The organism is Streptococcus sp. HMSC034E12 (assembly GCF_001835915.1).
GTDB classification, from domain to species: Bacteria; Bacillota; Bacilli; order Lactobacillales; family Streptococcaceae; genus Streptococcus; species Streptococcus vaginalis.
Genome location: NZ_KV826448.1, coordinates 57,672 through 103,670 on the forward strand (window position 1 = coordinate 57,672; position 45,999 = coordinate 103,670).

The window sequence follows — 45,999 nt, forward strand, 5'->3', positions numbered from 1 at the left end:
GCAAAGATTGACCGTGTATTTGATACCTTAGAGGACAAAGGCCCACAACTTATCGTTGCTCGTCATGAACAAAATGCTGCTTTTATGGCGCAAGGAATTGGGCGGATTACAGGAGAGCCGGGTGTCGTGATTGCAACGAGTGGACCAGGTGCTTCAAACTTAGCAACGGGCTTGGTTACGGCGACCGCAGAGGGCGACCCAGTGCTGGCTTTGGCTGGTCAGGTCAAACGCTCTGACCTTCTCAAACGCGCTCACCAGTCTATGGACAATGCTGCACTATTTAAGCCGATTACTAAGTATTCAGTCGAAGTGCAAGACGGCAATACTCTGTCAGAAATCATTGCCAATGCGTATCGTCATGCCAAGTCAGGAATGCCGGGGGCAAGTTTCATTTCCATTCCACAGGATGTGGTGGATAGTCAGGTACAAGTGAAAGCAATTAAACCGCTGACGGATCCGCAGCTGGGTTCTAGTTCTGTGGCAGACATTAACTATCTAGCGCAAGCGATTAAAAATGCTGTGTTACCGGTTCTTCTCTTAGGAAATGGCGCTTCAAGTGCCAAAGTGACGGCTTCTATTCGTCAGTTATTGGAGCAAGTACAGTTGCCTGTTGTGGAAACATTCCAAGGGGCTGGGATTGTGTCTCGTGAATTGGAAGAAGCTACGTTCTTTGGACGTGTCGGACTGTTTCGCAATCAGCCGGGTGACATGCTTCTAAAAAAATCTGACCTAGTCATCGCTATCGGCTATGATCCGATTGAGTATGAAGCACGCAACTGGAATGCTGAAATTTCTGCCCGCGTCATTGTGATTGACGTAGAGCCAGCAGAGATTGATACTTACTTCCAACCGGAGCGGGAGCTGATCGGAGATATTGCAAATACTTTGGATTTATTGCTGCCAGCGATTAACGGCTATCAATTACCAGAAGGCTCGCGGGAATATCTGCAAGTGCTGCGAGATAAAATGGACGGTGATGTGAAATTTGACCGCAGCCAAGCTGAAAAAGGTCGCCTACACCCGCTGGATATTGTCGAAGTCTTGCAGGAAAATACGACAGACGATATGACAGTTACTGTCGATGTGGGTACGCATTATATTTGGATGGCACGTTATTTCAAGAGCTATGAACCAAGGCATCTGCTTTTTTCAAATGGGATGCAAACGTTAGGAGTAGCATTGCCTTGGGCGATTTCGGCAGCCTTGGTTCGTCCCAATACAAAAATTATTTCTGTATCTGGAGATGGTGGTTTTCTCTTTTCGGCCCAAGAGCTAGAGACAGCGGTTCGCCTGCAATTGCCAATTGTTCATCTTATTTGGAACGACGGTCATTATAATATGGTGGAATTTCAAGAAGAAATGAAATATGGTCGTTCATCTGGAGTGGACTTTGGGCCTGTTGATTTTGTTAAATATGCAGAGAGTTTTGGTGCGAAAGGATTCCGAGCAACATCTCCAGCAGAATTAACACAGTTGCTCCAAAAAGCCTTAAAGGAAAATGGACCGGTTATCATTGATGTGCCAGTGGATTACAAGGACAGCAGTACACTAGGAGAAACGATTTTACCAGATGAGTTTTATTAAATTGAAACTGGGAAGGGCTCAAGACTATTTCAAGAGAGTTCAATTTCTCATTTTCTTGTACGGTTGATGTGTAGTTCAGTATTAGAAAGTAAAAGGCTGGATGTGAGACCTGCTTTTTTCAAGGAAAGATAGTAAAAATTGCCTAGGAGGAGAAATGGAAAAGCTTGTAACATTATTTCACTATAATACTTTGGGGGCTTTGATGGCGGGGCTTTACAAGGGGACGATGACGATTGAAGAATTGCTTCAACATGGCGATTTAGGGATTGGTACTTTAGACTCTATTGACGGAGAGCTGATTGTGCTTGACGGCAAGGCCTATCAAGCCAAGGGGATAGGAGCAAGTCCTGAAGTGATAGAAGTTTCAACAGATAGGACGGTTCCTTATGCTGCAGTGGCTTTTCACCGAGCAGAAGCGTGTTTTCGTCAGGACGTTGAGCTGACTGATGAAGCGTTGAAGAAGCGCATAGAAGCTAGCTATGTCGGGGAAAATCTTTTTCACTCAATTAAGATTCATGGTGAATTTAGCAGCATGCATGTGCGCATGGCTCCAAAAACCTCTCCGGGAAAGAAGTTCGCAGAAATCGCAGCTCATCAGCCTGAGTACCAGGTAGAACACATTTCGGGAACAATCGTTGGCTTTTGGACGCCAGAGCTGTTTCACGGTGTCAGCGTAGCTGGTTTTCATCTTCATTTTCTATCTGATGACCACCAATTTGGCGGACATGTTATGGATTTTGTCATGAAAAATGGAGAGGTTGAAATCGGAACGATTGCAGCATTGGAGCAGCGTTTTCCGGTTCAAGACCAAGATTTTCTCGCTGCCAAATTGAATGTGGCGGAGCTAAAAGAAGATATTGAGAAATCTGAATAAAAGGCGGCGGGGTAGGTTTAAGAGACTTACATACACCTTAAATAGTCTGAAATAGAATACAAAGGTTGGAATTCAGTTTCCAACCTTTTTTAGGTCTGTCGCCCCGGTCGACGGAGAGAATAAGACTTGTTTTAGTCTGTCGTCCCGGTCGACGGAGAGAATGGGAATTAGTTTAAACTGCCGCCCACGTCGACGACCTATCTAAGAACTGGTTCACTCCGTCTGAGGGTCGGATAGATTGTCAGAAAAGTGCTTCACTCCGTCCGAGGGTCAGATAGTTTGCCTAAGAACTGGTTCACTCCGTCCGAGGGTCAGATAGTTTACCTGAGAACTGATTCACTTCATCCTAGGGTCGGACAGCCTGCCAGAAAAGTGGTTCACTTCGTTCGAGGTTCGGACAGCCTGCCTGAGAATTAGTTTGCTTCATCCGAGGTTCGGACGTACGAAGAGTCGTCAGAAAAAGGTGCCAGTTAGTAGACACCTTACATCTTCATGGATTTAATTTTGGCTTCATCAGGAGTAACGCGTAGGGTCTTTTGCCCCGTGTAGGTTACAAAACCAGGTTTACCACCTGTTGGCTTGTTAAGTTTTTTGACTTCAATCATATCCACCTGAACGAGATTGGACAATCTCGCCTTAGAAAAGTATGCCGCCAATTCCGCAGCATCTGTCTTGACCTCATCACTTGGTTGCAGATTGCCTGTGATGACCACGTGACTGCCGGGAATATCCTTGGCATGAAACCAGAGTTCCTCTTTTTTCGCCATTTTAAAGGTCAACTCATCATTTTGCAGATTGTTTCGTCCAACCAGAATAACTGTCTGTCCATCAGTAGACAAATATTTCTCTGGTTTTTTCCGTTTTTGGATTTTTTCACGCTGACGTCGACGAATAAAGCCTGTCTGAATCAATTCTTCTCGGATTTCTGTAATTTCTGTGAGATTAGCTTGTGACAAAGCTGTTTCTACACTCTCCAAATATTGAATGGTTTCTTTAGTTTCTTCAATCAGTCCCGTTAAATGCTTGACCGCTTCTTTCAGCTTTTGGTATTTCTTAAAATAGCGCTGAGCATTTTGGTTAGGGGTCAAAGCTTTATCCAACACAATAGTAATTTTCTCGCTTGTGTAGTAATTGTCCAGTTCTACTTGGTCTTGATTGTTTGGAACTTGGTGCAAAAAAGTAGTGAGGAGCTCTCCTTTTTGGCGAAATTCCTCCGCATTTTCAGTCGCGACTAATTCCTGCTCTTGTTTTTTTAATTTCTTGCGATTTTTTTCTAATTCATTCTCCACTCGATGAATCAGTTCACTGGCTTGCTGATTAACACGGTCGCGTTCCGCCTTGTCTTGATAGAAAGCATCTAACAATTGTGATAAACTAGGAAATTCTTTTTGACTATCCTCAAAGAGAATGGGGGTAAATGACTTGCTAGTCAGGGTACCCTGAGTGAAGCTAGCGAAGAAGGCGCGGAAGATTTTTAACTTATCACTTGTTAAGCGCTGGCTGAGTTCGGCTGCTGTATCGCGCCCCAATCCTTGAAATAAGTTTTGTAAAGAACGGGCCGACAAATCCTCTGTATGCAAAATTTCAAATAATTTTTCATCAGAAATCGTAAACGGATTGCGATTATCTGTTTGAGGTGGAGTGACATAGCTTGAACCAGGCAGAATCGTACGGTAACTATTTTGAGAAAAGCCGACATGTTTAATAGCTTCAATAATATTGCCGCTTGCCTTATCCATTAGGATGATATTGCTGTGCTTGCCCATGATTTCGATGATAAGAGTTGCTGCCACGTTATCTCCAATTTCATTTTTATTGGAGACAGAAATTTCTAAAATTCGATCATTCTCGATTTGTGAAATGTTTTCAATTGTAGCGCCTTGTAGATATTTTCGCATAACCATGATAAATGTGGTGGGCACTGCTGGATTTTCAAAGGCGGTACGGGTTAGTTGAATGCGACTAAAAACAGGGTGAGCGGATAAGAGTAATTTGTGATTTTGCCGATTGCTGCGGATTTGCAGCACTAATTCCTGCTCAAAAGGTTGGTTGATTTTTTGAATACGACCATATAGCAACTCTTGCCGCAATTCCTCTGTCATGTGGTGTAAAAAAAATCCGTCAAAGGACATGTTTTTCTCTCCTTGAATGATACTAGAGAAAATTATAACAAAAAATAGCAAGAAAAGGTTGGAAAATTATTGTCAGAAAAGTTTGACAAAATACTTGACTTTTGTTTCAGAAACATCTAAAATAATATCAAATTAGAAAAGTAATAAAATAGTTGTTGGCAGAGAGCTTGTGGTTGGTGAAAACAAGTAGCAGCGTTTTATGAAATTGGGCTAATGGATAGAAGTTGAATTTGAAACGATAAAAATTCGGTGAGCACACCTTACAGTGCAACTTGTTGTTAGACAAGATAGAGATGTGGGAGAAGTCTATTATTTTTCCCATAATTGAGGTGGCACCGCGATTTACGCCCTCACACAAGATGAACTGTGTGTGGGTTTTTCTTTTATTGTTTCATTTCCCTTAAATGGAGGAAAAATATGTTTAAACGATGGCGACTCTGGCTTTTACTCGAATAAAAAATAGAAAAATATGAAATGGATAACAGATATGAAAAATAAACGGTTAATGGGAATGATTGCTCTTTTAGTGGTATTAGTTGTCGGAGGCATTATTTATTCTAGTGTAAATGGCGAGAAAGCACCGAAGACAAACAATACAACCAAAACAGTAAAAGTTGGTGTGCTGCAATATGTCAGTCATCTGTCACTTGATTTGATTTATAAAGGGATTCAAGAAGGATTGGCGCAAGAAGGTTATAAAGGCAAGAAGATCAAAATTGACTTTATGAATGCAGAAGGTGACCAAAGTAAAGTGGCAACGATGAGCAAGCAATTAGTTGCCAATGGCAATGACGTGCTGATTGGAATCGCAACGCCTGCTGCTCAAGGTTTGGCTAGTGCAACGAAAGACAAGCCAATCGTCATGGGAGCAGTGACCGATCCAGTTGGGGCGAATTTAGTAAAGGATTTGAAAAAGCCGGGAGGCAACATTACAGGTGTGTCTGACCACAACCCAGCTCAACAGCAATTGGAGCTCATCAAACAATTAACACCGAATGTGAAAACAATCGGCGTCCTTTATTCAAGCAGTGAAGACAATTCAAAAACGCAGGTAGAAGAATTTACAGCTTTGGCTGAAAAAGCAGGCTATAAAGTGCTTCCTTATTCTGTACCTTCTACCAATGAGATTGCTTCAACCATGAATGTGATGACAGGAAAGGTAGATGCCATTTGGATTCCAATTGACAACACCATTGCTTCGGCTTTTTCAACAGTCGTTTCCAGCAATCAAACGGCTAAAAAACCTATCTATCCAAGTGCGACCGCTATGGTAGAAGAAGGTGGTCTGGGTTCAGTGGTTGTCGATCAAAAAGATCTTGGAGTGGCGACTGGAAAAATGACGGCGAAAATTTTGAAGGGCGCTAAACCAGCAGACACAGCTGTTGAAATCTTTGCTACTGGCAAATCAGTTGTGAACAAAAAAGTGGTTGCTCAGTTAGGAATAACAATTCCAGATGATGTTCTGAAAAAAGCAGGACAAGTCATTGAGTAATCCGATTATAAGAAACGATATTTTAAAAGTTAGGACAACAGTATGATACTTTCAATTGTCTCACAAGGACTTGTTTGGGCTATTTTAGGCTTGGGGATTTTTATGACTTTCCGCATTTTAAACTTCCCTGATATGACAACAGAGGGCTCTTTTCCATTGGGCGGAGCAGTAGCAGTTACGCTGATTAGTAAGGGAATCAATCCTTTTCTAGCAACTGCTGCTGCCATTCTAGCTGGCTGTCTGGCAGGCATGGTAACAGGGCTTCTCTATACTAAGGGGAAAATTCCTACTCTCCTTTCGGGGATTTTGGTCATGACTTCCTGCCATTCTATTATGCTTATGTTAATGGGGCGGGCTAATCTTGGACTTCTTGGAACGAAGCAAATTCAGGACTTTCTACCGTTTTCTGGCGAATTAAACAATCTTCTGACAGGATTGATTTTTGTTAGCTTGGTAATTGCAGCATTGCTCTTTTTCTTAGATACAAAATTGGGTCAAGCTTATATTGCCACAGGAGATAATCCGGATATGGCAAGTAGTTTTGGCATTCACACAGGACGAATGGAGTTAATGGGTCTGGTGCTGTCTAATGGTGTCATTGCCTTAGCTGGCGCCCTTATTGCCCAGCAAGAAGGTTATGCGGATGTATCGCGTGGAATTGGTGTCATTGTTGTGGGGCTTGCTAGTCTCATTATCGGAGAGGTGCTTTTTACCAGCCTGACATTGGCAGAACGCCTATTGACGATTGTTGTCGGTTCTATTTTCTATCAATTCCTGATTTGGGGCGTGATTGCGCTTGGCTTTAATACCAGCTATCTTCGCCTTTATAGTGCGGTTATCTTGGCAATTTGTCTCATGATTCCGACTTTCAAAAATAAATTCTTTAAAGGAGTCAAGTTAAGCAAATGACAGCAATTGTAGAATTAAAAAACGCGACAAAAATTGTCAACATAGGTATTGAGGAAGAAAAAGTTATTTTAAATGATGTTTCACTGGATATTTTTGAGCATGACTTCATTACGATTTTAGGCGGAAATGGGGCAGGGAAATCCACGCTTTTCAATGTCATTGCAGGAACATTACCATTGACGAGTGGCAGCATTTATATTCTAGGTGAAAATGTGACCAGTTATTCACCAGAAAAACGGGCTAAGTATCTGTCACGCGTCTTTCAAGACCCAAAGATGGGAACGGCTCCGCGCATGACGGTGGCAGAAAACCTATTGATTGCTAAATTTCGTGGTGAAAAACGCCGTCTAGTGCCACGCCGTCTGAGCCATTATCGCAAAGAATTTCAGGAGACGATAGACAAAATCGGCAATGGTTTAGAAAAACATTTAGATACGCCGATTGAATTTCTCTCGGGTGGGCAAAGACAGGCTTTGAGTCTTTTAATGGCGACTCTCAAACGCCCTGAGCTGTTGCTTTTGGATGAACATACAGCAGCGCTTGACCCTAAAACAAGTGTGGCATTGATGAGTCTGACAGATGAATTTGTGAATCGTGACCAACTAACTGCTCTTATGATTACTCACCATATGGAGGATGCTCTTAAATACGGAAATCGCTTGATTGTCATGAAAGACGGACAAATTATCCAAGACTTACATCAAGAAGAGAAAGCGAAAATGACGATTGCGGATTATTACAGCTTATTTGAATAAAAAAATTCCAATCTCCTAGCTGAGGTTGGAATTTCTTTTTTGCGCTTCTCTGATAGTGTTGGGAACCAGACGAATCCGCTTAATATCTGAAATACGAATAATCGTTGACATACTTTTCTGGAAGTTTTTGACAATCAATTGCTGGCGCTCTTTGTCATATTTGACAATATCACCCGTAAAACTTTTATCTGAAAAAATGACATGCACACCTGATTTTTTTTGCAAAGCTGTTTCAATCGTCTGCAAAATATTGGCGTTGTCTTCCTCTATCTCTTGTGTATCCTTTTTGTAATTGATAAATTCACTTGCTCGCTCTAAAATCATTTCGAGAAATTTTTTCATAGCTAAATTCTCCATAACTTGTTACAATATATTATATAACAAACTCGCTAAAAAAGTAAATTTTTTACGAATAAATCAAGAAAGAAGAAAAAGGAGACAAAAATGTCAGAATTCAAATTTGAGATAGAAGAAAAGTTATTGGTGTTATCAGAAAATGATAAAGGCTGGACGAAAGAGCTGAATCGTGTGAGCTTCAATGGTGCGCCAGCCAAATACGATATTCGTAGTTGGAGTCCTGACCATACAAAAATGGGGAAAGGGATTACACTTTCCAATGAAGAATTTCAAGTATTAGTGGATGCTTTTAAGGCTTAGTAAAGCGCAAATAGAATCAAGGTAAGAGAGTGAGAGACAGTCAATCTATAAATGGCAGCTATTGATGACTCTCTTTTTGTTGTAAAAAAATAAGAAAATTTTACACAAAAACTTGCAAATACGCTTTCAAAAGATTATACTATTAAATATAGAGATTGTATATATACATATAGTGAGCTTAGAATTTTAGGAGGTTTAGGATGCTTGAAATTCAAAATTTAGAAAAAAGTTTTGGGCAAAAACAAGTTCTATTTGGTGTTGATTTCAAAGCTGAATCAGGACAAATCCTTGGTCTGATTGGGAAAAACGGTGCTGGGAAAACAACGATTTTCCACAGCATTCTGCGTTTTTTAGAATACAGCGGTAGGATTTCTTTTGAGGGCAAAGCTATTTCTCAAGATACTTATCGGGAAATTGGCTATTTACCAGAAGAACGAAGTTTGATGCCTAAGTTGACTGTCTATGAGCAGGTGCGTTATTTGGCGAATTTAAAAGGTGTATCAAGTGCAGTTGTGAGAGAAAAATTGCCTCAGTGGATGGAACGATTGCAAGTTAAAGGAAAATTGACTGATAAAATCAAGAGCTTGTCAAAAGGAAATCAGCAGAAAGTGCAGCTGATTATTACACTTTTACATGAGCCAAATTTGATTATCTTAGACGAGCCTTTCAGCGGTCTTGACCCAGTTAATACGGAGATTTTAAAGCAAGTTATTATTGAAGAAAAAGAGCGCGGAGCGACCATTATCTTTTCTGATCATGTCATGACAAATGTGGAAGAATTATGTGATAAGATCATCATGCTTCGTGATGGTAAAGTCATTTTGGATGGTAGTGTACAAGAAGTTCGTAATCGCTATGGGAAAACACGACTCTTTGTATCTAGTCCGCTTTCTCAAGCTGAATTAGAGGCGCTTCCTCACGTAAGCAGAGCCAGTCTGACCAATCAAGGAACATGGCGATTGATATTAGATGACGAAACAGCTGGGAAGGACTTGTTTGACTTGCTGACTAAAGGACAATATATTGCAACTTTTGACCAACAAGCTCCAACAATTGATGAAATCTTTAAGTTAGAATCAGGGGTGGAAGTATGAAACAGACGTTAATTGTGATCAAAGAGACTTATCTTCGTCATGTCAAGTCATGGAGTTTTGTCTTCATGGTTCTTTCTCCTTTCATCTTTATTGGTCTTAGTTTTGGAGTTGGGTATCTTTCTTCCATGTCAAGTAGCAATTCTAGCCGTATTGCAGTTGTAACAGACAATGCACAAATCAAGGAAGTTTTAAAAGATAGCAAGAATCTGGACTTCGATTATAAAGATGAAGCAGCAGCCAAGAAAGCTATAAAAGACGGTGATGTCGAGGGGTATTTGTTGCTATCAGAAGCAAGCGGTCAAATTAAAGCAACCTATGTTGCTGATACAGGGATGAATGGCACTACAAAGGCAGCAATTTCACAGAAATTACTACAATTGCAACAGGTTGCAAATATTAGCCAAGCTAATTTATCAGCTAATCAAGTGAAGCTACTTTCAAGAGCTATTGATTTCAAAGAAGAAATTGATGAGAAGAAAGAAGCGAAGAAGGCAACTCAAACGATTGTCGCAACAGCAATTGGTCTTGTACTTTATATGATTCTCATTGTTTACACAAGCTCAACTGCTCAAGAAATTGCAAGCGAAAAAGGAACCAAGATTATGGAGGTTATTTTCTCCAGTATCAAGGCTTCTGAATATTTCTATGGTCGAATGGCAGGGATTTTTGCAGTTATCTTGACCCATGTCAGCATTTATGTAATCGGTGCAGTGCTGTTGCTTGCTTTTTCAGACCAGATTTCTTTTGTAAAAGAATTCTTAGATGCCAATCCAAATCTGATGAAGCATTTGGGAGAAGCAATTTCCTTTAATACTATTGCTTTCATCACCTTGAGTGTCTTTATGTTTGTGGTCTTATCTGCCTTTTTAGGATCAATGGTGACGAGAATTGAAGACGTTGGGAAAGCTGTTCAGCCTGTTGTGATGCTGATTCTCCTTGGATTTTTTGGAGTGACGGCTCTTGGAAATGCTGGTGACACGATCTTGTTGAAGGTTGGTTCTTATATTCCGTTTATTTCGACCTTCTTTATGCCCTTCCGTGCGATTAACGGTTATGCAAATGGGCTAGAAGCTTGGATTTCATTTACCATTTCCTTTGTCTTTACCTTAGGAATGACAGTTTATATCGGTCGGATTTACTCCAGTTTGATTTTGCAGACGGATGATATTGGCATTTGGAAGAGCTTCAAAAAAGCTTTAGCTTATCATTAAAAATTGTTCTCCACAAGTATTCTTGTGGGGATTTTTTTTGATAAGGTATGCAGTCAATCGCTGTTGAAAAACTTTAAAAATGATATAATAAGACTATATTTTGACAAAAAGGATGCTCATGAAATTACTTTATACTGATATTCGCAATCCCTTAACGAAGATTTTGGTGAAAGAAGCAGAGCGCTTGGCACAAGCAGGCAAGCGCGTGTTTTATATTGCCCCCAACTCTCTTTCATTTGAAAAAGAGAGGGCTGTTTTGAGTCTTTTAGAAAAACACGCTTCGTTTGCTATTACAGTGACACGTTTTGCGCAGATGGCGCGTTATTTTGTCCTCAATGATGTGCAGCAAGGCAGACCATTAGACGATATTGGTTTGGGAATGCTCTTTTATAAGGTATTATCTGAAATGGAAGAGCATGATTTGCAGGTGTACGGAGGCATTCGGACGGATGTGCAGTTTATTCAGCAATTGGTTGAGCTTTTTCATGAATTGCAAGCTGCTCAAATGACCTTTGCGGATTTAGACTATCTAGATGAGGATGAGAAAAAAGCAGATTTGATCAAGATGTTACAGCTAGTGACGCATCAGCTAAATCAGAGTGAATTTATTTCTGAGTCAAATATTATGGTCTTTGCTAATCATATCACAGCAGGTGATGTAGATAAAGAATTGCAAGGATTGGCTTTGGTCATTGACGGTTTTACACGTTTTTCAGCTGAAGAAGCTTATTTGATCGAGCTTTTGCATAGCAAGGGTGTGGAAATCATTATTGGTGTTTATGCCAGTGAGAAGGCATACCGTGCAACTTTTCGAGAGGGCAATCTCTATCAGGCTAGCGTGGATTTCTTGCGCCATTTGGCAAATGAGTATGAAGTGAAACCTGAATATAGACCTGCAACGCAGCCAGATGATGCTTTTGGGAACATTTCAAAACTGCTAGAAAGCCGTTATGATTTCTCAGATGTTGAGTTGGAATTGACGGAGCAAGACCGCTCGCATGTACAGATTTGGTCGACTGTCAATCAAAAAGAAGAACTGGAATATGTGGCGAAAAGCATTCGCCAGCGAGTTCATGATGGTGCTCGCTACAAAGATATTCGCTTACTTTTGGGAGATGTGGAAGCATATCGTTTGCAGTTAAAGACGATTTTTGATCAGTATCAGATTCCTTTTTATTTGGGGCGAAGCGAGTCCATGGCACATCACCCTTTGGTGCAGTTTATTGAAGCGTTAGTGCGTTTAAAACGCTATAATTTTCGGACAGAAGATTTGCTCAATCTTGTAAAAACAGGTCTTTATGGTCATTTAAAGCAAGAAGAACTAGACTTATTTGAGCAATATATTCGCTTTGCAGATGTAAAAGGGATTAGTAAATTTTCTAAAGATTTTACTCATAATCAGCATCAAAAATTTGACCTGATTCACATCAATCAATTAAGAAAAAAAATAGTCACTCCGCTTTTGGAGTTTTTAAAATCTCGCAGTCAAACAGCGACAGGTTTGCTTCAAAAATTTCATCAATTTTTAACAACAATTGCTTTTTCTCAGAATTTTGCTGGTTTGGTAGATTCTACGAATCCGCAAGATCAAGAACGGCAAGAAGAAGTTTGGAAAGCTTTTTGTCATGTTTTGGAACAATTTGCCAGTGTCTTTTCAGCCAGCAAGGTCAAGCTAGATGATTTTCTGACTCTAGTGCAGTCAGGAATGCTGTTATCCAACTATCGAACTATTCCAGCAACGGTGGACGTTGTGACCGTTCAATCTTATGATTTGATTGAGCCCTTGTCAAGTCCTTTTGTCTATGCTGTTGGTTTGACCCAAGACTATTTTCCAAAAAATTCCCAAAATAAGAGCCTTTTGTCAGACGAAGACCGACTACGATTAAATGAAGCGACTGATGCGCATTCGGAATTGCTGATTGCTGCTCAGGAAAATCTCCAGAAAAATCGTTTTGTTGCCTTGTCGCTTTTGAATGCTGCAACAGAGAGGCTTGTCCTCTCCACCCCTCAGATTGTCAATGAAATAGAGAACAACATTTCTCCATATTTGTTAGAATTGCATGAACAACCAATTGGGCTGCCGATTGAAGTGAAGCGTTCGCAGGCAACGAGTGATGATATTGGAACTTATCGAGCTCTGCTGGCAAGGGTTATTGAGTTGAATCAAGGGGATATTGATCGGGAGCGTTCTTTGACGGAGAAAGAGCAGACTTTTTGGTCAGTAGCTGTGCGGGTTCTGCGCAAAAAATTGGAAAGCGAAGGTATTTCGATTCCTAATGTAACGTCAAGCCTTGAAACAGAAACCTTGTCAACGCAGACATTGCAAGCTCTTTATCCGCCTCATCAGGCATTTCTACTGTCGACTTCAGCTTTGACAGAATTCTACCGCAATCAATATGCTTATTTTTTGAAGTATGTCTTGGCTTTGCAGGAAGAAATGACGATTCACCCAGATGCGCGCAGCCATGGAAATTTTCTGCATCGTGTGTTTGAAAAAGTCATGCAAGAGCAGTCTAGTGAGCCATTTGATAATCGCCTAGAAAAAGCCATTCAAGAAACCAGTCAGGAGGCAGAATTTAAAACTCTTTATACGGAAAATGCAGAAGCCTTGTTTGCTCACGAAGTCTTGCTGGACACAGCGCGTGCGACAGGGCGTGTTCTAGAAAGAAATGATTTAGTAGAAACCATTCAAGAAGAAGCTGTTTTCGGTCAAGAAGAAACAAATGTTCTAATCTTGTCAGACGGACGCAACCTTCAAATTCGAGGGAAAGTTGACCGGATTGACCGTTTGAGGATAGATGGCAGTCTAGGCGTTGTTGACTATAAATCAAGCGATACGAATTTTGATTTTCAGAAATTTTTCAATGGCTTAAATTCTCAATTACCTACCTATCTAGCAGCTTTGAAACAAGAGTCGTGGATGAATGAAGAAGAGCATGCTTTTGGCGCCATGTATTTGCAGATGACCAATCCACTTGTGCCTTTAGCCAAGACGAAATCGCAAGGCGACGCTGTCAAAGAAGCAATGAAGAACCTAGAATATAAAGGTCTGTTCTTGTCTGAGCAGGCTCGTCAGCTGAATGCTTTGTACGATAAAAAGAAAGTGAATCTGTTGAGTCAAGAGGAGTTGGAGACATTGTTGGCTTATAATGCACTCTTGTATCGCCGTGCTGCTGAGCAGATCTTGGCAGGGCATTTTTACATCAATCCTTATACGGAAAATGGCAGAAGTATTGCACCTTTTGTGGAGCAGTACAAGTCCATTACGGGATTTGAAGCTAACTTTCACCTCTCTAGCACCCGCCATTTGGTTAAGTTAGATAGCCACCCGACAGGTGAAAAGAAGCGTCAAGCATGGATAGAAAAGATGAAGGAGGAGTTAGAAAAATGAGACAGATTCCATTTTTGAGTCAGGAAGAAATCTATGCTTTGCAGGATCAAGAAGCACAGTCTGACAAAGCTCAAAAACGTACACCAGAGCAAATCGAAGCCATTTACTCCTCCGGTCAAAATATCCTTGTATCTGCTTCTGCAGGCTCAGGAAAAACCTTTGTTATGGTGCAGCGGATTATTGACCAAATTCTGCGGGGAGTTCGCATTGACCAGCTCTTCATTTCGACTTTTACCGTTAAAGCAGCCAGTGAATTAAAAGAGCGCTTGGAGAAAGAGTTATCCAAGGTCTTGAAGGCAACAGATGATGAGGAGCTCAAACAGCACTTGGCGCAGCAATTAGCCGATATTCCGAATGCCGACATTGGAACAATGGACTCTTTTACCCAAAAGGTCCTCAATAAATATGGTTATCTCCTAGAATTGGCGCCAAATTTTCGCATTTTGCAAAATGCGAGTGAGCAGTTATTGCTACAAAACGAAGTTTTTGAGCAAGTTTTTGAAGAATTCTATCAATCTGATCAGGCTATTTTATTTAAAAAATTAGTCAAAAACTTTACCGGTCAAAGAAAAGATTTGCTTGGTTTTCGAGAGCAGATTTATAAGATTTATGCTTTTTTGCAATCCACCAGTAGCCCAATCGAATACTTAGAACAAGATTTCTTGAAAGCTTACGCTCATGCGGATTTCCAAGAAGAAAAAGCGCAACTTTTAGCACAAACAAAAGAAGCCCTTTTTGACCTAGAAGAATTTTTCAAGTATCATTTGGCGAATGAAGCCAAGGAATTTCCCAAAGCAAAATACCTTGAAAATGTGCAGCGTGTGCTTGATTGTCTGGCAAGTTTACAAGGGCATTCCTCTGAGGAAGCCTATCTCACAACGCTCAATAACATTGTAGAAATATCGCGTGCCAGCAATGGAAAAGCCTTGACGAACAGCGGACGAAAAGAAGAATTAAAAGAAATTATTAACGCCTATAACGAAAAACGCAAAGAAAAAATTCAAGTTTTACGAGATTTGGCAGATCAATTTTATCGCTTTGAATTTCAAGTGACCTATCATGAGGAAGCCAAGGAAATCTTGCTTGTCTTGCAGCAATTTATGAAATCGTTTGTGACAAGCTATCTACAACGGAAAAAAGAAGAAAATGCGTTTGAATTTGCAGATATCAGTCATTTTGCCATTCAGATTTTAGAAGAATTTCCTGATGTGCGCCACTTTTATCGGACAAAATACCATGAAGTCATGGTGGATGAGTATCAAGATACCAACCACACGCAAGAGCGGATGCTAGAACTGTTATCAAATGGGGGTAATCGCTTTATGGTGGGGGATATTAAGCAGTCTATTTATCGTTTTCGTCAGGCTGATCCGCAGATTTTTAATGAGAAATTTAAAACCTATCAAGACGATAGCCAGCAAGGGAAATTGATTGTTTTGAAGGAAAATTTCCGCAGTCATGTGGAAGTCTTGGAAGCCACGAATGATGTTTTCAAACGTCTCATGGATGAGGAAGTGGGAGAAATTGATTATAATGAAACGCATTATCTGGTAGCTGGAAATCCTGCTAAAAAAGCACCAAATCCACAATATCAGACGGAATTTCTCATTTATGACGGAACGCTTGAGACGGATAATGAGGAGAATGACAAGGATGTTTCTTCTGTTTCTGCAGGAGAAGTAGCGCTGGTCATTAAGGAAATTATCCGTCTGCACAATGAGGAAAATGTCCCATTTGAAGATATGACATTGCTAACGGCTTCGCGGACGCGCAACGATGTGATTTTATCTGAGTTTGCCAAATACGGTATCCCAGTCGTTTCAGACGGTGGCGAGGATAATTATTTGCAATCTGTAGAAGTTATGGTGATGTTGGATACCCTGCGTACGATTAACAATCCGTTCAATGATTATGCTTTAGTGGCGCTCTTAAAGTCACCAATGTTCACCTTTACTGAGGATGAATTGGCTCGTTTGGCCTTGCAAAAAAAGGTGACAGAAGCTACTTATGTTACTCATCAGGAAAATCTCTATGAGAAATTGAAAAATTCTCTGAGTGGGAACGGTCAACATCCCGAACTCATCACACCTCCTCTTTTAAAGAAAATCCAGCAGTTTCAAGAAATACTGCTGGATTGGCGAGAGTTTGCAAAAATAAATTCGCTCTATGATTTGCTTTGGAAAATTTATCAAGACCGCTTTTATTATGACTATGTAGGAGCCCTACCAAATGGAGCAGGGCGTCAAGCGAATCTCTACGCTCTTACTTTGCGAGCAAATGACTACGAAAAGATGAGTTTTAAGGGCTTGTCGCGTTTTATTGGGATGATTGATAAGATCTTAGAAACTCAAAATGATTTGGCGAGTGTCGTCGTTGCGGCTCCGAAGCATGCAGTCCGCTTGATGACAGTTCATAAGAGCAAAGGTTTGGAATTTAAATATGTCTTTTTGCTTAATATGGATAAAGTCTTCAATCGTAAGGATAGTAGTTCTGCTTTGATTATCAGTCGTCAAAATGGCGTCGGCATCAAGTATGTTGCGGACGTAGTGGTAGACGTTGCTGATGAGCTGGCGCCTAATCATGTTCGTTTGTCTATCGATACTCTTCCTTATGAGCAAAATGAGCGTGAGATTCATTTGGCAAGTATTTCTGAGCAGATGCGTCTGCTCTATGTTGCTATGACGCGGGCAGAAAGAAAGCTGTATCTGGTTGGCAAAGGTCGTCAAGAAAGCTTGGAGAAAAAGACCTTCCCTGCTCCTGAAAATGGTCGTTTAGCAGCCTCCATTAGGCAAACTATGACAAGTTTTCAAGACTGGATTTGGGCTTTACAGACAGTCTTTGAGAAAGACGATTTAGCTTTTTCAACACAATTTGTGACGGATAGTGACTTAACAAGTGAGAAAATAGGTCAGTTAAAGCTGAAGGAACGGATTGTCGAGGAGAACTTAGCGCACAATCGCCAGTCTGAGGATATTCGCAGGGCTTTGGATATTTTGGAAAATGTGGACAGGCTAAATACTCAGTATCGAGCAGCCATCCATTTGCCAAGTGTTCGGACACCGAGCCAAATCAAGAAATTTTATGAACCGGTCATGGATACAGACGGTGTTGAGATTATGGAGAAAAAAACTCCAGATTTTATTGGAAAAACTTCTTTTGAACTACCTGACTTTGCTAAAAAAGCCCCTGTTACAGGAGCGCAAATCGGTAGTGCTGTCCATGAACTGATGCAGCGTATTCCTTTAAATCAACTGCCTACAATAGCTATTTTAAAGAAAATATTGGCTCAGGTTCAGGCAGAAGAAACTGTCAAAAAGAAGATTGATTTGCAAAAGATAGCTAGTTTCTTTGAGACAGAGCTTGGTCAACTACTCTTAAAGCAGGCAGATAAAGTTTATCGTGAAGCTCCATTTGCTATGTTAAAGCAAGATCAAGCGAGCGGACAGGATTTTGTGGTCCGTGGAATTTTGGACGGTTATCTCCTACTGGCTGATCGTATCGTTCTCTTTGATTATAAGACAGATCAATATACAAATCCAAGTGAATTAGTGGAGCGCTACCAGGCACAATTAGCACTTTACGCTGAAGCTCTTCGTCGTTCGTATGGTATTGAAAAAATAGAAAAATATCTAGTGTTGTTGGGCGGAGTTCAACTTCAAGTAGTAAAAGTAGACTAGATAGGATTTTTAGAGAATTGGGCTGATGAATGCTCCCAATTCTTTTTTACAAAAATAGAATCCTCTATTTCCGAATATTTGAGTTGTAAAAAATAAAAAAGTTCACAAATCAGCTGATTTTTTAGAAAAAGTTATTGAAAATTTCAGAAAAATACGGTAAACTAGTATGTAACCAGACGATGGAGGAATGATATTTGAAATTATATCCTGTTGTTGCAATTCAATCTTATAAACTAAATTAAAAGGCGGCTTTGTGTGGCCTTTTTTGTAAAGCTGTCTAGACCTTTATGAAAATTTTCATTTAAAAAAGTTTACTCTTTTATCGACTATTTAGTAGGAATGGAATGAAAAGTTCAAAATTTCAACAAAATCTAGTTATTTTTGCTAATAGTGGGCATTATTTGAAGAAATGTTCGGTTTTGAGATTTTTTTGTAATAATAATGGAAATTTACTTGAAAAGCAATAGGAAAAATAGTAAAATAGCATCATAGAAAACGCTTACAAAACGAGGTGAAAAAATGGATAGACAAGAAGCGTTGAGAACTTTTACCACAGGTGAAAATTTCCATTTGCAGCACTATTTGGGGGCTCATCAAGATGAAGTAGATGGGCAAAGTGGCTATACATTTCGTGTATGGGCACCGAATGCTCAGAGTGTGCATCTGATTGGAGACTTTACCGACTGGTATGAAAATCAAATCCCTATGGCACGTAATGAAGGTGGCGTATGGGAAGTGTTTACGGATTTACCTAAGGAAGGAGACATTTACAAATACAACATCAAACGAAGTAGCGGGCAAGAAATTTTGAAAATTGATCCGCTGGCAGTTTATTTTGAAAAACGTCCTGGTACAGGTGCAGTAATTCGGACGATTCCAGAAAAGAAATGGAAAGATGGTCTATGGTTAGCTCGCAGAAAACGTTGGGGGTTTTTCTCACGTCCAGTGAATATTTACGAAGCTCATGCAGGTTCCTGGAAGAAAAATGAGGATGGCAGCCCGTATTCATTTGCTCAATTAAAAGATGAACTGATTCCTTATTTGGTTAAAATGAATTATACTCATGTGGAATTCATGCCACTAATGGCGCATCCACTTGGATTGAGCTGGGGTTATCAGCTAATGGGATATTTTGCACTTGAGCACACGTATGGAACGCCTGAAGAGTTTCGTGATTTTGTTGAAGAATGTCATGTCAATAATATCGGAGTTATCGTTGACTGGGTGCCGGGTCATTTTACTATCAATGATGATGCCTTGGCTTATTATGACGGTACACCTACGTTTGAATATCAGGATCATGACCGTGCCCATAATTACGGCTGGGGCGCTCTTAACTTTGACTTAGGAAAGAATGAAGTGCAGTCTTTCTTGATTTCTAGTATCAAGTTTTGGATTGACTTTTATCACTTAGACGGAATCCGTGTGGATGCTGTTAGCAACATGCTCTACCTAGATTATGATAGTGGTCCATGGAAACCAAATATTGACGGGGGCAATCGCAACTACGAAGGCTATTACTTCCTTCAACGCTTGAACACGGTTATCAAACTGGCTCATCCAGATGTCATGATGATTGCAGAGGAAAGCACGAGTGATACAAAGATTACAGGTATGGCAGAAATGGGTGGTCTTGGATTTGACTACAAGTGGAACATGGGCTGGATGAATGACATTCTGCGCTTCTACGAAGAAGACCCAATTTACCGCAAGTATGATTTTAATCTAGTAACCTTTAGTTTTATGTATGCTTTCTCTGAAAACTTCTTACTGCCATTCTCTCATGACGAAGTGGTACATGGTAAGAAGAGTCTCATGCATAAGATGTGGGGAGATCGCTATAATCAATTTGCTGGTCTGCGAAATCTTTATACTTATCAAATATGTCACCCAGGGAAGAAATTACTATTTATGGGCAGCGAATGGGGACAATTCTTAGAATGGAAATGCGAAGAATCTTTAGAATGGCGTGATTTGGCTGATAATATGAATGCCAAGATGCAGCATTTCACTTCTCAGCTCAATCAGCTTTATAAAGAAAATCGCGTTTTGTGGGAAAATGACTTGAGTTGGGACGGTTTAGAGATTATTGATGCGGATAATACAGATCAAAGTGTACTTTCCTTTATTCGGAAAAATGACAAGGGAGATATGTTAGTTTGCGTCTTTAATATGGCTCCGGTAGAACGCAAAGACTTTACCATTGGTGTTCCGGTAGCAGCCATATATGAAGAAATTTGGAATACGGAATTAGAAGAATGGGGAGGTGTATGGAAAGAGTACAATCAAACAGTTCAGTCTCAAGAAGGCTTGTGGAAGGATTATCCTCAGATGTTGACCTTTACTTTGCCAGCATTAGGGGCAAGTATTTGGAAAATTAAACGTCGTGTGAAATCAGCAAATGGAAGTAAGAAGTCCAAAAAGGAGTAACAGATGAAGAATGAAATGCTAGCTTTGATTCTTGCCGGTGGGCAAGGAACACGCCTTGGAAAACTCACTCAAAGTATTGCCAAACCAGCAGTACAATTTGGTGGACGCTACCGTATCATTGACTTTGCTTTGTCCAATTGTGCCAATTCAGGAATTCATAATGTTGGTGTCATTACTCAATACCAACCATTAGCTTTGAATAGTCATATTGGAAATGGTTCTAGTTGGGGACTGGATGGTATTAACACAGGAGTATCCATTCTCCAGCCGTATTCAGCAAGTGAGGGCAATCGTTGGTTTGAAGGAACTAGTCATGCGATTTATCAAAACATTGATTATATTGATACTATCAATCCTGAGTATGTCTTGATTTTGTCTGGTGACCACATTTACAAAATGGACTACGATGATATGCTTCAATCTCACAAGGACAACAATGCCAGTCTGACGGTAGCTGTTCTGGATGTTCCTTTAAAAGAAGCTAGTCGTTTTGGTATTATGAATACAGATGCCAATAACCGCATTGTCGAGTTTGAAGAAAAACCAGCTGAACCTAAGTCTACTAAGGCTTCTATGGGGATTTATATCTTTGACTGGAAACGCCTGCGTAATATGCTGGTCACTGCTGAAAAGAGCAATGTAGATATGTCTGACTTCGGTAAGAATGTTATTCCAAATTATCTTGAATCCGGCGAAAGTGTCTATGCTTATGAATTTAAGGGATATTGGAAAGATGTTGGAACGATTGAATCACTTTGGGAAGCCAATATGGAATATATTGAACCAAACAATGCTTTAGATAGCCGAGATCGTCAATGGAAAATTTATTCACGTAACTTGATTTCCCCACCAAACTTCCTTGGAGAAAATGCTCATGTAGAAGATTCTTTGGTTGTGGACGGCTGTTTTGTAGACGGAACAGTTAAACATTCGATTCTTTCTACGGAAGCTCAAGTGCGTAAAGATGCAGTTGTAGAAGATTCTGTGATTATGAGTGGTGCTATCATTGGTCAAGGTGCAAAAATCAAACGTGCTATTATCGGTGAAGGAGCTATCATTTCTGATGGTGTAGAAATTGATGGGACAGACGAAGTACAAGTTATCGGATACAATGAGAAAGTGGGGGTACCATCAGATGAAGATTGATAAATATTCAGCAATTTTAGGAAATACAGTTGGATTTCATGATATGTCTACTTTGACAAATCATCGTCCAGTTGCCAGTTTGCCGTTTGGTGGGAAATATCGTTTAATTGACTTTCCATTGTCTAGCCTGGCCAATGCAGGGATTCGGAGCGTCTTTGGCATTTTCCAACAAGATAATATTAGTTCTGTCTTTGACCATATCCGTTCTGGACGTGAATGGGGGCTGTCTGCTCTTTTGAGTCACTACTATCTTGGTATTTATAATACGCGCGTAGAAAGTTCTACTGTTGGTAAAGAATACTACGAGCAATTATTGACCTACTTAAAACGTTCGGGCAGCGATCAAACGGTAGCATTGAACTGTGATGTTTTGGTGAACATCGACTTGAACCAAGTCTTCCACTTACATGGTACAACTGATCAACCGATCACAGTTGTCTATAAAAAATTACCAAAAGAAGAAATTTCCGAAGTCAATGCTGTTTTGGAAATTGATGAAACAGATCATGTGAAAAATCACTATCTTTTTGATGATAAAAAAGATCAGGATTTGTACAACATGTCAACAGATATCTTTGTTGTGGATACACCTTGGCTGATTGAAAAGTTAGAAATAGAAGCACAAAAAGAATTTCCTCAAAAATTACGTTATGTTTTACGTGATTTAGCTGCTCAGGAAAAAGCGTTTGCTTATGAATATACGGGTTATTTAGCAAATATTCATTCTGTCACTTCGTACTTCAATGCCAATATGGATATGCTTGATTCACAAAAATTCTATTCCCTTTTCTCTCCAAATCAAAAGATTTATACGAAAGTAAAAAACGAAGAGCCAACTTATTATGCAGTCGGTTCTAAGGTTTCAAATGCTCAATTTGCTTCTGGCAGTATTATTGAAGGAGAAGTGAGTGGTTCTGTCATTTCTCGTAATACTCGTATTAAAAAAGGAAGTCGTGTAAAAAACAGTATTCTTTTCCCACGTGTCCTTATTGGCGAACATGCTGTTGTAGACTATGCAATCTTAGATAAGGGTGTTGAGATTGCTGAGAATGTGACCGTTCGAGGAACAGTTGATAACCCAGTTGTTCTTAAAAAAGGCGAAAAAGTGACAGAGGATAGAATTCAATGAAAATTTTATTTGTAGCAGCAGAAGGTGCACCTTTTTCTAAAACAGGAGGATTGGGAGACGTCATTGGCGCTCTCCCTAAATCTCTTGTGAAAGCTGGTCATGAAGTGGGTGTCATTCTTCCATACTATGATATGGTGGATAAAAAGTTTGGCGACCAAATGGAAGACTTGTTCCATTTTGAAGTGAAGGTCGGTTGGCGCGGTCAATATGTCGGTGTGAAACGTACAGTTTTAAATGGTGTAACCTTCTATTTTATAGACAATCAATACTATTTCTTTCGTGGTCATGTTTATGGTGATTTTGATGATGGTGAGCGTTTTGCTTATTTCCAAATGGCTGCTGTTGAGTTGATGGAAAGAGTAGATTTCATTCCAGATGTATTGCATGTGCATGATTATCATACAGCGATGATTCCATTTTTAGTGAAAGAAAAATACCATTGGATTCAGGCTTATCATGGTATTCGGACTGTGTTAACCATTCACAATTTAGAATTTCAAGGGCAATTTTCTGATGGCATGCTCTGGGATTTGTTTGGAGTAGGCTATGAGCGTTATGCAGACGGTACCTTGCGTTGGAATAACTGCTTGAATTGGATGAAAGCAGGGATTTTGTATGCAGATCGGGTGACAACCGTATCACCAAGCTATGCGCATGAAATCATGACCCCAGAATTTGGATGTGGTTTGGATCAAATTTTACGAATGGAATCTGGTAAAGTATCAGGTATTGTCAATGGAATTGATACAGATATTTATAATCCAGAAACAGATGCGTTATTGGATCATCATTTTAATAAAGACGATTTATCTGGCAAGTTGGCAAATAAGCGTGCGTTGCAAGAAAAAGTTGGTCTGCTTGTGCGTGATGATGTACCTCTAGTAGGTATTGTATCACGTTTGACTCGGCAAAAAGGCTTTGATTTGGTTGTGGATCAGTTGCACAATTTATTGCAAGATGATGTACAAATCGTTCTTTTAGGTACAGGAGACCCGTCTTTTGAGCAATCCTTTGCTTGGTTTGGTCAAGCTTATCCAGAAAAATTATCTGCCAATATTACGTTTGATGTGAAATTAGCGCAAGAAATTTATGCAGCTTGTGATATGTTCTTAATGCCAAGTCGCTTTGAGCCATGTGGATTGTCCCAAATGATGGCCATGCGTTATGGAACCTTACCTCTCGTACATGAAGTTGGTGGCTTGCGTGACACCGTTCAACCGTATAATGCCTACGAAGAAACAGGAACTGGATTTAGCTTTAATAATTTCTCAGGCTACTGGCTGAAATGGACGTTTGATATGGCTGTCAGTCTCTATCATAACGATAAAGAAGCATGGCAGTCGCTTCAAAAGCAAGCTATGGAGCGTGATTTCTCATGGGACACCGCTAGTCAGGCCTATAGCCATTTGTACCAATCTCTTTATTCATAGAAGGGAGTTTGCTATTCAGAAATGGAACTAACAAAAGAACAGTTTCTTCAAGATTTTAAAGATATTTTACATGAAGAACAGTTAATTAAGGTAGAAGATGCCACTCCGACAGAGCTGTTTCAAACCTTAGCACGTACGATTCGCAAATACATCACTCCTATGTGGTTGGAACGACGAAACAAACTAGTAGAAGACAATCAAAAAATTGCTTATTACTTTTCGATTGAATTTCTGCCTGGGCGAATGCTGGAAACCAATTTACTAAATCTTGGAATCCTCGATGTTGTCAAAGAAGGCTTTGACGAATTAGGTGTTGATTTTACGGCTGTCAAACAGGCTGAGCATGATATGGCGTTAGGAAATGGCGGTCTTGGTCGTCTTGCAGCAGCTTTTATGGATTCACTTGCAACCACAGGCTATCCGGGATTTGGCAATGGAATCCGCTATCGCTACGGACTTTTCAAACAAAAAATTGTAAATGGATATCAAGTCGAATTGCCGGATGATTGGTTTGGTAGTCTAGGAAACGTTTGGGAAACGCGGAAAGATCATGATGTTGTAGATGTTAAAATCTTTGGGAATGTCTATCTGCAAGCCAACAAAGAAGGGCGAATGCTTCCCGTTTATGAAAATTCGCAAACTCTCCGTGCAGTACCTTACGATGTACCACAAATTGGTTTCGGAAATGACGTTGTCAACAATCTTCGTCTTTGGGATATCGAAATTCCTGAAGAATATGAGCTAGAATATCCAACAATTGAAGCACGCCGCAAAGTACAAGATATCACAGCTATTTTGTATCCAGATGATTCAAGCTATGAAGGAAAAGAACTGCGCTTGATTCAAGAATATTTCATGACCAGTGCCGGCTTGCAGACGATTATCAAATCTTATCGGAAGCAAGGGCTGCCTTTAGAGCAAATTCATGAAAAGGTATCGGTTCATATCAATGATACCCACCCAGCGGTTGCACCAGCAGAGTTTATGCGGCTTTTACTTGATGACTGTGGTCTTGAATGGGCAGACGCTTGGAATGCAACGGTAAAGACGATGAGTTATACCAATCACACCATTCTTTCAGAAGCCTTAGAAAAATGGGATGCGGAACTCTTTAAAAATGTTCTCCCTCGTGTTTACCAAATCATTCTTGAAATTGATAATCGCTATGTCTCTGAAATGGCTGCGCGTGGCATTGACCCGCAAGTGATTGAGAACACTCGGATTGTCAAAGATAACCAAGTTCACATGGCGCATCTCGCGATTATTGGAGGTCATTCGGTCAATGGGGTGGCAAAACTTCATACAGAACTTCTCAAAGAAGATACGTTGCGTGACTTTTATGCCATTTATCCTGAAAAATTCAATAATAAAACAAATGGTATCATTCAACGTCGCTGGTTGCAAATTGCAGATGAACCATTGTCAAATGAGATTGATCGCTTGATTGGTAACGGCTGGCGGAAAAACATTCATGAACTTCGTAAGCTCTTAGACTACAAAGATGGCCCACAAGTTTTGAGTGAATTTTATAATGTCAAGCAAGAAGCAAAGGCGCGCTTAGCAGCTTTCATCAAAGAATCTACGGGAGTAGAAGTATCAACGGAAGCTATCTTTGATGTACAAGTGAAGCGGCTTCATGCTTATAAGCGTCAATTGCTCAATTTGCTCCATATTCTTAAACTATATTGGGATTTAAAAGACAATCCTGATAAAGATATGGTGCCACGTGTCTTCATTTTTGGTGCGAAAGCAGCGCCAGGTTATCATTTTGCCAAATCTGTTATCAAATTGATCAACGAAGTGGCTAATCTTGTCAATAATGATGAGAGTCTACAAGGCAAGCTAAAGGTTGTTTTCCTTGAAAATTATCGGGTCAGCTTGGCTGAACTCATCATTCCTGCTGCAGATGTGTCAGAGCAAATCTCGCTCGCTTCCAAGGAGGCTTCCGGAACATCTAATATGAAATTCATGATGACAGGCGCCATTACTCTGGCAACCCTTGACGGAGCCAATATTGAAATCAAAGATGAAGTCGGAGATGACAATATTGTAATTTTCGGTATGGACAAAGATGAAGTCTATGACCATTATGCTCGTCATGATTACTATTCACGTGGTGTTTATGAAAGCAATCCTGTGGTTCGCCGTGTGGTGGATAGCTTTGCGGATGGAACTATTCCAAATGTCCGAAATGAAGGTTCTGAGATTTATGAAGCTTTGATTACGCACAATGACGAATACTTCCTTTTGGAAGATTTTGCTTCGTACGTAGCAGCTCAAGAAAAGATTGATCAACTCTATCGTGACAAAGAAAAATGGGCGCGCATGAGTCTTGTTAATATCGCAACGTCTGATAAATTCACATCAGATGATACGATTGAACAATACGCCAAAGAAATTTGGAACCTGAAAAAGGATTAAGTTAGGGGCTGGGATCTATCCAGCCTCTTTGTTGAAAAGTTGCTCATACTTCCTGTTTATTTGACCTATCTAGAGATAGAAAGACTATGATTTTTTAGCAAAACAAAATTTAATAAATAGGAATCGCAGTTTCATATATCAATAGGTTAGCTAGTGGGATCAAGTTCGTTTTACTACTATTCTAAAACCACAATTGTTGAGGATAGCCTACTTTTTTGGAAATTGAAAGAAATCCGTATAAAACGTTTCCAAAAGACAAAAACATTTGACAAAAAGAATTTTTAGGACTAAACTAAGTAAGTAAATTTTAAACATAAAGGAGAATTCATCATGAATTTAACATTTTTTGGATTATGTCTTGCCTGTATGGGTGTTTCGCTCTCTGAAGGTTTTTTAATGGCAAATCTATTTAAATCAGCATCACGTCAACCAGAAATCATTGGTCAGTTGAGAACGCTCATGATCATGGGGATTGCCTTTATCGAAGGTACTTTCTTCGTAACACTTGCGATGTCATTCATCATTAAATAAGAAAAGAAAGTTATCCTTTAGAAAAGGGGGTGGAGTTCGTTGGAAGAAAGTATAAATCCAACTATCACTTTAGGTCCTGTGACTTTTGATTTGACTCTACTTGCTATGTCTCTTCTAACTGTATTTATCGTATTTGCCTTTGTTTATTGGGCTAGTCGGAAAATGACGCTGAAGCCTTCTGGCAAACAAAATGTCTTAGAATACCTCTATGATTTTGTTATTGGCTTTACAAAGGGAAATATTGGCGATAAATATATAAAGAATTATTCTCTATTTATCTTTTCCTTATTCCTTTTCGTTGCAGTAGCTAACAATCTTGGTTTGATGGCAAAAGTGCAGACAACCAATGATTATAATTTGTGGACATCTCCAACGGCAAATCTTGCCTTTGACTTAGGATTTTCATTTTTGATTACCTTAATTTGTCATGTTGAAGGGATTCGCCGACGGGGAGTGAAAGCTTATCTCAAGGCATTTGCGACACCTGCTGGAATGACTCCAATGAATATTTTGGAAGAATTCACTAATTTTGCCTCTCTGGCTCTGCGTATCTATGGTAATATTTATGCGGGTGAAGTTCTGTCTGGTTTGTTGTTAACTTTATCACAACAAGCTGCTGGTTGGTATCCAATTGCTTTTGTCTTGAATCTTGTTTGGACTGCTTTTTCAGTCTTTATTTCATGTATTCAAGCATATGTATTTACCATGTTGACATCTATGTATCTAGGTAAGAAAATTAATAGTGAGGAATAGAAGGGAGATAAGAGATGAATATTACTTTAGGTAGTCTTATTGGGGATTTTATCCTTGTAGCAGGCTCATTTCTTCTGTTAATCATTTTAATCAAGAAATTTGCCTGGGAGAATATCACAAGTACTTTTGAGCAACGCGCCAAAAAGATTTCAGATGACATTGATAGCGCAGAATCTGCTCGTCAAAAAGCAGAAGATTTAGCTCAAAAGAGAGAAACAGAATTAGCAGGTAGTCGTCAAGAAGCGACAACAATTATTGAAAATGCTAAAGAAACTGCTGAGAAAAACAAGGCAGGAATCTTGGCAGATGCAGCTGATGAAGCTGGACGTTTAAAAGAAAAGGCTAATCAAGAAATCGCTCAAACCAAAGCAGAAGCCATGAACAGTATCAAAGGTGATGTAGCCGATTTGACTGTAAAACTTGCTAGCAAAATTTTAGGTCAAAAATTGGATCAAGAAGCTCACAAAGAGCTCATTGACCGCTATATTGACAAGCTAGGAGATGCTTAATGGACAAAAAAAGATATGCGGTAATTGAAAAATATACCACACCTTTTGTCCAACTCGTGATTGAAAAAGGTCAGCAAAAAGATGTTTTTGAAAAGCTTCAGCAAATCAAAGACATTTTTGACAATACAAATTTAGCTGCCTTTTTATCAAATATTGGTGTTGTTGATACAGAAAAAGAAAGAAGCCTTCGCTATTTTCAAGGATCTGATTCATCCTTGATTGACAATTTTATTGAAGTTATTATTCACAATCATCGTGAAGATCTTTTTTATGACATTTTAGTAGAAAGTCTTCACCAGCTTGAAAAGATTAGTAATGAATTTGAAGTGACAATCAAATCAGTTCAAGGTTTATCGGAGGAGCAAAAATCTAAAATCATTCCGATTATTGAGCGAAAATTTGGATTGCAAGTTCGTTCTTTAAAAGAAGAACTGGATGCAAGCCTCATTGGTGGCTTTATCATCACAGCTAATAATAAGACAATTGATGCAAGTATTAAACGTCAATTACAAACAGTAAAAGAAAATTTGAAATAGAAAGTGGTGTGAATTTTGGCGATTAACGCACAAGAAATCAGCGCTTTAATTAAGCAACAAATTGAAAATTTCCAGCCAAATTTTGACGTCACAGAAACAGGGGTCGTCACATATATTGGTGATGGAATCGCCCGTGCTCATGGTCTTGACAATGCAATGAGTGGTGAGCTGTTGATTTTTGAAAATGGCTCATACGGTATGGCACAAAACTTAGAATCAACAGATGTAGGGATTATCATTTTAGGTGATTTCACAGATATTCGCGAAGGGGATACCATTCGTCGAACTGGTAAAATCATGGAAGTGCCTGTCGGAGATGCTTTGATTGGTCGGGTTGTGGATCCGCTCGGTCGTCCGGTTGATGGGCTTGGCGAGATCAAGACAGATAAGACGCGTCCAGTTGAAACACCTGCTCCAGGGGTTATGCAGCGGAAATCTGTATCAGAACCGCTTCAAACAGGTCTGAAAGCGATTGATGCTTTGGTGCCAATCGGTCGTGGACAACGGGAATTGATTATCGGAGACCGTCAAACGGGTAAAACAAGTATTTCGATTGATGCGATTTTGAACCAAAAGGGACAAGATATGATCTGTATCTATGTTGCTATTGGTCAGAAAGAATCAACGGTTCGTACGCAAGTAGAAACGCTTCGTCAGTATGGAGCGTTGGATTACACAATCGTTGTCACAGCCTCAGCTTCGCAACCCTCACCATTGCTGTTTTTGGCACCTTATGCAGGTGTAGCAATGGCAGAAGAATTTATGTATAATGGTAAACACGTTTTGATTGTTTATGATGATTTATCTAAACAAGCGGTTGCCTATCGTGAACTGTCGCTTTTACTTCGTCGTCCACCAGGTCGTGAAGCTTTCCCAGGAGATGTATTCTATCTTCATAGTCGTCTTTTGGAACGTTCTGCAAAAGTTTCGGATGAATTAGGTGGTGGTTCTATTACAGCACTGCCGTTTATCGAAACGCAAGCAGGAGACATCTCCGCTTATATCGCAACCAATGTAATTTCAATTACGGACGGTCAAATCTTCTTAAGCGACAGTCTCTTTAACGCAGGTGTTCGACCTGCTATTGATGCCGGTTCATCTGTATCACGTGTAGGTGGTTCTGCACAGATAAAAGCGATGAAGAAGGTTGCTGGAACCTTGCGTATTGACCTTGCTTCTTATCGTGAATTGGAAGCATTTACCAAGTTTGGTAGTGATTTGGATGCGGCAACGCAAGCGAAATTGAATCGTGGTCGTCGGACGGTAGAAGTCTTGAAACAACCTGTTCATGAACCATTACCAGTGGAAAAACAAGTCGTTATTTTGTACGCCTTGACACATGGTTTCTTGGATAGTGTACCGGTTGATGATATTCTTCATTTTCAAGCAGAATTGTTTGATTACTTTGATGCTCATCATGAAGACCTCTATGAAATCATTCGTACAACAAAAGACCTTCCAGAGGAAGCAGTCTTAGATGCTGCAATTACTGAATTTATCAATCAGTCTAGCTTCAAGTAAGAATAGAGGTGTCAGATGGCAGTTTCATTAAATGATATAAAAAATAAAATTGCATCCACAAAAAACACCAGTCAAATCACAAATGCCATGCAAATGGTATCTGTTGCTAAGCTAGGAAAGTCAGAAGAAGCGGCCAAGAATTTCCAAATCTATGCTTCTAAAGTCAGAAAGTTATTGACAGATTTGCTTCATGGGCATGAAGGGCAAAATTCCAAATACCACCCTATGTTGATTAGTCGTCCGGTGAAAAAAACAGCCTATATCGTTATTACATCGGATCGCGGCTTAGTTGGCGGTTACAATGCGACCATTCTCAAATCCATGATGGAACTTTTTGCAGAATACCATGATAAAGATGATTTCGTCATCATTTCAATTGGTGGTATGGGCTCGGACTTCTTTCGGGCACGCGGGCTTCAGCCTATTTATGAACTACGTGGTTTAGCAGATCAACCGAGCTTTGATGAGGTTCGTAAAATCATTAACAAAACGGTTGAAATGTACCAAAACGAATTGTTTGATGAATTATATGTTTGTTATAATCACCACGTCAATAGTTTGACCAGCCAAATGCGTGTTGAACAAATGCTTCCAATCGTGGATTTGGATCCAAATGAAGCAGATGAAGACTACGTTTTGAATTTGGAATTGGAATCTAGCCGAGATGTCATTTTGGATCAATTATTGCCTCAGTTTGCTGAAAGTATGATCTACGGGGCAATTATTGATGCGAAAACAACAGAAAATGCAGCTGGAATGACCGCAATGCAGACAGCAACAGATAACGCGAAAAAAGTTATCAATGATTTGACCATTCAGTATAATCGTGCTAGACAAGCAGCTATCACGCAAGAAATTACTGAAATTGTGGCGGGTGCAAGTGCACTAGAATAGTGTCACAGAAAATAAATATAAAGAGGAGAAAAGAATGAGCTCAGGCAAAATTGCTCAGGTTATCGGACCAGTCGTTGACGTTGCGTTTGCAGCTGGTGATAAATTACCTGAGATAAATAATGCACTTGTAGTCTATAAAAATGACGAAAAAAAATCGAAAATCGTCCTTGAAGTAGCTCTTGAGCTTGGTGACGGAGTGGTTCGGACTATTGCTATGGAATCAACTGACGGGTTGACTCGTGGCATAGAAGTCCTAGATACTGGTCGTCCAATTTCTGTCCCCGTTGGGAAAGAAACACTCGGTCGCGTCTTTAACGTTTTAGGAGATACCATTGACTTGGAAGCTCCTTTTGGTGAAGATGCAGAACGTCAACCAATCCACAAAAAAGCTCCAACTTTTGATGAGTTGTCTACTTCATCAGAAATCTTAGAAACAGGAATCAAGGTTATTGACCTCCTTGCACCTTATCTAAAAGGTGGGAAAGTCGGGCTTTTCGGTGGTGCCGGAGTTGGAAAGACAGTCTTGATTCAAGAATTGATTCACAACATTGCCCAAGAACACGGTGGAATTTCTGTCTTTACTGGTGTTGGAGAACGAACACGTGAAGGGAACGACCTTTACTGGGAAATGAAAGAATCTGGCGTTATTGAAAAAACAGCCATGGTTTTCGGTCAAATGAATGAACCACCTGGAGCACGTATGCGTGTGGCTTTGACTGGTTTGACCATTGCCGAATATTTTCGTGATGTCGAAGGTCAAGATGTGTTGTTATTCATTGACAATATCTTCCGTTTCACGCAAGCAGGTTCTGAAGTATCTGCCCTTCTTGGACGCATGCCTTCAGCCGTTGGTTACCAACCAACACTTGCGACAGAAATGGGACAATTGCAAGAACGGATTACGTCAACCAAGAAAGGTTCTGTAACCTCTATCCAAGCTATCTATGTGCCAGCCGACGACTACACTGACCCTGCGCCAGCTACAGCGTTTGCTCACTTGGATTCTACAACTAACTTGGAGCGGAAATTGGTGCAATTAGGGATTTACCCAGCAGTTGACCCACTTGCTTCTAGCTCCCGTGCCCTTGCTCCTGAAATTGTTGGAGAAGAGCACTATGCTGTAGCAGCAGAAGTGAAACGCGTCCTTCAACGTTACCATGAATTGCAAGATATTATTGCAATCCTTGGTATGGATGAATTGTCAGACGAAGAAAAGACTTTGGTTGCGCGTGCGCGTCGGATTCAATTCTTCTTGTCACAAAACTTTAATGTTGCTGAACAATTTACTGGGCAACCAGGTTCTTATGTACCAGTTGCTGATACAGTTCGTGGCTTTAAGGAAATCCTTGAAGGTAAATATGATCATCTTCCTGAAGATGCCTTTCGCGGCGTTGGTTCTATTGAAGATGTGGTTGCTAAAGCTGAAAAAATGGGATTCTAAGAGGTGACTTATGGCTCAAATGACAGTACAAATCGTTACACCTGATGGTCTTGTTTTTGATCATCATGCAACGTTTGTTTCCGTTAAAACTCTTGATGGAGAAATGGGGATTTTGCCGCATCATGAAAACATGATTGCTGTTTTGGCTGTCGATGAGGTCAAAGTGAAGCGGATTGATGAAGAAGATCATGTCAATTGGATTGCGGTGAATGGTGGAATTGTCGAAGTTGCTGATAATTTGATTACCATCGTTGCAGACTCTGCTGAACGCGCTCGTGATATTGACATCAGTCGTGCTGAAAGAGCAAAATTGCGTGCCGAGCGTGCCATTGAAGAAGCACATGAAAAGCATTTAATTGACCAAGAACGTCGTGCCAGAATTGCCCTTCAACGTGCCATTAATCGAATTAACGTTGGAACAAGATTATAATACGAAAAGGCCAATTGGCCTTTTTATAATGGCTTTTTGCTATCAGTACCTGATTTGTGTCTGATAGTTTGCTCTCATCTATTTTTTTGGTATAATGGGGATATGATTCAGTTAATTTTTACGCTTAGTAGCCACATGATTTTTATTTTTCTTTCATTTCACTTGCTTTCTACTGTTGTGAATTGGGAAAGACTATTAAAGGTGAATGCTGACAATGCTCTTAAGATTCGATTTCTAATTTTATTGCTTAGTATTGCGTTAGGATTTTTGCTCAGTTCTTTCTTCCTCAGTCTCTATACATTGGGACGAGATGTGTTTAATAGTAATTTATAGGATAAGAAAAGAAATACAATAGGTGTTTTGGAGAAATATGGATAAAATTATTATACAAGGCAGTTCGAATCCATTAGTCGGTTCGGTTAAACCTGAAGGTGCCAAAAATGCTGTTTTGCCTTTGCTTGCAGCAACTGTTCTAGCGACGACAGGGAAAACAACTCTAACCAATGTTCCGGTTCTATCTGATGTATTTACGATGAACAATGTGGTTCGTGGATTGAATACAAAAGTGACTTTTGAACAAGAAGAGAACAGGATTACGGTGGATGCTACACAGCCGTTAAGCGAAGAAGCTCCTTATAAATATGTGAGTAAAATGCGTGCTTCTATCGTGGTATTAGGTCCGATTTTGGCAAGAAATGGTTATGCCAAAGTTTCTATGCCTGGTGGCTGTACGATTGGAAGTCGTCCTATTGACCTTCATTTGAAAGGATTGGAGGCAATGGGAGCTGAAATTAAGCAGACGGCTGGATTTATTGAGGCCAAAGCTAACCGATTGCATGGAGCTCATATTTACATGGATTTTCCAAGTGTGGGTGCGACGCAAAATATCATGATGACAGCAACTTTAGCGGATGGTGTAACAGTGATTGAAAATGCAGCGCGCGAACCGGAGATTGTTGATTTAGCTGTTTTATTGAACAAAATGGGGGCGAAAGTTCGTGGTGCTGGTACAGAAACATTAACCATTACTGGAGTTGAGGAGCTGATGGGGACAAGTCACAGTGTAGTACAAGACCGCATTGAAGCCGGGACTTTTATGGTAGCCGCTGCTATGACTGGCGGTAATGTCCTTGTGCAAGATGCTATCTGGGAGCATAATCGTCCGCTCATCGCGAAATTGATGGAAATGGGTGTGTCTGTTACCGAAGAGGATAAAGGGATTCGGATTCGTTCCGATTTGTCTAAACTAAAAGCTGTCAATGTAAAAACTCTTCCTCATCCAGGTTTCCCAACAGATATGCAGGCGCAATTTACAGCCTTGATGACGGTTGCCAAGGGTGAGTCTACTATGATTGAGACTGTTTTTGAGAATCGTTTCCAACATCTGAAAGAAATGCGTCGGATGGGCTTGCACTCAGAAATTATGTGGGACACAGCTCGTATCGTCGGTGGTCAAGCCTTGCAAGGGGCAGAGGTGATGTCAACAGACTTGCGTGCGAGTGCCGCGCTGATTTTAACAGGCTTGGTTGCAGAAGGTGAAACAAAAGTAGGACAGCTAGCTCATTTGGACAGAGGATATTATCAGTTCCATAAAAAGTTGTCTAACTTAGGTGCTTCTATTAAGCGAGTGAAGGAAGAAGACGATGAATAATGATTTGAAATACGTTGGAAAACAAGTTGGAATTGTTCTAGCATTCTTGTTGCTTGGTTTGATTTTGTTTGCACTTGGCTTAGTTGTTGGCTACGGTGGAAAAAATCCATGGGCTATTTTATCGCCAGATAAGTGGCAGGAAATCATCAGCAAATTCACAGGACAATAATCTTAATAGTAAGAAGAGGTCGAAATAAAAATTGACCTCTCATTTAAATAATGTTCGATTACACGCAGTAGTTGCGTGACTTCCAGTTATTGAGCGGATCAGTTTTTAGAAGTTAATAACTTTGAGGGAGTGAGACAAAAGTCATGATTTCGTAGCAATAGACTTTGTAGTCTCACCCCCTCCTATTTATTTAAAAGGGAGGAGAAATGGTGAGAAAGAAATCCAACCAGAAAGTAACACAAAGTGTAGCTGGTCTGGTTATAGCACTGGTTCTTGCGCTAGGAGGTTATTCTTTTAGCAATCATCATAGTAGTACGAAGCCTTCTGACAGCACTGCTATTAATCGAAGCATTCGGACGAATCATGCAGCACCCAGTCAAGAATTAGCACAGAGCGTTGTAATAGAATCTGTCAAACGACAGCTCAAAGGGAAAATCGTGTGGAATGGCGCAGGGGCTTTTATTGTCAATGAGAATAAAAATGATTTAGATGCTAAAGTGGGCAGTATTCCTTATGCGGATAATAAGACAAAATTGGTCAGAGGTCGAACTGTTCCGACGGTAGCAAATGCTCTTTTGTCTAAAGCTACTCGTCAGTATAGGAAGCGTGAAGAAACAGGTAATGGTTCAACAACTTGGACACCTGCTGGCTGGCATCAGGTGAAGCATTTATCGGGTGAATATCATCATGCAGTTGACCGTGGACATCTGCTAGGTTATGCCTTGATTGGTAACTTGAAAGGCTTTGATGCTTCGACTAGCAATCCTAAAAATATTGCGCTGCAAACGGCTTGGGCCAATCAAGCAAATACTGGTCATTCTACGGGTCAAAATTTTTATGAAACAAAGGTACGTAAGGCACTAGACAAAAATAAACGAGTTCGGTATCGGGTGACTTTAATTTATGCTAATGAACAGGATTTGGTGCCGGTTGGTTCGCATATTGAAGCTAAATCAAGCGATAGTAGCTTGGAAATAAATGTCTTTGTTCCCAACGTACAGACAGGACTTCGGCTAAATTATCAAACAGGAGAAGTGACTGTTACCAACTAGATTATTGCTAGTGTTGCATTTATATCATCTTTTTGTTATACTATTTTTACATGAGGTCGGACAAAACGTATCTCAGCCTCTATCTAATTTGGTAATAAGCGAATGACGCAGTAGGTGATTGGACTCTTTATTCGCTTTTCAAGCTCGAAAGAGCACCTAATCACCCTTGAGGGGGTGGGACTACGAACTTAAATTTTTTAAGATAAGTTCTGTCCCACTCCTATTTTGTCTAAAAAGTACGTTGGTGCTTTTTTATTGTGGATTTGTTTTATGAGGAGAAAGACAAACTATAAGAGTTGTCAATAGTTTGTTCTAAATTTTTTAGAAAACTTTAGAATGTGTTTTAGACACGACAAAAAGCCTTTTAAAACGACTGTTTTAAAAAGTTTTTCATCTATGTTTTTGTTGGTTTATCTCAGTTTATCCTCGTCAAAAGTTTCATTATTCTTAAGCAGATAAAACAGCACTCGAATGAGCTTCTTAGCGACGTGAGAAATAGCGACGTTGTAGTGTTTTCCCTGCGCTAATTTGGTTTTAAAATAAGCTTTAAACGCAGGGGAGTATCTAGCTACTTTAATGGCAGCTTGTATGAGTGCCCAACGTAGGTGTGATGTGCCTCGTTTGAACATTTTTCCCTGAGCATCTAGTTGTCCAGATTGGTAGATAGCTGGTTCTAACCCTGCAAAAGCTTGGAGTTGAGCTGAATGATTAAAAGTATTAATATTTCTTATTTCAGCTAAAATGACAGAACCAAGACGATTACTAATGCCTGGTACTGTAGTGATGACCGAGTTGAGCTCAGCCATCAACTCATCAATCTTCTTTTCAGTTTGTTTGATGAGTTTTTCGTAGTGTTGGATATTCTCAATAATTTCAATCAATTCAAATTCACGAGCCAAAGAAGTTGTGCCAATGGAATTTGGAGCTAGTTCAAGAATATCCAATGCATGTTTAGCTGTTAATCGTTTAATCTCAATAAGTTTATCAAAGCCAGCCGTTACCATTTTCTCGGGAGAAGGGAAACGTTTGAGTAACTCATAGACATAGTCAGAGTGCTTCGTAACGACCTGATGTAGTTCAGGGAAAATAATATCTAAACACTTGGTATATTGGACTTTCCAATCTGATTGATGTTTCTTTAAACGATTCATGTGACGTGTCATAATTTTAAGTTCTTCTTGCTTGTTGTCATGCATAAATAGGGCACGATTAGGGTCTGAAAGTAATTTAAGAGCTATTGTACGTGCATCTTTCTTATCCGTTTTTGTTTTACGAAGTGAGATAGACTTTGTGAATTCTTTGATGAGTAAGGGATTATAGGTGTAAATCTGATAATTGTTTTGATGTAAGAATGTTAAGAGATTTAAGGCATAATGTCCAGTATCTTCCATGGCGATAAGACAGTTCTGGTTGAGTTGTTTCAAGGTATTATGAAGTAGTTCAAATCCTTGTTTACAGTTTGTAATAGTGATGGGTTTTAACACCATTTTCCCTGTATTATCAATAACTGTCACATCGTGTTTGTTTTTAGCGACATCAATGCCAACATAGAGCATAAAAGTACCTCCAGATATTAAGTATTAAGCCAACTTGGTATCCACTTACTTTTTGCCTTGTTACCTTACTGAAGATTAAACGTCTAGCGTTATCAAACTCATTACCAATGAAAACAAAAAGCTGTGGTTAGAGCCTTTCTGAAATCGTCAAGCGATTGGAGACAACAAACTAATCCACAGTGGCTTTTTCCAAGTATAACACTTGGGCTTTGGCAGTAGCTAACTGCACTAAATATAATATAAGGAGAAACATGAAGTATATTTGGTCTTATTTGAAAAAATATCCTAAATGGTTGATGCTGGATTTCTTTGGTGCTGTCTTCTTTGTCGTGGTGAATCTCGGCTTGCCGACTGTTTTGGCACGAATGATTGACGAAGGGATTAATCGAGGAGACAGCAATCGTTTGTATTATTGGGCGATTGTGATGCTCATTGTCATTTTGCTAGGAGTCTTTGGACGGATTGTCCTTGCCTATGCTGCTGGGAAATTAACGACGAGTATGGTACGGGACATGCGCAATGATGTGTATGATAAATTGCAAGAGTATTCGCATCATGAATATGAGCAAATTGGCGTTTCGTCTTTGGTGACACGGATTACTAGTGATGCCTTTGTTCTCATGCAATTTGCAGAGCAATCCTTAAAAATGGGAGTCATTACGCCTATGATGATGATTTCTAGTGTGATGATGATTTTTGTCACCAGCCCCTCTTTAGCTTGGATTGTTGCGATTTCTGTGCCCTTCCTCGGCATTGTCGTTTGGTATGTGGCGACAAAAACACGTCCTCTATCCGAAAAGCAACAAAAAACGTTAGATAAAATCAATCAATACGCGCGTGAAAATTTAACAGGTCTGCGTGTCATTCGAGCTTTTGCACGAGAAGAATTTCAAGAAGAGCGCTTTGCTTCACAAAATGAAATTTATGCGGATAACTCCAATCGCTTATTTAAATTAACTGGTTTGACAGAACCACTCTTTGTTCAAATTATCATTGCCATGATTGTTGCCATTGTCTGGTTTGCTTTAAAACCACTTGGTACAGGAGACTTGCAAATTGGGGATTTGGTTGCTTTTATCGAATACAGTTTCCATGCTTTGCTGTCTTTCTTGTTGCTATCTAGCTTGTTTACCATGTATCCTCGTACAGCTGTTTCAAGTGAACGCTTGAAAGAAGTAATGGAAATGCCAATCTCAATCAATCCAAACGAAGATGGTGTTACGGAGACAGACAGTCACGGTTATTTAGAGTTTGATAATGTTACTTTTGCTTATCCTGGTGAGACAGAAAGCCCAGTGCTACATGATATTTCGTTCAAAGCGAAACCTGGTGAAACGATTGCTTTTATCGGCTCGACCGGCTCAGGGAAGTCCTCATTGGTGCAATTGATTCCGCGCTTTTATGATGTGACTTTAGGAAAGATTTTAGTGGACGGAGTGGACGTGCGTTCTTATAACCTAAAAGCGCTTCGGCAGAAGATAGGTTTCATTCCACAAAAAGCTCTGCTCTTTACCGGCACAATCGCAGAAAACCTTCGCTATGGGAAAGAAAATGCTAGTCGTGAGGAATTGGCGCAAGCAGCAGATGTGGCACAAGCAAGGGACTTCATTGAAAGCAAGGAAGAACGCTTTGAGACGCATTTGGCTGAAGGGGGAAGCAATCTCTCAGGTGGGCAAAAGCAACGCCTTTCTATCGCACGTGCTGTCGTGAAAGAACCAGATATTTATATCTTTGATGATTCATTTTCTGCGTTGGACTATAAGACCGATGCCATTCTTCGAAGTCGACTTAAAGAAGTTACGCAAAATGCTACTGTATTGATTGTAGCACAACGCGTGGGAACCATTATGGATGCAGATCAGATTATTGTTCTGGATAAGGGAGAAATCGTCGGGCGCGGAACACATGAAGAATTGTTGCAACAAAACGATATCTATCGCGAAATTGCTAATTCTCAGCTTAATAGTCAATCACTAACAGAAGAATAGGAGGGAAAGATGAAACAACATAGTTTTATGCGCTTGTGGAGTTACTTAAAAGTTTATAAACTCTCAGTAATCCTTGCTATCTTTTTGAAGGTGGTGAGTATTGTGATGAGCGTGCTAGAGCCTTTTGTACTTGGTCTTGCTATTACAGAATTGACACGAAATGTGCTGAACATAGCAAAAGGAGTCGAAGGCGCCAGTATAAACACAACATATGTCTTTGGGGTAATGGCACTTTACCTTTTGCGTGGTTTGTTCTATGAAATTGGGGCTTACTATTCTAATTATTTTATGACCAATGCAGTGCAAAATACAGTACGTGACATGCGCAATGAGTTGAGTTCTAAAATTAATCAAATTCCAGTTTCTTACTTTGATAAGCATCAATTTGGAGATTTGCTAGGGCGCTTTACCAGTGATGTAGAGACTGTTTCAAATGCGCTTCAACAGTCATTCCTGCAAGTTGTCAATGCGGTTTTGACTATTACCTTGGTTATCGGAATGGTCTTGTATCTCAATTTTCAACTGGCTTTGATCGTGATTGCCAGCATTCCTTTGACCTATTTTGGTGCGAACTTTATTTTGAAGAAATCGCAGCCTTATTTTAAAAAGCAAGCAGATGCGCTGGGTGCTATGAACGGATTTGTGCAGGAAAATCTGAGCGGTTTTAATGTGCTGAAACTTTATGGCCGTGAAGAAACATCTTCAGAATATTTTCGCGGAATCACGCAAAATCTCCAAGAAGTTGGCTTCAAAGCTAGCTTTATTTCTGGTTTGATGATGCCAATTTTGAACGCCGTTTCAGATTTGACCTATCTGATTGTAGCGGTTGTTGGTGGTCTGCAAGTCATTTCTGGACAATTAACGATTGGGAACATGCAAGCATTCGTACAATACGTGTGGCAAGTAAACCAGCCAATCCAAAACTTAACGCAACTGGCTGGGCAATTGCAGAGTGCTAAGTCTTCGCTAGATCGTGTCTTTCAAGTCTTGGATGAACCAGACGAAGTGACGGATGTAAAAGAGCACTTGGAGCATGATTTGACAGGTCAGGTCAGCTTCAAGCATGTTGACTTTCAATACGTGGAAAACAAACCGCTCATTCGAGACTTCAACTTAGAGGTTAAGCCGGGCGAAATGGTGGCGATTGTCGGTCCGACTGGTGCTGGAAAGACTACCCTCATCAATCTACTGATGCGTTTTTACGATGTAACTGCCGGTTCAATTTCTGTTGATGGCCATGATATTCGCAATTTGTCTCGCCAAGAATACCGCAAACAATTTGGTATGGTCTTGCAAGACGCTTGGCTTTATGAAGGAACAGTCAAGGAAAACTTGCGCTTTGGAAATCTGAATGCGACAGATGAAGAGATTGTGGAAGCTGCCAAAGCGGCTAATGTCGATCATTTCATTCGGACGCTTCCAGGTGGCTATAATATGGAAATGAATCAGGAATCCAGCAATATTTCGCTGGGGCAAAAACAATTGCTGACCATTGCGCGAGCATTATTAGCCAATCCAAAAATCTTGATTTTGGATGAAGCAACCTCGTCCGTTGATACACGCCTAGAGCTCTTGATTCAAAAAGCGATGAAGAACCTCATGCAAGGACGAACAAGCTTTGTCATTGCTCACCGCTTATCGACGATTCAAGAGGCGGACAAGATTTTGGTTCTCAAAGACGGGCAAATCATTGAGCAAGGAACTCACGAATCGCTTTTAGCTGATAAAGGTTTCTATTACGACTTATATACAAGTCAGTTTGCTAAGAAAGAAGCCTAACGAATAAAGGAGCAAAAGAAAACTCCAATTAAACAATAAAAACACGAACCCTGTCTTGACTAGCAGTTAGCTAATCTGGACGAGTTCGTGTTTTTTTATCTTTGGTGACATAAAGCTAAAATGCAATTGCTCTGTCTCACAACTATAAATGGTTGAAATTATAACACTCAAAGGAATGAAAAGTGCTAAGATGAGCAAAGAAAGCATTGCCAGATTTCTATTGACAAGTTGTTCCATATGAATCACAAACAAACCAGAAACGATAGCGGAAAATAAAATTAAAACGATACTAAGCAAATACGCATTGAAGAGTCGCCTTGGCTCTATATAAAACAAGACAAGAAAAAGAAGAGCAGGAAGAAGCCAAATAAGATGCAATACCATAATGTGATAACAATCCTTTCAAACAGATTCCTTTTTAGTATAGCATAAAAGTTCCTGTAAAAAAGTAGATTTAAAAAACAATGGACTTAAAAATTGAAATATTATTAAAAAATATGGTATAATATTTTTATGTTTTGGGGTCGTTACGGATTCGACAGGCATTATGAGGCACATTTTGCGACTCATCGAGCGGATGTAAAGCGCCAGTTAAATATAACTGCAAAAAATAATAATTCTTACGCTTTAGCTGCCTAAAAAACAGCTAGCGTGACCAGATTCGGATCGCTCGTGTTCGATGACCGGTCTTAATAATAGCGAGATACGATTAAGCCTTGTCTAGGGGCTTGATAAGAGACTGATAGACTCGCTTGGCTTGGGCTTGAGTTATGTGTCAAAGCGAAGTTAAATCCAATACATAACCTATGGTTGTAGACAAATGTGTTGGCAGGTGTTTGGACGTGGGTTCAATTCCCACCGGCTCCATTGTTATTTTCTAAACTTTTCTAAACCTTTCTAAAACGTTGATTTAACAACGTTTTTTATTTTTCTCTTTAGTATTTCTTTGTGTCTTTTTATGGTAAAAGGATACAACAAAGGACACAACATTTTTGTTGCGCCCTAAAAATCAATATAATTTGCAAATCGTTGACCAATATCATCTTTGGCAGTCTTTGTGATGTGGGTATAGATATTCATCGTGGTTTTTAAGTCCGAGTGACCGAGACGATATTGTACTTGCTTCAACGTCATATTCGCTTCAAAGCATAGACTGGCGTGCGTGTGTCTAAAATCATGAATCCTGATTGGTCGCAGGTCTTTGCCTTTTAGTATCTGTAAATTCCATTTGCGAGGGAGAGAGCTTGGAATTGGTTTTCCTTCCACACTCTCAAAAATATAGATGTCGTTCGGTTTTGCTTCTCGTAGTTTTTGTAAAATTTCTACGGTTTTAGGGTCTAGGCTAATAAGGCGATTGCTGCTAGTTGTCTTTGTTTTGCCTATCTCCTCTCCTGCGAATCCCCTTGTAATACCTTTGTTTATGTCTAGAGTGCTATCTGTCCAGTCTGACCATTGCAAAGCTAAGAGTTCGCCTTTTCGGCAGCCTGTAAAAGCTAAGAGGCGGAAGAAAGCTATCTTTGTAATGTCCCTTGTTTCGTCTACATAGCTTAAAAAGGTCTGTAATTCGTCCTTTGTGTAAAAGTCGGCAGTTTCTTCAGATTGCTTTTTAACTAGCGTCGTGACGCTATCCATAGGATTTGTTGCCATATAACCATAGCGGATAGCATACTTACAGATATTATTCATCAGCCCTTTTAACTTACGCCCATAAACGAGTTTCTTTGACCAAGCGTTGACCTGCTCCTGCATTTGGAGAGGAGTGAGAGAAGCGATTCTCTGGTCTCCCAAGACTGGATAAATATGATTTTTAATATTACGGTAAGTCTTAATGTATGTTGATTCTTGTACGGTATCTGCGTACTCTTTTAGCCACAATTTAGCCACGGCTTTGACCGTTATATTTTTTTGCTTTTTTTCAGGATTTTCAAATTCTTCTTGCGCTTGCAGAATAGCTGCACGGGCTTTAGCTTTAGTCTCAAACCCTTTCTTACGGAAGTATTTGCTACGACCGTTTTCTTTGCCTAGATACTCCTTAACTTCGTAAGCTGTTTTCCCGTTTTTCTTTTTGTATGCTGTAATTGCCATTGTGTTTTACCTCATTTTTTGCTAAAATAGGTATAAGAAAACGACCTTTTGAATGGTTATTTTCTCATACAATCGTTTTTGCCTCACGCTCAAGCTCGCCAAAGTTTGAGAGCGTGGGGCTTTTTTTGTTTTTATTGTAAAAGTCGTTGTTTCTGTGCTGTAAATTCTTCCTGTGTCAGAACACCAGCGTCTAGTAGTTCTTTTAGTTTCATTAGCTCATCAGCAACAGATATACTTGATATGGTTTGCTCAACTTGTGGAGCCTCTGCAACTTGTTCAACTGGTGCTGTTTGACTGAGGTTTTCAGCTAGGATACTACGTAACTTAACCTCTAGCTCAGCATTGTAAGGCACGTTTAGAACTGTTTTGAAAGGGTCATCTCTAGTCAGTACAATAGTTCTAGTTACTTGCTGACTAGTTACAGCCTCAGTCTCCCCTGTGGATTGTTTCTTAGCTGTCAATGCACCCGCCAAAGTTCCAACTCCTGGCATGAGGATAGTACCCACGGCTGCTCTAGTCATAACACCTTTACGCTTTTCTTTACCCTTTGATTTTGTAGAAGTAACCTCTTTGACGGACTCAAAGACCTGTATATCTTTTATCGTGTCATATTTGACAATAGTACTCAATCCCATTGAACCAAGAGAGATGACTCTCAAGTTATCATCCCACTTGGCACACATGAAAATCTTGCCTGTAGGCTGCATAGCCTCAGCTAATTGTTTCATTTCTTCCTTGTACTGGCGTTTAGCCTCTTTCATTTCTGCACTATCAAAAATCCCCATTATCCTATACCTCTCTAATTTTTCTTATAAATATCTACAACCTCTCCAATAGTTCTGATGTCATCATCTTCTGAAAGATAGATTTCCTCATAGCTATTGTTGAGGCTTTGCAAGTACCAAGCTCCGCTGTAATCACGCTTGAGCTTTTTAACAAAGTTTTTACCGTTTACCTGAAAAATACCAATGTCATTGATGTCTACCTGACTAGTAACCTTGATAAAGAGTAGGTCATTATCTTCTATCAAGGGCTCCATAGAGTCACCAGCAACCTTAGCTATAGTATCGTAACTCTCAGGGACATCATTTGCACGTAGTCTCACCTCCATATGTAAATTGTCATCTTGGAAAATACCACGACCAGCAGCAACCAATCCCTCAACATAATCAGTAATGTAGTCTTCGTCATCTTGAGGTTTGTCAAACATAGAAATAATATTAGAGTTCTCTTGCTCCTCAAGTTGCTCCTTAGCATAATTAAGGACTTTCTCCTGCCTTGGTTCTTCTAGTTTGTTGTAGATTGGCAAGATTTTAGCCTCATTGCCGTTGAAATAATCTAAAGGTACGTCGAAATAATCAGCAAGGACTCTGACTGATGAAAGTCTTGGCTCTTCTTTGTCATTTTCCCATTTAGAAATTTTCCCTTTATTAAAGTTCATAGTATCAGGATACCTATTATTTAAGTTATTAGCTAACTCATCAAGAGTTAAGTTATGTTTCTTTCTAAGTTCTCTGATTTTGTTTCCAATCATTTTTCCACTTCCTCATTTCTTAATAATCATTATACTATAAAAGTTTCGTTTTCGCAAACATTTTTAAAAAAAAATAAAAAAGTTGTTGACAACGAAACAAAGTTGGTATATACTAGAACCATAAAACAAAGTTGCGAAAACGACAACTTGGAAAGGAGAGGCCTATGAGCGGTGTAATGGTACTAGATAAGCCGTATCTAAATTTAAAAAGCATTATTGTTTCAAAAGGAATGAAACAAAAAGAAATTGCTGAACAGTTGGATATGGATAAGTCAACTTTTAACATGAAAGTCAATCGTTACCGTGGACGTGATTTCACATTTTCGGAAGCTAGCAAACTTTCAAAACTACTAGACATCAAAATGGAGGATTTCTAGTATTTTTTTAGAAAAAAAGTTGCGAAAACAACAACATAGAAAGGAGCAAAAAGATGAACGAAGTTATCAAAGTGACTGTGAATGATAATCAAGAACCGATTGTATCAGCAAGACAATTACACAAAACCCTTGAAGTTAAGACGAGATTTAGCCAATGGGTGGAACAAAACTTTAAAGGGTTTGAAGAAAATTACGATTTCACAAGTGTAGTTACAACTACGGTTGTAAATAACGGAGCAATGAGAGAATTGCAAGACTATGCTTTATCATTGGACACTGCAAAACACTTAGCAATGATGTCGAAAACCGACAAAGGAAAAGAAGTCAGACAGTACTTCATTCAAGTAGAAAAAGACTTCAACAGTCCTGAGAAGATTATGGCAAGAGCCTTGCTGATGGCTGACAAGAAGATTCATAAACTGGAGACGCAGATTGAAGCGGACAAACCCAAAGTCCTCTTTGCAGACGCAGTAAGTGCAAGCCACACATCTATCTTGGTCGGCGAACTTGCCAAACTCATTAGCCAAAACGGCTACAAAATCGGTGCCAATCGCCTCTTTGCTTGGATGCGTGAAAATGGCTACCTGATTAAGCGCAAGGGCTCAGATTGGAACATGCCAACCCAACGTAGCATGGACTTGAAACTCTTTGAAATCAAGGAAACAAACGTGCAACACGCAGATGGACATATCAGCGTGAACAAGACACCAAAGGTCACAGGCAAGGGTCAGCAGTATTTTATCAACAAGTTCCTTGATCGGGAATGCTTGGCAGGACTAGAAAGGAGTAATAAAAATGCAACTAGCAACATTTATTTTACTAATTGCACACATGATTATAAATATTATAATTCTAATCCGT

36 protein-coding genes, 1 other RNA gene, 2 pseudogenes and 1 other annotated feature (1 of these 40 cut by a window edge) are annotated in these 45,999 nt (G+C 39.8%); of the genes and pseudogenes, 32 read left to right on the top strand and 7 right to left on the bottom strand.

The window, feature by feature from the left end:
- Both alsS and budA read left to right on the top strand, forming a co-directional pair.
- Nucleotides 1-1,584: the 3' portion of an acetolactate synthase AlsS gene (alsS, locus tag HMPREF2574_RS06325; protein ID WP_024051916.1), read on the top strand. Its footprint begins 81 nt before the window's first position; the window shows 1,584 of its 1,665 coding nt (coding positions 82-1,665); the start codon falls outside the window, past its left edge; its stop codon occupies nucleotides 1,582-1,584.
- A 154-nt stretch (nucleotides 1,585-1,738) separates the two neighbouring features.
- Nucleotides 1,739-2,458, top strand: coding sequence for an acetolactate decarboxylase (budA, locus tag HMPREF2574_RS06330; RefSeq protein ID WP_003037491.1), 720 nt, complete (start codon nucleotides 1,739-1,741; stop codon nucleotides 2,456-2,458).
- 482 nt (nucleotides 2,459-2,940) lie between these two features.
- Here budA and fbp62 read toward each other — a convergent pair whose 3' ends face one another.
- Entirely contained in the window at nucleotides 2,941-4,590 is a 1,650-nt protein-coding gene (gene fbp62 / locus HMPREF2574_RS06335) for an Rqc2 family fibronectin-binding protein Fbp62 (protein ID WP_024051914.1), read from the bottom strand.
- Between the two features lie 118 nt (nucleotides 4,591-4,708).
- Nucleotides 4,709-4,945, top strand: a binding site (T-box leader).
- Nucleotides 4,946-5,077: 132 nt separating this feature from the next.
- Between fbp62 and trpX the strand changes: the two genes are divergently transcribed.
- From trpX to HMPREF2574_RS06350, 3 genes are read left to right on the top strand one after another with little or no spacing between them, the layout of a single operon-like run.
- Nucleotides 5,078-6,082: a tryptophan ABC transporter substrate-binding protein gene (gene trpX, locus HMPREF2574_RS06340; RefSeq protein WP_024051913.1), complete on the top strand. Its 1,005-nt coding sequence runs from the start codon at nucleotides 5,078-5,080 to the stop codon at nucleotides 6,080-6,082.
- A gap of 42 nt (nucleotides 6,083-6,124) precedes the next feature.
- Entirely contained in the window at nucleotides 6,125-6,991 is an 867-nt protein-coding gene (locus HMPREF2574_RS06345; RefSeq protein ID WP_024051912.1) for an ABC transporter permease, read from the top strand.
- Complete coding sequence (locus tag HMPREF2574_RS06350) at nucleotides 6,988-7,746, top strand: ABC transporter ATP-binding protein (RefSeq protein ID WP_024051911.1); 759 nt, start codon at nucleotides 6,988-6,990, stop codon at nucleotides 7,744-7,746. Before HMPREF2574_RS06345 ends, HMPREF2574_RS06350 begins: the two co-directional genes overlap by 4 nt.
- Before the next feature lie 15 nt (nucleotides 7,747-7,761).
- Here the strand turns inward: HMPREF2574_RS06350 and HMPREF2574_RS06355 are convergent, their stop codons facing one another.
- Nucleotides 7,762-8,103, bottom strand: a complete 342-nt coding sequence (locus HMPREF2574_RS06355; protein ID WP_003028044.1) for a hypothetical protein — start codon at nucleotides 8,101-8,103, stop codon at nucleotides 7,762-7,764.
- Nucleotides 8,104-8,190: 87 nt separating this feature from the next.
- Between HMPREF2574_RS06355 and HMPREF2574_RS06360 the strand changes: the two genes are divergently transcribed.
- The 22 genes from HMPREF2574_RS06360 (at nucleotide 8,191) to HMPREF2574_RS06460 (ending at nucleotide 35,819) form a co-directional block, all read left to right on the top strand.
- Nucleotides 8,191-8,403: a YdbC family protein gene (locus tag HMPREF2574_RS06360; protein ID WP_003025304.1), complete on the top strand. Its 213-nt coding sequence runs from the start codon at nucleotides 8,191-8,193 to the stop codon at nucleotides 8,401-8,403.
- A 200-nt stretch (nucleotides 8,404-8,603) separates the two neighbouring features.
- A complete protein-coding gene (locus HMPREF2574_RS06365) occupies nucleotides 8,604-9,497 on the top strand; it encodes an ABC transporter ATP-binding protein (protein WP_024051910.1) in 894 nt (297 codons plus the stop codon).
- Entirely contained in the window at nucleotides 9,494-10,708 is a 1,215-nt protein-coding gene (locus HMPREF2574_RS06370) for an ABC transporter permease (protein WP_070584212.1), read from the top strand. The genes HMPREF2574_RS06365 and HMPREF2574_RS06370 overlap by 4 nt, the downstream gene beginning before the upstream one ends.
- Nucleotides 10,709-10,826: 118 nt before the next feature.
- A complete protein-coding gene (rexB, locus tag HMPREF2574_RS06375) occupies nucleotides 10,827-14,099 on the top strand; it encodes an ATP-dependent nuclease subunit B (RefSeq protein WP_070812316.1) in 3,273 nt (1,090 codons plus the stop codon).
- On the top strand, nucleotides 14,096-17,776 hold the full coding sequence (gene addA, locus HMPREF2574_RS06380) for a helicase-exonuclease AddAB subunit AddA (protein WP_070812329.1): 3,681 nt from the start codon (nucleotides 14,096-14,098) through the stop codon (nucleotides 17,774-17,776). Before rexB ends, addA begins: the two co-directional genes overlap by 4 nt.
- Before the next feature lie 519 nt (nucleotides 17,777-18,295).
- Nucleotides 18,296-20,206 (top strand): 1,4-alpha-glucan branching protein GlgB, encoded by a 1,911-nt coding sequence (glgB, locus tag HMPREF2574_RS06385; RefSeq protein WP_070812317.1) that lies wholly within the window; start codon nucleotides 18,296-18,298, stop codon nucleotides 20,204-20,206.
- 3 nt (nucleotides 20,207-20,209) lie between these two features.
- Nucleotides 20,210-21,352 carry a glucose-1-phosphate adenylyltransferase gene (locus tag HMPREF2574_RS06390; RefSeq protein ID WP_024051905.1) on the top strand — a complete coding sequence of 381 codons (1,143 nt, stop codon included), beginning with the start codon at nucleotides 20,210-20,212 and terminating at the stop codon, nucleotides 21,350-21,352.
- Nucleotides 21,342-22,481, top strand: coding sequence for a glucose-1-phosphate adenylyltransferase subunit GlgD (gene glgD, locus HMPREF2574_RS06395; protein WP_024051904.1), 1,140 nt, complete (start codon nucleotides 21,342-21,344; stop codon nucleotides 22,479-22,481). The genes HMPREF2574_RS06390 and glgD overlap by 11 nt, the downstream gene beginning before the upstream one ends.
- Complete coding sequence (gene glgA / locus HMPREF2574_RS06400; protein WP_070812318.1) at nucleotides 22,478-23,911, top strand: glycogen synthase GlgA; 1,434 nt, start codon at nucleotides 22,478-22,480, stop codon at nucleotides 23,909-23,911. The genes glgD and glgA overlap by 4 nt, the downstream gene beginning before the upstream one ends.
- Before the next feature lie 21 nt (nucleotides 23,912-23,932).
- Entirely contained in the window at nucleotides 23,933-26,332 is a 2,400-nt protein-coding gene (locus tag HMPREF2574_RS06405; RefSeq protein WP_070812319.1) for a glycogen/starch/alpha-glucan phosphorylase, read from the top strand.
- Nucleotides 26,333-26,662: 330 nt separating this feature from the next.
- Nucleotides 26,663-26,863 (top strand): F0F1 ATP synthase subunit C, encoded by a 201-nt coding sequence (locus HMPREF2574_RS06410; RefSeq protein ID WP_024051901.1) that lies wholly within the window; start codon nucleotides 26,663-26,665, stop codon nucleotides 26,861-26,863.
- Nucleotides 26,864-26,902: 39 nt separating this feature from the next.
- Nucleotides 26,903-27,616 carry a F0F1 ATP synthase subunit A gene (gene atpB / locus HMPREF2574_RS06415; RefSeq protein WP_024051900.1) on the top strand — a complete coding sequence of 238 codons (714 nt, stop codon included), beginning with the start codon at nucleotides 26,903-26,905 and terminating at the stop codon, nucleotides 27,614-27,616.
- A 14-nt stretch (nucleotides 27,617-27,630) separates the two neighbouring features.
- Complete coding sequence (gene atpF, locus HMPREF2574_RS06420; protein ID WP_070812320.1) at nucleotides 27,631-28,125, top strand: F0F1 ATP synthase subunit B; 495 nt, start codon at nucleotides 27,631-27,633, stop codon at nucleotides 28,123-28,125.
- Nucleotides 28,125-28,661 carry a F0F1 ATP synthase subunit delta gene (locus tag HMPREF2574_RS06425; RefSeq protein ID WP_070812321.1) on the top strand — a complete coding sequence of 179 codons (537 nt, stop codon included), beginning with the start codon at nucleotides 28,125-28,127 and terminating at the stop codon, nucleotides 28,659-28,661. Before atpF ends, HMPREF2574_RS06425 begins: the two co-directional genes overlap by 1 nt.
- Nucleotides 28,662-28,676: 15 nt before the next feature.
- Nucleotides 28,677-30,182 carry a F0F1 ATP synthase subunit alpha gene (gene atpA, locus HMPREF2574_RS06430; RefSeq protein ID WP_024051897.1) on the top strand — a complete coding sequence of 502 codons (1,506 nt, stop codon included), beginning with the start codon at nucleotides 28,677-28,679 and terminating at the stop codon, nucleotides 30,180-30,182.
- Nucleotides 30,183-30,197: 15 nt separating this feature from the next.
- On the top strand, nucleotides 30,198-31,076 hold the full coding sequence (locus HMPREF2574_RS06435; RefSeq protein WP_070812322.1) for a F0F1 ATP synthase subunit gamma: 879 nt from the start codon (nucleotides 30,198-30,200) through the stop codon (nucleotides 31,074-31,076).
- Between the two features lie 34 nt (nucleotides 31,077-31,110).
- On the top strand, nucleotides 31,111-32,517 hold the full coding sequence (gene atpD, locus HMPREF2574_RS06440; protein WP_024051895.1) for a F0F1 ATP synthase subunit beta: 1,407 nt from the start codon (nucleotides 31,111-31,113) through the stop codon (nucleotides 32,515-32,517).
- 10 nt (nucleotides 32,518-32,527) lie between these two features.
- Nucleotides 32,528-32,947 carry a F0F1 ATP synthase subunit epsilon gene (locus tag HMPREF2574_RS06445; protein ID WP_070812323.1) on the top strand — a complete coding sequence of 140 codons (420 nt, stop codon included), beginning with the start codon at nucleotides 32,528-32,530 and terminating at the stop codon, nucleotides 32,945-32,947.
- 102 nt (nucleotides 32,948-33,049) lie between these two features.
- Nucleotides 33,050-33,280, top strand: a complete 231-nt coding sequence (locus HMPREF2574_RS10235) for a DUF1146 family protein (protein ID WP_081333905.1) — start codon at nucleotides 33,050-33,052, stop codon at nucleotides 33,278-33,280.
- A gap of 37 nt (nucleotides 33,281-33,317) precedes the next feature.
- Nucleotides 33,318-34,598 carry a UDP-N-acetylglucosamine 1-carboxyvinyltransferase gene (gene murA / locus HMPREF2574_RS06450; protein ID WP_024051893.1) on the top strand — a complete coding sequence of 427 codons (1,281 nt, stop codon included), beginning with the start codon at nucleotides 33,318-33,320 and terminating at the stop codon, nucleotides 34,596-34,598.
- Complete coding sequence (locus HMPREF2574_RS06455) at nucleotides 34,591-34,767, top strand: DNA-directed RNA polymerase subunit beta (RefSeq protein WP_024051892.1); 177 nt, start codon at nucleotides 34,591-34,593, stop codon at nucleotides 34,765-34,767. The genes murA and HMPREF2574_RS06455 overlap by 8 nt, the downstream gene beginning before the upstream one ends.
- Nucleotides 34,768-34,973: 206 nt before the next feature.
- Entirely contained in the window at nucleotides 34,974-35,819 is an 846-nt protein-coding gene (locus tag HMPREF2574_RS06460; protein WP_070812324.1) for a DNA/RNA non-specific endonuclease, read from the top strand.
- 410 nt (nucleotides 35,820-36,229) lie between these two features.
- On the opposite strand, the gene HMPREF2574_RS06465 is transcribed toward HMPREF2574_RS06460, so the two are convergent.
- Nucleotides 36,230-37,375 carry an IS110 family RNA-guided transposase gene (locus tag HMPREF2574_RS06465; RefSeq protein WP_070812325.1) on the bottom strand — a complete coding sequence of 382 codons (1,146 nt, stop codon included), beginning with the start codon at nucleotides 37,373-37,375 and terminating at the stop codon, nucleotides 36,230-36,232.
- A gap of 251 nt (nucleotides 37,376-37,626) precedes the next feature.
- Between HMPREF2574_RS06465 and HMPREF2574_RS06470 the strand changes: the two genes are divergently transcribed.
- Together HMPREF2574_RS06470 and HMPREF2574_RS06475 are read left to right on the top strand one after the other, a co-directional pair.
- Complete coding sequence (locus HMPREF2574_RS06470) at nucleotides 37,627-39,363, top strand: ABC transporter ATP-binding protein (RefSeq protein ID WP_024051888.1); 1,737 nt, start codon at nucleotides 37,627-37,629, stop codon at nucleotides 39,361-39,363.
- A gap of 9 nt (nucleotides 39,364-39,372) precedes the next feature.
- On the top strand, nucleotides 39,373-41,142 hold the full coding sequence (locus tag HMPREF2574_RS06475; RefSeq protein WP_070241613.1) for an ABC transporter ATP-binding protein: 1,770 nt from the start codon (nucleotides 39,373-39,375) through the stop codon (nucleotides 41,140-41,142).
- Nucleotides 41,143-41,286: 144 nt separating this feature from the next.
- On the opposite strand, the pseudogene HMPREF2574_RS11060 reads toward HMPREF2574_RS06475, so the two are convergent.
- A pseudogene (locus tag HMPREF2574_RS11060) lies at nucleotides 41,287-41,526 on the bottom strand (hypothetical protein); the annotation flags it as partial.
- Between the two features lie 136 nt (nucleotides 41,527-41,662).
- On the opposite strand from HMPREF2574_RS11060, the gene ssrA reads away from it, so the two are divergent.
- Nucleotides 41,663-42,012: a transfer-messenger RNA gene (gene ssrA, locus HMPREF2574_RS06485) on the top strand.
- 132 nt (nucleotides 42,013-42,144) lie between these two features.
- Here the strand turns inward: ssrA and HMPREF2574_RS06490 are convergent.
- From HMPREF2574_RS06490 to HMPREF2574_RS06500, 3 genes are all read right to left on the bottom strand, one after another.
- A complete protein-coding gene (locus tag HMPREF2574_RS06490) occupies nucleotides 42,145-43,227 on the bottom strand; it encodes a tyrosine-type recombinase/integrase (RefSeq protein WP_070812326.1) in 1,083 nt (360 codons plus the stop codon).
- A gap of 131 nt (nucleotides 43,228-43,358) precedes the next feature.
- On the bottom strand, nucleotides 43,359-44,012 hold the full coding sequence (locus HMPREF2574_RS06495; protein ID WP_070812327.1) for an SHOCT domain-containing protein: 654 nt from the start codon (nucleotides 44,010-44,012) through the stop codon (nucleotides 43,359-43,361).
- A 14-nt stretch (nucleotides 44,013-44,026) separates the two neighbouring features.
- Entirely contained in the window at nucleotides 44,027-44,761 is a 735-nt protein-coding gene (locus HMPREF2574_RS06500) for a helix-turn-helix domain-containing protein (RefSeq protein WP_070812328.1), read from the bottom strand.
- A gap of 164 nt (nucleotides 44,762-44,925) precedes the next feature.
- On the opposite strand from HMPREF2574_RS06500, the gene HMPREF2574_RS06505 reads away from it, so the two are divergent.
- Nucleotides 44,926-45,138: a helix-turn-helix domain-containing protein gene (locus HMPREF2574_RS06505; RefSeq protein WP_057595487.1), complete on the top strand. Its 213-nt coding sequence runs from the start codon at nucleotides 44,926-44,928 to the stop codon at nucleotides 45,136-45,138.
- A gap of 53 nt (nucleotides 45,139-45,191) precedes the next feature.
- Nucleotides 45,192-45,908, top strand: a pseudogene (locus tag HMPREF2574_RS06510) (phage antirepressor KilAC domain-containing protein); the annotation flags it as partial.
- Nucleotides 45,909-45,999 lie beyond the last annotated feature (91 nt).

What these genes read in the sequence shown, in the direction of transcription:
- budA (WP_003037491.1), top strand. Translation starts at nt 1,739, where the DNA reads ATGGAAAAGCTTGTAACATTATTTCACTATAATACTTTGGGGGCTTTG.
- fbp62 (WP_024051914.1), bottom strand. Translation starts at nt 4,590, where the DNA reads ATGTCCTTTGACGGATTTTTTTTACACCACATGACAGAGGAATTGCGG.
- trpX (WP_024051913.1), top strand. Translation starts at nt 5,078, where the DNA reads ATGAAAAATAAACGGTTAATGGGAATGATTGCTCTTTTAGTGGTATTA.
- HMPREF2574_RS06345 (WP_024051912.1), top strand. Translation starts at nt 6,125, where the DNA reads ATGATACTTTCAATTGTCTCACAAGGACTTGTTTGGGCTATTTTAGGC.
- HMPREF2574_RS06350 (WP_024051911.1), top strand. Translation starts at nt 6,988, where the DNA reads ATGACAGCAATTGTAGAATTAAAAAACGCGACAAAAATTGTCAACATA.
- HMPREF2574_RS06355 (WP_003028044.1), bottom strand. Translation starts at nt 8,103, where the DNA reads ATGGAGAATTTAGCTATGAAAAAATTTCTCGAAATGATTTTAGAGCGA.
- HMPREF2574_RS06360 (WP_003025304.1), top strand. Translation starts at nt 8,191, where the DNA reads ATGTCAGAATTCAAATTTGAGATAGAAGAAAAGTTATTGGTGTTATCA.
- HMPREF2574_RS06365 (WP_024051910.1), top strand. Translation starts at nt 8,604, where the DNA reads ATGCTTGAAATTCAAAATTTAGAAAAAAGTTTTGGGCAAAAACAAGTT.
- HMPREF2574_RS06370 (WP_070584212.1), top strand. Translation starts at nt 9,494, where the DNA reads ATGAAACAGACGTTAATTGTGATCAAAGAGACTTATCTTCGTCATGTC.
- rexB (WP_070812316.1), top strand. Translation starts at nt 10,827, where the DNA reads ATGAAATTACTTTATACTGATATTCGCAATCCCTTAACGAAGATTTTG.
- addA (WP_070812329.1), top strand. Translation starts at nt 14,096, where the DNA reads ATGAGACAGATTCCATTTTTGAGTCAGGAAGAAATCTATGCTTTGCAG.
- glgB (WP_070812317.1), top strand. Translation starts at nt 18,296, where the DNA reads ATGGATAGACAAGAAGCGTTGAGAACTTTTACCACAGGTGAAAATTTC.
- HMPREF2574_RS06390 (WP_024051905.1), top strand. Translation starts at nt 20,210, where the DNA reads ATGAAGAATGAAATGCTAGCTTTGATTCTTGCCGGTGGGCAAGGAACA.
- glgD (WP_024051904.1), top strand. Translation starts at nt 21,342, where the DNA reads ATGAAGATTGATAAATATTCAGCAATTTTAGGAAATACAGTTGGATTT.
- glgA (WP_070812318.1), top strand. Translation starts at nt 22,478, where the DNA reads ATGAAAATTTTATTTGTAGCAGCAGAAGGTGCACCTTTTTCTAAAACA.
- HMPREF2574_RS06405 (WP_070812319.1), top strand. Translation starts at nt 23,933, where the DNA reads ATGGAACTAACAAAAGAACAGTTTCTTCAAGATTTTAAAGATATTTTA.
- HMPREF2574_RS06410 (WP_024051901.1), top strand. Translation starts at nt 26,663, where the DNA reads ATGAATTTAACATTTTTTGGATTATGTCTTGCCTGTATGGGTGTTTCG.
- atpF (WP_070812320.1), top strand. Translation starts at nt 27,631, where the DNA reads ATGAATATTACTTTAGGTAGTCTTATTGGGGATTTTATCCTTGTAGCA.
- HMPREF2574_RS06425 (WP_070812321.1), top strand. Translation starts at nt 28,125, where the DNA reads ATGGACAAAAAAAGATATGCGGTAATTGAAAAATATACCACACCTTTT.
- HMPREF2574_RS06435 (WP_070812322.1), top strand. Translation starts at nt 30,198, where the DNA reads ATGGCAGTTTCATTAAATGATATAAAAAATAAAATTGCATCCACAAAA.
- atpD (WP_024051895.1), top strand. Translation starts at nt 31,111, where the DNA reads ATGAGCTCAGGCAAAATTGCTCAGGTTATCGGACCAGTCGTTGACGTT.
- HMPREF2574_RS06445 (WP_070812323.1), top strand. Translation starts at nt 32,528, where the DNA reads ATGGCTCAAATGACAGTACAAATCGTTACACCTGATGGTCTTGTTTTT.
- HMPREF2574_RS10235 (WP_081333905.1), top strand. Translation starts at nt 33,050, where the DNA reads ATGATTCAGTTAATTTTTACGCTTAGTAGCCACATGATTTTTATTTTT.
- murA (WP_024051893.1), top strand. Translation starts at nt 33,318, where the DNA reads ATGGATAAAATTATTATACAAGGCAGTTCGAATCCATTAGTCGGTTCG.
- HMPREF2574_RS06455 (WP_024051892.1), top strand. Translation starts at nt 34,591, where the DNA reads ATGAATAATGATTTGAAATACGTTGGAAAACAAGTTGGAATTGTTCTA.
- HMPREF2574_RS06460 (WP_070812324.1), top strand. Translation starts at nt 34,974, where the DNA reads ATGGTGAGAAAGAAATCCAACCAGAAAGTAACACAAAGTGTAGCTGGT.
- HMPREF2574_RS06465 (WP_070812325.1), bottom strand. Translation starts at nt 37,375, where the DNA reads ATGCTCTATGTTGGCATTGATGTCGCTAAAAACAAACACGATGTGACA.
- HMPREF2574_RS06470 (WP_024051888.1), top strand. Translation starts at nt 37,627, where the DNA reads ATGAAGTATATTTGGTCTTATTTGAAAAAATATCCTAAATGGTTGATG.
- HMPREF2574_RS06475 (WP_070241613.1), top strand. Translation starts at nt 39,373, where the DNA reads ATGAAACAACATAGTTTTATGCGCTTGTGGAGTTACTTAAAAGTTTAT.
- HMPREF2574_RS06490 (WP_070812326.1), bottom strand. Translation starts at nt 43,227, where the DNA reads ATGGCAATTACAGCATACAAAAAGAAAAACGGGAAAACAGCTTACGAA.
- HMPREF2574_RS06495 (WP_070812327.1), bottom strand. Translation starts at nt 44,012, where the DNA reads ATGGGGATTTTTGATAGTGCAGAAATGAAAGAGGCTAAACGCCAGTAC.
- HMPREF2574_RS06500 (WP_070812328.1), bottom strand. Translation starts at nt 44,761, where the DNA reads ATGATTGGAAACAAAATCAGAGAACTTAGAAAGAAACATAACTTAACT.
- HMPREF2574_RS06505 (WP_057595487.1), top strand. Translation starts at nt 44,926, where the DNA reads ATGAGCGGTGTAATGGTACTAGATAAGCCGTATCTAAATTTAAAAAGC.